This is a genomic window from Streptomyces griseiscabiei (assembly GCF_020010925.1).
GTDB lineage: Bacteria > Actinomycetota > Actinomycetes > Streptomycetales > Streptomycetaceae > Streptomyces > Streptomyces griseiscabiei.
This window is the reverse complement of the sequence record NZ_JAGJBZ010000003.1, coordinates 399,566-457,236: the sequence shown is the minus strand read 5'-3', so window position 1 is coordinate 457,236 and position 57,671 is coordinate 399,566. Positions and strand designations below refer to the sequence as shown.

At 68.3% G+C, this 57,671-nt stretch carries 42 protein-coding genes and 2 pseudogenes (1 of these 44 cut by a window edge); 22 read left to right on the top strand and 22 right to left on the bottom strand.

The genetic code is table 11. From position 1 onward, the window contains the following. Positions 1-158 precede the first annotated feature (158 nt). The gene (locus tag J8M51_RS35920; protein ID WP_086757971.1) at positions 159-794 is read left to right on the top strand and encodes a hypothetical protein; all 636 of its coding nucleotides are present in this window, start codon (positions 159-161) and stop codon (positions 792-794) included. Continuing rightward, positions 763-1,944: an XRE family transcriptional regulator gene (locus J8M51_RS35915; protein ID WP_086757973.1), complete on the top strand. Its 1,182-nt coding sequence runs from the start codon at positions 763-765 to the stop codon at positions 1,942-1,944. The genes J8M51_RS35920 and J8M51_RS35915 overlap by 32 nt, the downstream gene beginning before the upstream one ends. Positions 1,945-2,044: 100 nt before the next feature. Here the strand turns inward: J8M51_RS35915 and J8M51_RS35910 are convergent, their stop codons facing one another. After that, the gene (locus tag J8M51_RS35910) at positions 2,045-3,571 is read right to left on the bottom strand and encodes a LacI family DNA-binding transcriptional regulator (protein ID WP_086757975.1); all 1,527 of its coding nucleotides are present in this window, start codon (positions 3,569-3,571) and stop codon (positions 2,045-2,047) included. A 48-nt stretch (positions 3,572-3,619) separates the two neighbouring features. Further along, complete coding sequence (locus J8M51_RS35905) at positions 3,620-4,000, bottom strand: helix-turn-helix domain-containing protein (RefSeq protein ID WP_398857786.1); 381 nt, start codon at positions 3,998-4,000, stop codon at positions 3,620-3,622. Between the two features lie 817 nt (positions 4,001-4,817). Here J8M51_RS35905 and J8M51_RS35895 point away from each other — a divergent pair. The 6 genes from J8M51_RS35895 (at position 4,818) to J8M51_RS35870 (ending at position 11,324) form a co-directional block, all read left to right on the top strand. After that, positions 4,818-5,738, top strand: a complete 921-nt coding sequence (locus tag J8M51_RS35895) for a hypothetical protein (RefSeq protein WP_267299776.1) — start codon at positions 4,818-4,820, stop codon at positions 5,736-5,738. Beyond that, positions 5,735-6,433: an ATP-binding protein gene (locus tag J8M51_RS35890; RefSeq protein WP_267299904.1), complete on the top strand. Its 699-nt coding sequence runs from the start codon at positions 5,735-5,737 to the stop codon at positions 6,431-6,433. Before J8M51_RS35895 ends, J8M51_RS35890 begins: the two co-directional genes overlap by 4 nt. Before the next feature lie 89 nt (positions 6,434-6,522). Then, entirely contained in the window at positions 6,523-7,854 is a 1,332-nt protein-coding gene (locus tag J8M51_RS35885) for a hypothetical protein (RefSeq protein WP_086752895.1), read from the top strand. Positions 7,855-7,892: 38 nt separating this feature from the next. After that, positions 7,893-8,537, top strand: a complete 645-nt coding sequence (locus J8M51_RS35880) for a MobC family plasmid mobilization relaxosome protein (RefSeq protein WP_086752897.1) — start codon at positions 7,893-7,895, stop codon at positions 8,535-8,537. Beyond that, on the top strand, positions 8,534-10,255 hold the full coding sequence (locus tag J8M51_RS35875) for a relaxase/mobilization nuclease domain-containing protein (RefSeq protein WP_086752899.1): 1,722 nt from the start codon (positions 8,534-8,536) through the stop codon (positions 10,253-10,255). The genes J8M51_RS35880 and J8M51_RS35875 overlap by 4 nt, the downstream gene beginning before the upstream one ends. 67 nt (positions 10,256-10,322) lie before the next feature. Continuing rightward, positions 10,323-11,324: a ParB N-terminal domain-containing protein gene (locus J8M51_RS35870; RefSeq protein WP_143673086.1), complete on the top strand. Its 1,002-nt coding sequence runs from the start codon at positions 10,323-10,325 to the stop codon at positions 11,322-11,324. 286 nt (positions 11,325-11,610) lie between these two features. Here J8M51_RS35870 and J8M51_RS35865 read toward each other — a convergent pair whose 3' ends face one another. Continuing rightward, the gene (locus J8M51_RS35865) at positions 11,611-12,360 is read right to left on the bottom strand and encodes a DUF317 domain-containing protein (protein WP_256964064.1); all 750 of its coding nucleotides are present in this window, start codon (positions 12,358-12,360) and stop codon (positions 11,611-11,613) included. A gap of 323 nt (positions 12,361-12,683) precedes the next feature. Between J8M51_RS35865 and J8M51_RS46375 the strand changes: the two are divergent. Together J8M51_RS46375 and J8M51_RS35860 are read left to right on the top strand one after the other, a co-directional pair. Beyond that, positions 12,684-12,857: pseudogene (locus tag J8M51_RS46375) on the top strand (DUF5958 family protein); the annotation flags it as partial. Between the two features lie 180 nt (positions 12,858-13,037). After that, positions 13,038-14,807, top strand: coding sequence for a hypothetical protein (locus tag J8M51_RS35860; RefSeq protein WP_086752903.1), 1,770 nt, complete (start codon positions 13,038-13,040; stop codon positions 14,805-14,807). Between the two features lie 572 nt (positions 14,808-15,379). Here the strand turns inward: J8M51_RS35860 and fxlM are convergent. The 6 genes from fxlM to J8M51_RS35830 all read right to left on the bottom strand — a co-directional run bounded on the left by fxlM (position 15,380) and on the right by J8M51_RS35830 (position 21,861). Further along, on the bottom strand, positions 15,380-16,603 hold the full coding sequence (gene fxlM / locus J8M51_RS35855; protein ID WP_086752907.1) for a methyltransferase, FxLD system: 1,224 nt from the start codon (positions 16,601-16,603) through the stop codon (positions 15,380-15,382). A gap of 87 nt (positions 16,604-16,690) precedes the next feature. Next, positions 16,691-17,866: a lanthionine synthetase C family protein gene (locus J8M51_RS35850; protein ID WP_256964060.1), complete on the bottom strand. Its 1,176-nt coding sequence runs from the start codon at positions 17,864-17,866 to the stop codon at positions 16,691-16,693. Further along, the gene (locus J8M51_RS35845) at positions 17,866-20,916 is read right to left on the bottom strand and encodes a lantibiotic dehydratase (RefSeq protein WP_086752911.1); all 3,051 of its coding nucleotides are present in this window, start codon (positions 20,914-20,916) and stop codon (positions 17,866-17,868) included. The genes J8M51_RS35850 and J8M51_RS35845 overlap by 1 nt, the downstream gene beginning before the upstream one ends. A 76-nt stretch (positions 20,917-20,992) precedes the next feature. After that, positions 20,993-21,196 carry an FxLD family lanthipeptide gene (gene fxlA, locus J8M51_RS35840; protein ID WP_086752913.1) on the bottom strand — a complete coding sequence of 68 codons (204 nt, stop codon included), beginning with the start codon at positions 21,194-21,196 and terminating at the stop codon, positions 20,993-20,995. Between the two features lie 189 nt (positions 21,197-21,385). Continuing rightward, on the bottom strand, positions 21,386-21,565 hold the full coding sequence (locus tag J8M51_RS35835; RefSeq protein ID WP_143673087.1) for a hypothetical protein: 180 nt from the start codon (positions 21,563-21,565) through the stop codon (positions 21,386-21,388). Continuing rightward, on the bottom strand, positions 21,562-21,861 hold the full coding sequence (locus J8M51_RS35830) for a hypothetical protein (protein ID WP_256964061.1): 300 nt from the start codon (positions 21,859-21,861) through the stop codon (positions 21,562-21,564). The genes J8M51_RS35835 and J8M51_RS35830 overlap by 4 nt, the downstream gene beginning before the upstream one ends. 363 nt (positions 21,862-22,224) lie before the next feature. Between J8M51_RS35830 and J8M51_RS46370 the strand changes: the two genes are divergently transcribed. Next, positions 22,225-22,785: an ATP-binding protein gene (locus J8M51_RS46370; RefSeq protein ID WP_143673088.1), complete on the top strand. Its 561-nt coding sequence runs from the start codon at positions 22,225-22,227 to the stop codon at positions 22,783-22,785. Here J8M51_RS46370 and J8M51_RS35825 read toward each other — a convergent pair. Both J8M51_RS35825 and J8M51_RS35820 read right to left on the bottom strand, forming a co-directional pair. Beyond that, positions 22,666-23,370, bottom strand: a complete 705-nt coding sequence (locus J8M51_RS35825) for a 2'-5' RNA ligase family protein (protein ID WP_086752915.1) — start codon at positions 23,368-23,370, stop codon at positions 22,666-22,668. The two genes, J8M51_RS46370 and J8M51_RS35825, sit on opposite strands and share 120 nt — an antisense overlap. 55 nt (positions 23,371-23,425) lie before the next feature. Beyond that, positions 23,426-24,766, bottom strand: coding sequence for a hypothetical protein (locus J8M51_RS35820; RefSeq protein ID WP_086752917.1), 1,341 nt, complete (start codon positions 24,764-24,766; stop codon positions 23,426-23,428). A 221-nt stretch (positions 24,767-24,987) separates the two neighbouring features. Here J8M51_RS35820 and J8M51_RS35815 point away from each other — a divergent pair, with 221 nt between their 5' ends. After that, the gene (locus J8M51_RS35815; RefSeq protein ID WP_086752919.1) at positions 24,988-25,869 is read left to right on the top strand and encodes a helix-turn-helix domain-containing protein; all 882 of its coding nucleotides are present in this window, start codon (positions 24,988-24,990) and stop codon (positions 25,867-25,869) included. Further along, complete coding sequence (locus tag J8M51_RS35810) at positions 25,866-26,144, top strand: DUF397 domain-containing protein (RefSeq protein WP_317853001.1); 279 nt, start codon at positions 25,866-25,868, stop codon at positions 26,142-26,144. The genes J8M51_RS35815 and J8M51_RS35810 overlap by 4 nt, the downstream gene beginning before the upstream one ends. 196 nt (positions 26,145-26,340) lie before the next feature. Here the strand turns inward: J8M51_RS35810 and J8M51_RS35805 are convergent, their stop codons facing one another. Both J8M51_RS35805 and J8M51_RS35800 read right to left on the bottom strand, forming a co-directional pair. Continuing rightward, complete coding sequence (locus J8M51_RS35805; RefSeq protein ID WP_086752921.1) at positions 26,341-26,997, bottom strand: Eco29kI family restriction endonuclease; 657 nt, start codon at positions 26,995-26,997, stop codon at positions 26,341-26,343. Positions 26,998-27,074: 77 nt separating this feature from the next. Continuing rightward, on the bottom strand, positions 27,075-27,914 hold the full coding sequence (locus J8M51_RS35800) for an Eco29kI family restriction endonuclease (RefSeq protein ID WP_086752923.1): 840 nt from the start codon (positions 27,912-27,914) through the stop codon (positions 27,075-27,077). Positions 27,915-28,032: 118 nt separating this feature from the next. Here J8M51_RS35800 and J8M51_RS35795 point away from each other — a divergent pair, with 118 nt between their 5' ends. The 6 genes from J8M51_RS35795 to J8M51_RS35770 all read left to right on the top strand — a co-directional run bounded on the left by J8M51_RS35795 (position 28,033) and on the right by J8M51_RS35770 (position 36,856). Then, positions 28,033-29,367 carry a DNA cytosine methyltransferase gene (locus J8M51_RS35795; protein ID WP_086752925.1) on the top strand — a complete coding sequence of 445 codons (1,335 nt, stop codon included), beginning with the start codon at positions 28,033-28,035 and terminating at the stop codon, positions 29,365-29,367. A 4-nt stretch (positions 29,368-29,371) separates the two neighbouring features. Next, on the top strand, positions 29,372-30,169 hold the full coding sequence (locus J8M51_RS35790) for a very short patch repair endonuclease (protein ID WP_256964062.1): 798 nt from the start codon (positions 29,372-29,374) through the stop codon (positions 30,167-30,169). Between the two features lie 712 nt (positions 30,170-30,881). Next, positions 30,882-33,236: an ATP-binding protein gene (locus tag J8M51_RS35785; protein ID WP_086752927.1), complete on the top strand. Its 2,355-nt coding sequence runs from the start codon at positions 30,882-30,884 to the stop codon at positions 33,234-33,236. Further along, the gene (locus J8M51_RS35780; RefSeq protein WP_086752929.1) at positions 33,233-34,897 is read left to right on the top strand and encodes a DEAD/DEAH box helicase family protein; all 1,665 of its coding nucleotides are present in this window, start codon (positions 33,233-33,235) and stop codon (positions 34,895-34,897) included. Before J8M51_RS35785 ends, J8M51_RS35780 begins: the two co-directional genes overlap by 4 nt. After that, complete coding sequence (locus J8M51_RS35775; protein WP_086752931.1) at positions 34,894-35,493, top strand: hypothetical protein; 600 nt, start codon at positions 34,894-34,896, stop codon at positions 35,491-35,493. Before J8M51_RS35780 ends, J8M51_RS35775 begins: the two co-directional genes overlap by 4 nt. Positions 35,494-35,521: 28 nt before the next feature. After that, positions 35,522-36,856: a sigma factor-like helix-turn-helix DNA-binding protein gene (locus J8M51_RS35770; RefSeq protein ID WP_256964063.1), complete on the top strand. Its 1,335-nt coding sequence runs from the start codon at positions 35,522-35,524 to the stop codon at positions 36,854-36,856. A 272-nt stretch (positions 36,857-37,128) separates the two neighbouring features. Here J8M51_RS35770 and J8M51_RS35765 read toward each other — a convergent pair whose 3' ends face one another. After that, a complete protein-coding gene (locus tag J8M51_RS35765; RefSeq protein ID WP_143673096.1) occupies positions 37,129-38,424 on the bottom strand; it encodes a hypothetical protein in 1,296 nt (431 codons plus the stop codon). Positions 38,425-38,481: 57 nt separating this feature from the next. Between J8M51_RS35765 and J8M51_RS35760 the strand changes: the two genes are divergently transcribed. Beyond that, on the top strand, positions 38,482-38,919 hold the full coding sequence (locus tag J8M51_RS35760; protein WP_086753423.1) for a hypothetical protein: 438 nt from the start codon (positions 38,482-38,484) through the stop codon (positions 38,917-38,919). Here the strand turns inward: J8M51_RS35760 and J8M51_RS35755 are convergent. Together J8M51_RS35755 and J8M51_RS35750 are read right to left on the bottom strand one after the other, a co-directional pair. After that, complete coding sequence (locus J8M51_RS35755; protein ID WP_086753425.1) at positions 38,906-41,956, bottom strand: helicase C-terminal domain-containing protein; 3,051 nt, start codon at positions 41,954-41,956, stop codon at positions 38,906-38,908. The genes J8M51_RS35760 and J8M51_RS35755 overlap by 14 nt on opposite strands. Then, on the bottom strand, positions 41,953-43,110 hold the full coding sequence (locus J8M51_RS35750; protein ID WP_179202928.1) for a sigma-70 family RNA polymerase sigma factor: 1,158 nt from the start codon (positions 43,108-43,110) through the stop codon (positions 41,953-41,955). Before J8M51_RS35750 ends, J8M51_RS35755 begins: the two co-directional genes overlap by 4 nt. A gap of 561 nt (positions 43,111-43,671) precedes the next feature. On the opposite strand from J8M51_RS35750, the pseudogene J8M51_RS46365 reads away from it, so the two are divergent. Next, positions 43,672-46,226 (top strand): annotated as a pseudogene (locus J8M51_RS46365) (nSTAND3 domain-containing NTPase). A gap of 213 nt (positions 46,227-46,439) precedes the next feature. Here the strand turns inward: J8M51_RS46365 and J8M51_RS35735 are convergent. The 5 genes from J8M51_RS35735 to J8M51_RS35715 form a co-directional block, all read right to left on the bottom strand. Further along, the gene (locus J8M51_RS35735; RefSeq protein ID WP_086753437.1) at positions 46,440-47,573 is read right to left on the bottom strand and encodes a TIGR04141 family sporadically distributed protein; all 1,134 of its coding nucleotides are present in this window, start codon (positions 47,571-47,573) and stop codon (positions 46,440-46,442) included. Positions 47,574-47,810: 237 nt separating this feature from the next. Continuing rightward, positions 47,811-49,031, bottom strand: coding sequence for a restriction endonuclease subunit S (locus J8M51_RS35730; RefSeq protein ID WP_086753429.1), 1,221 nt, complete (start codon positions 49,029-49,031; stop codon positions 47,811-47,813). Further along, positions 49,031-50,506 carry an SAM-dependent methyltransferase gene (locus J8M51_RS35725; RefSeq protein WP_256964088.1) on the bottom strand — a complete coding sequence of 492 codons (1,476 nt, stop codon included), beginning with the start codon at positions 50,504-50,506 and terminating at the stop codon, positions 49,031-49,033. The genes J8M51_RS35730 and J8M51_RS35725 overlap by 1 nt, the downstream gene beginning before the upstream one ends. A gap of 26 nt (positions 50,507-50,532) precedes the next feature. Further along, on the bottom strand, positions 50,533-50,724 hold the full coding sequence (locus J8M51_RS35720) for a hypothetical protein (RefSeq protein WP_086753431.1): 192 nt from the start codon (positions 50,722-50,724) through the stop codon (positions 50,533-50,535). A 688-nt stretch (positions 50,725-51,412) separates the two neighbouring features. Then, on the bottom strand, positions 51,413-52,591 hold the full coding sequence (locus J8M51_RS35715; protein WP_086753433.1) for a cytochrome P450 family protein: 1,179 nt from the start codon (positions 52,589-52,591) through the stop codon (positions 51,413-51,415). Positions 52,592-53,132: 541 nt separating this feature from the next. Here J8M51_RS35715 and J8M51_RS35710 point away from each other — a divergent pair. Continuing rightward, a complete protein-coding gene (locus J8M51_RS35710) occupies positions 53,133-57,263 on the top strand; it encodes a WD40 repeat domain-containing protein (RefSeq protein WP_086753435.1) in 4,131 nt (1,376 codons plus the stop codon). 232 nt (positions 57,264-57,495) lie between these two features. On the opposite strand, the gene J8M51_RS35705 is transcribed toward J8M51_RS35710, so the two are convergent. Further along, positions 57,496-57,671: the 3' portion of a hypothetical protein gene (locus J8M51_RS35705; RefSeq protein ID WP_267299775.1), read on the bottom strand. It continues 337 nt past the right edge of the window; the window shows 176 of its 513 coding nt (coding positions 338-513); its start codon lies beyond the right edge, outside the window; its stop codon occupies positions 57,496-57,498.

Here is a 57,671-nt window from a genome sequence, read left to right as displayed (position 1 = left end):
CCCATGACACCCGCCGTCAGTCCACGTGATCGGGCCCGTACAGCAGGGCACAGCGCGCCGTATGGCAGGACTCTATGACCCGTCAGGCCCCCTGCATCCCAAGGCGTTTGTGAGTAACCAGCTACACCCTTAACTTTTCCCGTGATATTTTCACGGATGTGATTAAGGATGAGGTCGCGCACATCCGCGACGCCACCGCGCAGCTCTGTGAGCCCCTTCACGACGCCTTCGCGTGGGCTGTTCAGCACCAGCGGGCCCAGGTGCCCGAGATGAACGGCCACGCCTACGGCTGGATACGCACGCACATGACCCGCGCCTTCGTCCACTACCGCCTCGGTACAGCGGCGGCCAGGCTCGGCGACTGGAAGCTCAGCGGCAACCACCGCCGGAATGGCGAGCTGTGGCTTACGAACGATGAGTACTGCACCCGACTGCTGCATGGCTTCAGGGACGATCACGTCCCGGCTCCTGGACCGAACCGTCAGCGGCGCGCCTTCTACCAGAATCGCCCATTGACGAAGTTCGGACAGCCGACCCTGATGGGGCCGGAAGACAACGACCTGCTTATCCTCTGGCGTATCGATGCCGAGGGAGCACCGTTGTTCCGGGTAGTGCGGACCATCGGAACGTGGAGGTTCGGCAAAGAACAGCTTGTCGATCTTGATTTTCCGCTGCTCGCCAGTGCATCCGACCTGCGAGACCTTCACTTCGAGCCGCAAGATGAAGGTCTGGAACTCGAACTTCCGGATGAGGAGACGAACGATGCCGACGGCACTGGAGGCTTCCCCTGGTGAGCGGCTGCGGACACTCCGCGACCTCCTCGGGCTCACCGGTGCCGACCTCCACCGCCTGACAGGAATCAGCCAAAGCTGGACCTCGCAGGTTGAGACAGGTGCACGCGAGCCAGCAGAGGACCGGCTGCGCGTGATTGCTGAAGCCACCGATACGCCGATGAGCTTTTTCTACGCGCAGCCTTCCTCCGTACCACTGGACTCGTTGCGCTTTCGCAAGATGGCAACTGCGAGCCGGACTGTCACCCGCCGGATCAGCGCGTTCTACGGCGAGAGCTTTCGCGTGACAGAGGAGATCACCAACAGGGCCGGCTACCCGGCACCGCCACTTCCGTTCGCCAGCACACAAGACCTGTCGCAAGACGACATTGAGGAACTGGCAGCCCAGACTCGCGAGGCCCTGCGCCTAGCCCCAGACAAGCCCATCCCCCACCTCACACGTGCGCTTGAGCGCGCTGGTATCGCGGTTGCCCCCATCGTGCTGCCTGATCCAACGGGCGACTCAGTTAGCCCAACGAACAAGCACTTCGGCGTTTCATACTGGGCTGGCATCGGAGAGACCGCACTGATCGCGTACTTTCCAGGCGCACAGGGCGACCGGGACCGGTTCACTCTCGCTCATGAACTCGGTCACCTCGTACTCCACACCTTCAGGCCACGCGCAGCAGATCCCGAGGGTGAAGCAAACAGGTTCGCCGGCGCCCTGCTTGTCCCCTACGAAAGGGCACGGGAGGAGATCACGGACCGTCTGACCTTGGAGGGCTTCGCTCGCCGGAAGCAGACATGGGGGGTGTCGATGCAGGCCCTGATCCTTCGTGGTGCCGCAGTCGGTCACATCGACGACAGCCGCAAGCGATCGCTATATGTGCAGCTCACTCAGCGCGGCTGGCGCAAGGAGGAGCCGGTGTCGGTAGGACAGGAGGCTCCCCTGCTCCTTTGGAGCCTCCTGCAGCGCCAGTACGGGGACAAACCGTATCTACGCGCGTCAGACCAACTGGCGATCCAGCCTACGATCCTGCGGTCCATCGCTCCGCAGCCGGTCGCGAACACCTCATCAGCGCGTTCCGGCCAGCCAAGAGCGGATGGCAAGGTAGTCGCCTTCAAGCAGCGGACCGGCCGTTCAGGGGACGATCTACGCAGTACTGCACCCTGACCATTAGGTCCCCGCCAAACGCACGCGTGCTTCAGAAGTCCACTTCCGACCGGAACGCGTTGGGCCCGGCACCGAGCATTCGGCGCCGGGCCCAACCAACTTAGCCAACGCTACGGAGAGCAAGCCGCCGCAAACGCAGAAGCTCGTTGAGGACGCGCACCGGCGATGTGGGGCTCATGGCCAGCCGAACGTCGAGTGCCGTATCCCACTGCTCGGTCAGTCCAAGCTTGAGCCGATTGCGCATGCCGGCAGTGACATGGGCGTAGCGCGCGGAGACCGAGCCGTCGATGTGGCCCATGCGGTCGTCCATGAGGACCTTCTCGGTGCCGAGGTCCTCCATCACCGTTCGGTGGGTGTGGCGGAGGCCGTGGGGTGTGAGGCCCTTGGCAATCGGGAGCCAGCAGGCGTCGGCCCGGTCGCTGGCGCCACGTCCTCGGGCTGGGACGCCGGGCCACGGCTCGCCGAGGAGCGGTACGGGTCGGGCCTCCTGCGGTGCCTTCTTCGGGTACCAGCCGGAGACCGCCGGGGTGAACAGCCAGGTGGCGAAGCCGTTTCGGCGCCAGTGGGCTGCGTGTTGCGATACCGCCCCGCCGCGCACGAACCCCAGATCTGTAATGGCCTGTTCCACCCTGACCCGCTTGGCTTCGGTGACGCGGTCGGGGTGGTTGAGGACATTGGATACCGTGCCGGTGGAGACTTCGGCTCGGCGTGCGACATCGACGAGCTTCGCGCCGTGGTGGCCGCCGGTGCGGGCCGTGCCCTGGCCCCGGAAGACGTAGGTCTTGCCGTGACACGGGCAGGGTTTCGGCTTCGTACGGGCGACGTGGTTGGTGACCAGGGCCGACAGCCAGACCATCGCGTCGATGGTGCGGTAGCTGTCGTCCTTGGGCGGGCAGCGGACGAGCTCGCCGGTGTCGAGTTCGTACAGTTGCCACTCGACGCGGACGGCCCCGGGGCGGGCGAACTCGGTCTCCAGGCCGACGATTTCGCCCCAGCGCATGCCGGTGTAGCCCTTGAGGACGACGGCGACGAACTCGTCGTCGCGGCCGGAGAGCAGGGCGGCCCGCTCGGCAGTCAGCAGTATGCCGAGCGGGTCAGTGACCACCTTCTCCGGGCCGCGGTCGCGGGAGCGTCCGGCGCGCTTGCCGCGTCCGCGTCGCCTGGCGGCCGGGTTCGAGGTGATCAGGCCCTCGTCGATCGCGTCCTCGAAGATCAGGTGGAGCGTCGAGCGCCAGGTCTTGACGCTGGAGGCCGCGTAGGCGGCCTTCTCCTTCTTCTCCCACAGGTCGACGTCCGTGCGCAGAATGCCGGCGAGCGCCTTGTCCTCGAAGTCGGGGAGGAGGTGCTCCTCGATGTGGCGCTTGTAGTTCTGCATGGTCGAGGCGGCCAGGTCCTGGGCCTCGTACCAGCGGTTGGCGTACTCGCCGAAGGTCTCCAGGCCGAGTGCCGGGTCGCGCCAGTCGCCGCGCCGGTACTTGTTCTCGGCCTCGCTCGCGGCGCGCTGGGCCTCGCCCTTGGTGGCGAACCGGATCGCCTTGCCGATGTCGTCGACCACCGTGAGGTGCTTGCCGGGCGCGGTCTTGTACCGGCCGCGCCAGTAGTTTCCGCGCTTCTCCGCGAAACCCAACTTCCGTCTTCCTCCCCTGCTCTCGGCTTGTGACTGGGTGCGGGCGCGCTACGCGACGGTCTCGTACTGGGTACGGCGCGGCGGTCGAGCCCGCAGACGCCCTGGCGTCGGGGCCGTAGTCGGCTCAGGAGGCCGGGCGGCACGAGTTCGTCCAGCCGGAGGACTTGTCGTTGCACGGCTCACCGGCGTGCTGCTAACGGATCGCTTCGGGCGCTCTTCGTGGAGGCGGACGATCTCGGCGAGGTGCGCGGCGGTGAAGCGGTAGGCGCGGCCGACGCGAGTGTGCGGGATGAGTCCGCGTCGGGCCCGGTCCTTGACCCACCAGGCGGAGCAGCCGAGGGCTTCAGCGATTTCTTCGGGGCGGTAGAGGCGGGGCAAGGGGTATCCCCCCTCGGTGCCGGGAAGGCGTTGTACGAGGGCAGGGGGTATCTCGGAGTGGTGCAAGAAGGGCGGGTCCTAAATGGGTGGGGGCGTGCTCGGTCAGCGGTGCTGAGCGGTCCTCGTCACGTGGCGGTCGGCCCTGCAGCAGCACGAGAGGCGAGACCACGAAGGCTTCGGCGATCGCGACGAGGTCGTCAGCATCTCATCGGCGTTGGGCGCGTTCGATGCGGGACAGCATTGTGTTGGACATCGGATGGCCGAAGGCGGTCACGCGGCCGGCCAACTGGCGTTGTGACAGGCCGCGTTCGGTTCGGAGCATTTCGATGGTGCGGGCCGCCTGCATTCCTGCGGGTCCGACTTCCAGTGGGCGTGGGGGCATGGCTCAAATTTAAAGGTGCATTCGCCGGTTTGGGTAACCGGCGATCGTGGTCTATGTTGCGCTCGCGTCGTTTGCCGAGATGCGGTTCCAGGGAGCGGGGAAGAGGCACGGAACAGCGCGTCGATCATGACTCTGACGTGCGGTTTTGTGTTGTAGCTTCCCCATCTGCGGCTCGTCAACGGCTTGCCGACGTGATGCTTCTGGCTCTGCGATCCGGGCACCTATTTGGTCAACGGCCGATCGTGCCTTACGGTTTTGCTCCCACCCCGCTACCGAGCCCCATTTCTCGCAGCCTTTCTGCCGTGAGAGATTGCGCCGGATAGAGCTGGACTTGCGCGACTGGGGTGTGGCTATGTTGACGACACCCCCCGGAAACGCAATCGCTTCCCGGCGCGCGTCCGCGCCAACACCCCCTCGAATCCCGCCCCGACCGACGGTGAGCCGTGATGTCCGCGCACAGGCCACCGAGTAAGGACCGCCCCGCACTTGGCACGAATCCGCACCATCAAGCCCGAAGCCTTCGTCTCCGAGTCCCTGGCCGTCGTCTCCCTGACCGCCGAGCGCACCTTCCTCGGCCTGCTCACCCAGGCCGACGACCAGGGCCGCCACCGCGACCACGCCGCGATCATCGCCGGGCAGCTGTGGGTACTACGCCCGGAGCACACCCCGTCCGATGTCGAGACGGACCTCGCCCAGCTCGCCGACGCCGGGCTGATCTGCCGCTACAAGACGCCGGATCACAAGCGGTACCTGCACATCGTGACCTGGCATCAGCATCAGAAGATCAACCGGCCGAGCAAGAGCCGCCTCCCGGGCTGCCCGGTTCACGAGGCTTCGGTCACGTCGGCTCCTGCCGTGAGCGCCGGTGTCACGGAGTACTCGCCGCCGCCTCACGCAGTCCTCACTGAAGGTTCCGGCGCGGTCAGGGAGTCCGCACTGAATCCGAGGCTTGAGAGCGAAGTGGCAGGTCAGGAGCGCTTCCCGGAGTCCTCCGTGAGGGATCAGGGAGCGGTCCGTGAGGCAGCAGTGACGTCTCACGGTCCGGATCTAGGACCTAGGACCGTGGATCTAGGAGATATCCCTTCGGGGGGCGCCAGCGCCCACGCGCCCGACACCGTCTCGGCCAAGCAGCTCCTCGGCGAGTACATCGCCGCGTGCAACCACCGCCCGCCGGATGCCTTCCTGAACCATCTCGGCAAACAGGTGCGCAAGCTGCTCGACGAGGGCATCGCCCCCGCACACCTCCGGGCCGCCCTCGAACGCCACCGGGCCAAGGGCCTGTCCCCGGGCGTCCTGCCCAGCCTCGTCCACGAGGTCATGAACGCCGCATCCCCCACCACACCCGCCGCCCACCGGACGTGGACGAACCCCACCGACGTCGTCGCCGCCTACGGAGATGAGCTCTGACCGCCACCCTCACCCGCGCCCCCCAGCCCGTCGGCCAGATCGCCGACCGGCTCAACACGATCCTCGCCAACCGCGGCATCGACCCCACCACCACAGCCGCCCACGACCCGGCGCCCGAGACCGTCACCGCCCTGGAACTCGCCGACGCCCGCATCCCCGCCCGCTACCGCCGCGCCCTGGCCGACCACCCCCAGATCACCGTCTGGGCCGACCAGATCGCCCGCGCCGGACGCCCCGGCCCGACCGGACCCGGCATCTCCGAGGGCCCGTCGCTGCTGATCGCCGGCCCCACCGGCACCGGCAAAACCCACCAAGCGTACGGCGCCGTCCGGGCCCTCCTCACCCGAGGCGTCCGCCTGCGCTGGGAGGCCACCACCTCCGCCGACCTGCACGCACGGCTCCGCCCCCGCGCCGGCCACGACGGCGAACGGGAACTGCAGACGCTCGCCCGCTGCCCGCTACTGCTCCTGGACGACCTCGGCGCGGCCAAGACCAGCGAGTGGACCGAGGAGCTCACTTACCGGCTCATCAACCACCGGTACGAGCACATGCTCCCCACCCTCATCACCACCAACCTCCCCACCACCGAGCTCCGCACCACCCTCGGCGACCGCGTCGCCTCCCGGCTCGCCGAGATGACCGAACGCGTCATCCTCACCGGCCCCGACCGACGCCGCACCGCGCCCTCCGTCTGAACGGCCCGCGATCCCTCCCCGTCCCACCACCTCACCCGCACGTGCTTCCGGCTGCCCTGGAACGCGCGGGTCCCTTGGAGAGCCTCTGCATGACCCCTGGCACCACCACGCTCATCAGCGCCATCGACGTCGGCATGCCCGCCTTGCCGCACTGGTTCCCTGCGCCTGCTGCCATCGCGGCTCTGCTCGTCGTCGTACTGTCCGTCGCATGGTCCCTGGGGAAGTACCGGCGGAAGCCGAGCGCGGGACAGCGCCGTAGCACCGCCGCGATCCCGGTCGCCGCCGTCGCCGCGATCGGCTGCACCGCCTACAGCGCGGACACCAGCTGGCGCTTCGCCGCCGACTACCTCGACATGGGCAGCGCCGTCGAGCGCGCCGCGATGTTCGCCGCCGCCGAACTGGCGCTGTTCGCCACCGCGCTGATGGCGCGAGCGAACCTCAACGGCTCCAAGCAGGCGCCCGGGGTGCCCGGCACTCTCACCTGGGTGATCACCTGCGTGCAGATTGTGCCCGCCTACGCCGAGTCCGGGCTGGTCGGCGGAACTGTGCGGGCCTTCGTCGGCCCGGTCCTGGCGGCAGTGCTCTGGCACCTGGCCATGGGCATCGAACTGCGCCACCGCAGCCCGCACGCCGACTCCCGCAGCCTGACCGCCCTCCTCACCCGACAGGCACGCGAACGGCTGCTGGCTCGTCTGGGAATTGCCGACCGGGACGCGGATGCCGCCCGGATCATCCGCGACCGCGCCCTCGACCGGGCCGTAACCCTGATCCTCCGGGCAGAGACCATGACACCCGGCAAACGCACCAAGTGGCGAGGCCGGCGCCTCACCCGCCGCCTGCACCAGGCCCTGGAGCAGGCTGATGTCGACCGCGACGAGCACCAGGACGAGCTCCTGTTGCGCAAACTCGCCACCCGTCGGCAGGTCGCTTCCCTGGCCTCCAAGCCATTGCCCGCGCGTTGGCCCGAACCCTCCGTGCGTACGAAGGGCGGCTCCGCGACGGCCCGGCCGCGGGCCACGGCAGGAGAGCGGGCAGAAATCTCGGGCCGCCCGCCCTCCAGGGGCGCGGGCGATGATGCCGCCGACCCGGCGCCCCGCCCCCAGCCCGAAACCCGCCCGCAACAGCCCGCCCGCACAACCTTCGGCCTGGAACGAAAGCCGGACGAGGAGCCGCCGGGCAGCGGCCACAGCACGGCCTCACGGGCGGAGTCGAAGCGCTCAAACTCCAAGCCGCGCGCCACACGGGATCTCCTCAACAAATACGCCCGTGACCTCCTCCACGAGCACGGACGCCTCTCCCGTGACTTGCTGGAAGACGCTGTGCGGAAGGACGGCTACAGCGTGGCCAGCGACACCGCCGGAGAGGTGGTCCGCACCGTCAAGGCCGAGCTGCCGACCGCGCCCGCCAGCCACCCGCACTGAGACCGACCACTCCCCCAACGCCCAAGGAAAGCCGCTCAATGCACGACTCGCGCCACGAACTACACGACACCCAAAAGGAGATCACCACGCCCACCTCGACGGCAGCAAGCAATAGCGATGGACCGTCCATAGGCCGGTCCATCGCGGACTCCTCCGCCCCAGGGGTGGCGAAGGAGCAGCTCCGGCACGAGGGCGTGCCGGAGCAGGAGCGGGTGGGCGGCGGCGAACAGTCGCGCGATCCCTCCGTTGGGGCCAAGCAGCGTGCGCCGTACCGCCGCGCGAACCTCGATGCGCAGCGCTCCGAGCATGTCACCGCCCGCTTTGCGCCGTATGAGAAGCGCGACATCCAGTCAGCGGCAAAAGCCGAGCACGTGACCATGGCGCGGTACATCGCCGACGCCACCATGGCCCGCGTCTGCGGTGAGATCACCGTCGCCGCCCCTCGCACTGTCTACGACGATGCGGTCGACGAGCTCGCCACCCAGCGGGCGCAGATCGCCCGGATAGGCAACAACGTCAACCAGATCGCCCGCCGCCTCAATTCGGGCGACGATCCACACCCTGTGGACGCCGCCATCCTTCAGCGGGCCGAGCGCCTGCTCGCCACCGCCCACGACACGGTCCGGGCGATCGACGACGCGGCCTTCCGGGCAGCCGGGCAGAAGGCGGGCGGCCTGAGTTGATCGCGAACATCGTCAAGCCTGGCAGCAACACCTACGGCGTCCTGGCGTACCTCTTCGACAAGGGCCGCGCCAACGAACACACCGACCAGCACATCGTCGCTTCCTGGGATGGCTTCATTCCTGACCCCGGCCCGTATGACAGCCCCGGGCACAAGCAGCGGCTCGGCCAGCTCGCCAAGGCCCTGGATCTGCGGGTCGAGCAGGCCGGCGACAAGGCACCCGAGGGGCACGTGTGGCACTGCTCGGTGCGCGCCGCGCCCGAGGACCGCACCCTGACTGATGCCGAGTGGGCGACGATCGCCAAGCGCATGGTCCATGCGACCGGCATCGCACCGGAGGGCGATCCGGACGGCTGCCGGTGGGTTGCCGTGCGCCACGCGGACGACCACATCCACATCGTCGCCACCAAAGTCCGCGGCGATCTACGCCCGCCGCGGAACTGGAACGACTACCACCGCTCCATGACCGAACTCGCCAGGATCGAGCAGGATTTCGGCCTCACCCAGGTTCCTCGCGGCCCCGAAGCCGCCACCGGCACACCGGCGGCGAAGCGCCCCACCCGCGCCGAGCAGGAGAAGGCCAAACGGCTGGGCCACCACAAGACGGCTCGCGAGCAGCTGCGGCACACCGTGCGCACCGCGCTCTCCCACGCGAAGGACCTGGACGAGTTCTTCAACCTGCTCGCCGACGCCGGCCTCCAAGTCGAAACACGCACTCTGCCCTCCGGCGACCTCGGCGGCTACAAGGTCGCCCTGCCTGACGACGGCACACCCATCTGGTACTCCGGTTCCAGCCTCGCCGCCGACCTGTCCCTCCCGCAGATCCAGCAGCGTCTGGCCGCCACCGAAGCACACACCGCCACTGCAACCTCACCAGCCGGCCACTACCGCCGCAGCCCCTGGCACCAGGCCACCGCGGCCGCAGAACGTATCCCCCACCACCTTGATCACGCCGACGACAGCGCTGCACAAGCCCACCTGACCATCTTCAGCGAAGTCCTCTACGCCATGCCCGCCCACGCCCCCGTCCATCTCAAGGCCGAACTCCACAGCGCCGCCGTCGCCTTCGAGCACGCCGCCCACACCCGTACCCACGCCGACCACCAGCACGCCCGCGCCCTGCGCGGCGCTCTGAAAGCCATGCGCTACCAGCCCGCGGACCACACCGGCCTGGCCATGCTCCTGGACGTCGCCATTCTCGTCGTCCTCGCAGCCCAGCGCCGCAGCGCGCTGCACCACCACGACCGGCAGGTGGCCGCCGCCCGCCAAACGCTCATCCATCTCCAGGCCGCCTACGACCAGATCGCCCCCACCAGCCTCGCCGTACTCGCCGGGCGCCGCCTTTCCGAAAGCACCGTCCACCGGTACGCCCGCACCCTGCACGAGGTCCTGCCCTCCCACTCCGGACAGATCCTCACCGAGGCTGCCTGGCCCGCACTCACAGCCGCCCTCGCCTCCGCCGAAGCTGCAGGCCACAACCCCGCAGCCATCCTCCGACAGGCAGCCCAGCAACGCTCCTTGAGCGACGCCAAATCGGCATTCGAAGTTCTCGTCTGGCGCATCCAACGCCTCGGCGACCGGCACGCCCCCGGCCCAGGTGCACGAGCCGCACAAGCCCGTAGCCCCCACATCCCCCACGTCCTGTCCACAGCGAGGGCCACCGCCGCGACACCCCCCACATCCACGCAGCCGCCATCCCGCACTCACCGGCTGCGGTGAGCACCAGCCCCCTCACGCAGCGGCCGCGCACGCCTCTCACCCGCTACTGAGAACCACCGAAGTCACGATGACAACCGATCAGCGACAACAGCCCTGTCCCCGGACTTACGACGCCGCAGGACATCTGCGGCGCGCCACCAGCACCCCACCCGACAAGGAGCGCATCATCCAGACCCACTCCACCGCTGACATGTTCCCGATGCTCAGCGCCGACGAGCTGCACGATCTGGCCGAGTCCATCAAGACCGAGGGCCAGCACGAGGCCATCGTCCTGAGCGCCGACGGCGTCCTCCTCGACGGACGTAACCGTCTGGCCGCCTGCGAGATCGCCAACGTCGAGCCGCGCTTCACGACGTACACCGGCAGCGACGCCAAGGGGCTGATACTCGCCCATAACCTGCGCCGTCGGCACATCAGCAAGGGCCAGCAGGCGATGATCGTCGCGATGGCCCGTTCCTTTTCGGAACACTCGCTGCGCCACCAGGCCAAGGTCCACAGCATCAGCCTGACCCGCCTCTCCAACGCGGCCACGGTCCTCAAGCACAACCCCCACCTCGCCGAGCAGGTACGCAGCGGCAAGCTCAGCCTCGATGCCGCCTACAGCACCGTCCGCGAACACCAGGCCCGCGCCGCCGAGATCCAGGCCCAGCACGGCCGCCTGCGCGAGCACGCCCCCGACCTCGCCGAACAGGTCAGCGAGGGCCTCCGCACCCTCGACGACGCCATAGCCGCACTCGACCAGCGGCAGCACGAAGAACAGCTCCGGCAGTCCGTGCAGCGCACGGACGCTCTCCGCCTCTCCGACGGCGATCCCTCCCCGCCCCTGGCCCAGCTCGTCGAGCGGGGAGACATCACCTGGGAGCAGGCCCACGGGCGCGCTGAAGAGTTCCTCGTCCACCGGCGGAATGCCGTCCAGCAAGCGCAGCAGGCTCTCCGGGTGGTCGCCGAGAACTGGGCTACGGTCCAAGACCTCGCTGCCCGACCCGACACCCCTTACAGGCGGGACATCCTTGACGGCCTCACGCCCGAAGTCCGCTCCCTCGCGCATAACCTGACCGCCCTGGCCTGACACGGCGGCGCCCCTGGGGGCCGGCCTTGTTGGCTCCGGCCTCCAGGGGCGAGGGCGGTGAAGCTCGCCCATGTCACGGGGCTTACACCGTGGGGAACGTCAGGCACCTCCGCGACCAGGGATCTGGCGCTCCAGGAACCAGCCTTGGAGTGCGTCGAAAGAACAAGACTCTCTCCTTCTCTGTCCTAGGGCAGGCGCGGGGGACGCTCCTCATACGTCTGGTCGGCCGCAACTCGGGGAGATTCGGTGACGGGCCGCACAACAGCAGCTCCTGCGGCAGGTGTTGTCAGCTGCGGCGGACGATAGTCAGCCGCCCCTCCGCGATCTCGGGCACAGTGTGGCGAGGCACCGGCACCGGGGAGGCGAGCGAGGAGGCGAACGCGGCGACCAGGTCGTGGGGGACGCTGGCGCTGAAGCTGGCGCACCACAGATACGGCGCACCGGGCACGGGCTCCGCCCACGCCTGCCAACCCACCAAATCCGGCCGCGGGTCGGCGTCCTCGATGAGCGGCGGCAGCATCTCCAGAGAGACGCAGGAGGAGAACCCGGGGTCTGCGGCAGTGGTGCGGGGGCGATCCACGTCGCGGATCCAACCCCGGGCACTCAGCGCGTCGAGGACCGTCTCCGGCCCGTCGAAGCCGACGTCGGGTGCCTCACGGGTGTCGATCGCCACGAGGAGATCGGCAAGTGCCTCGTAGGAGACGCCCATGGTGAAGTACGCGTTCCACTCTGGCATCGCGGAGGCGGCATGGTCACGGGCGCTCAGCTGCCAGGCAATGGGCAGACCGCCCAGCTCGAACGGATAGGCCGCGAGGATCCACTCGGCCCCACGCAGCCCATCCGGGCTTACGTAGAGAAGGGTGTGGCGGGAGGTGGGCCACATGCGCCAGCCGAGGTCGGACAGGGTGTCGCCGATCCGCTCGGCGAGCGCACCGTCGTCGCCGGCCAGATGACGCGGAGTGACCCAGTAAACCGGGTCTGGCAAGTCCGGTCGGGAGCGGTCGCTGGAGTGGTGCGGGAGCAGGGGCACCTCCATGGGCTCGTAGGGTGGAACACTGGCCTCCGGGATCACCGGCATCAACTCGTTGGCCAGGCCCTCCGGCAAGGTGTTGCAGGTTGACATAGCGGCGCAGCCGTGCACCAGTCGTTTCGTGATCTTTCCTGTCTGCCTGCGGCGAACCGGTGGATAGATGGACAGGCACACACCAGAGAGGCGGGCCGCACCCGCCGCGACTCCGGCATGTGATCGCCATGCTTGCGCATGGACTGCGTCCGCTCGTACGGGGGCGAGTGGTTCGAGGGCCTTGCCGCTGACGAGCAGTTCGAGGTCCTGCGGGACCTGAGCGGGTTTGCGTCCAGGCCCGCGCGACGGTGAAGGACGCCCCCGAGGGCGTGCGGGCCGGCATCCGGCCGACGCGCACTTCGGCGGCCCTGATCGTAGCCGGGCAATTGCCCGCGCAGCTGACAAAGATCATCAATCTGTCGCGAAACGAGCGAGTGAAGAGATTTCGGCTGGTGGTAGCCCTGCTTTGAGTGACCGACAAATGCCGCCGGGAGCGGTTCCGTGCCGCCGGGTGCACCCATGCCTGGCACCAGCCAGTCCGGAATGAACTGGCGGATTCAGGCTAAACCGCAGGGAGTTGAGCCGTAGACTTCGCCAGTCAACGCCGCCGAGGTCCGGCCGTTGCGCGCGCCTGCGGGGGAGGAGATCGCATGCAGGATTCTTCGGACTCGATGGAGCTCGCCGAGCCTGAGGAGAGCGGCCGGGGCAATACCGCCGACTCACCTGTTGTGGACGATCCGACGTCCGACTCGGACCTCGACGCGACGACGGTGTCGACGGTACTGGTGGAGGTGCTTCCAGGGGTGGCTGTCGTCGCCGGTGAGGTGCCGCCGGAGTTGAAACCCGATCTGATCGACTTCGGGATCGTGCCGGCTGCCGACCGCAAGCAGATCTCAGCGATCCTCGCCTCGATCGGGAACGCGGCGACTGTAGTCGACAATCTCGGAAACGCGTTCGCCGGCATGCAGGGGCTCTACAGGATCGACGCCACGACACAGGCCCTGCTGAACAGCGGCGCAACGCTCGCCGTCAAGGACGGAGGGAACCTCGGAGCGGTGATGGTTCCTGGCCGCATCCTGCGTCAGGCCCGCTTCTACTCCGTGAATGCGGTGAGCAAGGCGCAGACCGCGGCCTCGATCGGGCCGGCGCTGGCCATGGTCGGCCTTCAGATGATGCTGAGTGAGGTCTCGGGCCTCGTCAGAACCAACCTCGCGGTGACGAGTCAGGTCCTCACCACCATCCGCAAGGATCAGTGGGCCGAACTGACGGGGCTCGTCGCCGCCGTCGATCGCGCTGTCGACCAGGCGCGCGAGATCGAATCGGTCCCGACGTCCTTGTGGGAGGACGTCGTGGGCAGTGGAGCGCTGCTGCAGAAGCAGCTTGAGCTCTACCAGGGGAACGTCCGCGACCACGTCAGGCAGATCGGTCGGGCCGACGCACGCAGCCACCGTGAGTATCTGCAGACGAACGCCGAGGCGATCGCCTTCGATGCCTACGCCCTCCTGTCCTCCCTCAAGGCATGGACCGGGTATCACGCGCTCCGCGCCGCGAAGGCGAGAGCCGCTGGACGCGAAGACGCCGCCGAGGCGCAGTACGCCGAGGTCATCGCGCGCGACACCCGCGCCGAGTTCGACTCCGCTCTCGCCGAGTCGACGAGCCTCGTCGACGCGCTGACGCGGGAGCTGCGGATCACCGCCGAGCTCCCCGGACCCGACGCATGGCCGCTGCCGGGCAAGCGGAAGGACGTGAAAGCAGCCCGCGAAACCTCCGCCCGTCTTCTGGAGGCGATCGAGCCTCTTGCCGACGCTCTCCATCCGCCGGCTCCTCCGCTCGAGGCTCCGGACGTGGTCTGCGCACCCGAATCGCTGGATCGCGAGCCGTACCTTCGCATCCTGCGATGGCTCCTTGAGGGCGGTGAGACCGTACGTGTGCTCGCCTTCCCCGACCAGCTCGATGCCCTCGGTCCAATTTCTGCGATCGTCGGCGGAGCGAAGGAGAAGTTGGCGGCAGCGAGGGACAAGGCTGCGGCAAAGACACTGGTCGCCGTCACGGATCGCCGCATCATCACGGCCAAGACGAACGCATTCCTTGAGCAAGCAGAGATCCGTCAGGACATTCCGATTGACCAAGTGCGATACGTCCGGGCAACGACCACACAGGACAAAACCGCGCGCTTGGCGGTCGACCTCATCACGCGGGACGAGAACATCCGGTGGCTCTTCCACGTTGACATAGACAACACTCAAGTTGACGCGCTTGCCGCCGTGCTTGCCGAGTCGATGACGATCCCGGACGTCGAACGCGATGAGCTGCAACGGCGGCGCTACACCCCCATCGAGGCGAGTAAGAAGGGCGAGAGTCCTGGCACGAGGTCTTCCGAACCGGCTGGATCCGAGGCCACGACCCGCGATGCCGAATAGGCCCCGAGCCCGATTGACTAGTTCCTGGCTGGGGCCGATAGGGAAGCAGGCACCACGTGATCATCAGAGGTGGCGTGGACTTTGGTTGACTCCGGTACGGCGTGAGGGTGGTACGAGGCCAGTGGAAGTAGAGCGCTGCGACGAGTGCGGCGGCAAGATCGTTATCGGGCTCGGATGCGAGTGTCCGCCAGGCTCGTCCGCGTCGGCGGTGCCGCGTTCGGTGAGTGCGTTCGTGAGGACGGAGTGGCGTACTCACCCGGAGGACACAATCCTGATCTCCCCCGCCCAGTGCGCGCACAGGCCCGGGTGGTGCGACCACATGACCGAGGACGACGTACAGCCGCCGCGCTGGGGTTGGATCCCGAGTCCTCCGCCCGGGCTCTGGGAGCGGTTGAGCAGTGCTTCTCCGGCGCCCGCCACCGCGGGCAATCCGAGGCGGCGGGCAGTACGACGGTGCACTACCTGTGAGGCGAACCTCGCGCAGGGCTGACCACCGCAGTGCGTCATCGTTCCGTTCTCGCTTCAGTGGGTGCGGCCTCCCCCGTCAACGGCCGCGCCCGCCTGCGTCAAGATCAGTAGCTGATGACGAGCCGCACGGAGGGCCGGTCGATCAAGGCCCCGTCGGCGAGGTCCCTGTCCGGTGTGTCCGCGGGGTAGGCCGTGACGACGGGTTCGGCGGTCCTGGCTGGGCTCCAGGCGCGGATTTGCGCGCAGATCCGCTCAGCGAGATCGGCGCCGGCCGGGCCATAGCCGACAGCTCCCAGCCGGAACCGAGGTTCTGTCTCGGGGTCTTTGGCGGTCCGCTCCAGGGTGAGGTACGCGATGGAGTCCCCCTCGACGAGGGCGGGGCTCAAGGCGGGTGACGCGGGGCGGTGGAGGCCAGCCTCCACCGCTTCGGGCTTCACGGTGATGCGGCAGGTCGCTCGCTCGGTGGCGCTCAGCCGCAGCCAGACGCCGTCGAACGACTCGACGGGCCCGACCGTCACACCGGTCCAGACGACCGACTTCGGTCGGGTGAGCGCGTCGCGAAGAAGTTCCGGGGCGATGGACTGGTCCTCGTCCCAGTAGAGCCGGACGAGCCGGTCGTCGTCGATGTAATCGTTCCGCTCTCCGTCCTGGCCGATCACCGGGAGGAAGCCGCACATCTTGACGGAGTCGGACTGCATCCGCCCCTCCTCGCGTTGGAAGGCCACGGCCCTGGAGAGCCCGCGCCATCGCAGCGGGACCACGAGGCGTCCGCCGACGGCGAGCTGGTCCCACCAGGCGCCGGGGAGGTCCCACATGCCGACCGTGGCGATCATTCGGTCGTAAGGGCTGAACTCCTGGGCGCCGAGGGCGCCGTCCCTCGTGACGACGCGAACGTCTTCGTATCCGTTGGCGTCCAGTGTCCGGCGGGCGTAGGCGGTCACGTCGGGGTCGATGTCGCATGTGGTGACCTGTCCGGACTTCCCGGTGAGGTGCTTGAGCAGGGCGGCGTTGTAGCCGGTGCCGGCCCCGATCTCGAAGATGTTGTCGCCGTCGCGGACTGCGAGCTGGACCAGCATGAAGTGCACGACGTCGGGCTGGGGGGCGCAGCTCAGCGGGAGTGCGTCCTCGTCGGGGTTCTCCTTGATCGTCACGCTCTTGTTGGCGTACGCCTCCTCAAGGGGCGCGTCGGGGAGGAAGGCGTGGCGGGGTACGGTCCGCATGGCGGTTTCGACGCGTGCGTCCCGGAGGCCGGAGATGTCCTCCTTCAGGATGGCGTCGACCAGGCGGTTGCGCAGGTCCTTGGGGGAGGCGCCAGTGGTGGTGTTCATCGTGTCCTTTCGGAAGGTGCTCGGCTGCGCGTACGGCAGGGGCCGATCGTTCTAATTTGTTCTGGTGTGCGGATGTGGTTCGCGGCGTCACCCTGTCAGGAGCAGGCAGCGGTCCCAGGGGGCGGTGATCGCCGCGTTGACGGGGTCGGTGAGACGGACCAGGTGGATACCTGCCGCGCCATCCATCAGGCTGGCGCCGTCCGGCAGTCCGTGGTGGTCCAGGTGCTTGTTGAGCCGGACGTTCAGGCGGCGTAGACGCGACGCGAGTTCGTCGTCGAGGGAGTCGGTGGCGGCACGGGAGACGGTCTGTGTGAGTCCCGCCCAACCGTGGCAGAGGGATGCGTCGGTGAGCTGGGCGAGCTGCTGGTCGTCGGCAAGACATCCGGCCAGGGCATGCTCGGCCTGGCGTTGCCGGTCACGGTCGCCGAGAGCGAGGCCGGCGAGTTGTTGGGCGCGGGCGATGCCGGGGGTGCCGTAGCACCAGGACGGGCGTCTCGGTCCTGGGCGCTGGAGTTCGCCGCGTCGGTGTTCGGCTCGGGTGATCAGGTCCGGCCACCAGGCGCGCGATCCGGTGCCGTTGCGCCACCGGTCGAGCCAGTCGCAGATCCGGGTGATGGCTTGCGTCTGTCCGGGCACCGTGTGGCCATGTCGCAGGGCTGTGGCCAGCAGCGCCAGCGGTCCGGCGATGCCGTGGGCGAGGCCGAAGTTGCCGTGTCCGCCGGGCCATCGCGGCGTTGGTCGCAGATCGGGGCTGTCTCCCGTCCACCAGCCGGGCAGACGTTGCGCTTCGATGGTGATCGGTTCCGTCAGCCGCACCAGGTAGGCGAGGACGTCCCGAAGCTCCGTCGTGTGACCGCGGTGCAGGTGGTACACGCCCAGCCCGGTCAGTCCGCTGATGAGGTCGTACTCGCCCAGGGCGGGCAACGCGCCGTGATCGATGCGGGCGTGTGCCCGCTGGAGTCGTTGGCGTGTGACGTCGGCGAGGTGTGTGTCCAGGGTCGCCAGGGCGCGAGTGGAGGTGTTCGTGTGCGTGAAGCTGAGGACGTACGCGACGGCCGGAGCGCCCTCATACAGACCGCATGCTTCGGCGGCTGCCTGGATAGGGCCCTTGAGCATGGCGGCGGCCCACGGCCGGAGCGCGTCCCGGTCCTCTTCGCCGGTGTGGGCCCTGACGGCGTGCAGCAGTGCGACTCCCGCCGCGCCGGAGTACAGCGACTGCCCCCAGCCGGGCCCGGTAGGTGTGGGCGGCGCGTCGTAGTTCATCAGCGGCTCTCCCCCGGCCAGGCGGCCCATGCGACGGCGGACTGACGGGCAAGGCGGCGGCAGATCCTCTCGTCCTCCCGGTCCAGGCCACGCAGGCGGTTGTGGTGCATGTGCAGCAAGGATTCCAGGACGGAGTCGAGGTCCATGCTCTCGGCGAGGCCCTCGCGATACAGCGCCAGGGCCACGGCGCGACGGTTCCACGCTTGGGCGAGCTCTTCGCCCCAGCCCCGGGCATGAGGCGTAGTGCGGCGAACGAGTTCGATGGCCTGGTCGCTGACGCCTCGCTCGACGCGAGCCGGAGGCGCGGGCCGGTTCGCCAGCCACCGCATGCCCTCGTCGGGGCCGAGCAAGCCGCAGGCGATGTCCACCATGCCGACCGCGGCCAGCGTGCGTCCGTCGACGCCGTCAACTCCGGGGCCCTGTAGGGCGGCGAGGGCGTAGGCCGAGTCGGCCGTGAACGCCGCCTCGGCGCAGCGCAGAGCGGCGCCTGGGCCGTAGCGGCCGATCTCCGGGGTGTACGTGTCGAACACGAGCCTGCTGCTGAGCCCCTCGCGGCGCAGCCCGGCGGCCCATCCGGCGACGAGCTCAGTGCAGGCGGCGTACTGTCCGGGGCTGCGGGTGCGGATGCGCAAGCGGAGGTGGTCGAGGTCGTGCGGGGTGCGGTAGCGGACGAACCACCACTCGGGTGTACCTGGGAGTTGGGTCACGAGCCTCGCGAGGTGAGTGCCGATCAGCTCATCGAGCTGTTCGGGGTGGCTGTAGATCTTGGCGTTCAGCCAGGGTGCCTGTACCGCCCCCGGTACGGGCCCGAGGGTGCTGTTGGTGAGCACGGGGAGGAAGCCGGCGAGCGGGTCGGGTGTCGGCGCGCGGGTGCTGGTCATCGGCAGGGCGAACTCGTGGACGTGGCCGCCGATCCAGCCGTAGGTCTCCTCGGTCGGCGCCTCCGTCAGCACGGCATGGCCTTCCCGGTCCAGGTTGGCGCGCAGGACGGTGGTGTGTGCGGGCACGTCGAGTTGGAGCCGCCGTGTCCGGTCGTCCTCCCGCAGCTCGACGGCACCGTGGCAGTGCCACAACTTCCGCCACCGGCCGAGGGCTTCGGCCCACTCCCGCATGTCCGCGCCGCGGCTCGGAAGGTCGTCGGCGGGCAGGTTCCAGCGGCTGGGAGAGAGGATCACGCGCCCGTAGCGGACGCGCGGCAGGAACGGCAGCCGCGCGCCGTGCGGCCCCCAGTCGAAGCCGGTCCAGGCAGGGCCGAAGGAGCGGGTCAGGTGAGCCAGGAACCGGGCCAGGGGCGAGGGTTGCTTGTCCAGGGCCATGGCGTGGAAGACCTGCGGGTCCACCAGGCGACGGCGGGAGATGCTGACCAGGTAGAGGCGAGTGTGCGTGGCCGTGACCGCGAGGTCGTCCACGTCGATGAGCGTCGTCGAGGTGTCGTCAGGACTGCGGTGCTCGCCCAACGGGATCACGTGCGGAAGATAAGCGGGTATGCGGGCGACGTTCTCTGTGTGCGGGTAAAGGGGCGGGAAGGAGAGCTGCGCGGTCAGCGCGTTCTCGACGCCCGTGGGAACTTGGCGGTAGACCTCGTCGAGTCCCGTGCCGGTCGCGACCGGAGTGAACCGGGAGGTGAGCGTTCCCGCGGCGCGGGCCGGTGTCACCGTGAGCGTGAAGTCCCCGTGCTCCAGGGCGGACAGGCTGTCGGCGTGCAGACGCGCACAAATCTCCACGTGGGGTGGTGCCTCCTGCCCGGTCGGCGCATCGCCAGCCAGGCGGTCGATCAGGTCGTCGGTGAGGACGATCTCTCTGCTGCCGTCGGCCAGTGCCTGCCAGGCCAGGGCCAGCAGCCGCTCGTCCCGCTCGGAGACTGTCGGGGGCGGTGCGGTCATGCGGCTGCCGGGGTACTCGGCTGGATAGCCGAGCCCGGACGCCGGGTCGACGACCTCCTTCACCGGCACGAGCGTGCCGGTGCCATACCGCTCCCAGAACGCGACCTGGTACTCCTTCCACACACCCTGGCCCGCCGGTCGGCGCGTGAGCCGCAGTAGGGCGTCCGCCGCCCTCTCCATCTCGAGCGCGACGCTCTCGGGGATCCGTACCTCGGCATCCAGCCCCAAGTCGACGGCCAGCGGGCTTCGACCCGCGTCGGAGAGCCGACGCAGCCGACCCGTGAGTTCCTCCCGAGCCGACCCTTGCGCGTTCGTCGGGCGCCGGTTGTGTTCGTGTACGGCGCGTTGCACCGCTTCCAGCTCGTAGAGAACCTGCGCGACCTGTGGCACTGTGCCCGCGTCCGCGCCGTGCAGCCGCTCGATCAGGTGGGACAGCGGATCGGTGCTGGTCATCGGCGCGCGCAAATTGGTGATGAGGAACTTCTCACGTGCCAGTGCGCCGAGCAGTGTGCGGATGTTCTGTGGCTCGGTTCGGGGGAAGGAGGCGGCCAACTGCTCAGCAAGTGCAGCGAAGTGGACCGGACGGCGTGCCAGGTCCTCGATCACGCGTACCGCGCTGGTGCGCCGGACGGTGGCGCCCATCGGCCCGCCATGCGGGACGTGAAGGCGTCCGCCGCGGCGCGCCGCCAGATTGTTCAGGACGACATCCAGGCGCTCCAGCAGGGCCGGGCACACCTCCAAACGGACGATGACGTCGTCCAGCCACTCGGTGTCCACCCGCGCCACGGCCCGGTGTGCGTCTCCCCACCTCACGTGTGGCGTCGAACCCACGCTGGCCGCGGTGACTCCCGCGAAGAGGGCGAACGGGGTCGGTCGCCCGGTGGCGCGCAACAAGTAGCGGACGATGGCCATGGCGGCGCGCCGGACCTGCCTGGAGGGTGTCGGCTGCCCAACGCAGATCGCGTCGACCCGCGTGGCGAGATCGCCGCTCGCCTGCCGGACGGCGCCAGCGAACCGCGCATCGGCCCACACCTGCCTCAGCCACCTGCCGCACGCCTCCGTGTCGGACGGGTCAGGCCACCAGCCCGGCAGACCCGTCAGCGGCATCGCGGCGGCCCGGAGCAGCGCCGTGCCTGTGTGCTGGTAGAGCTTTCCGTCGCTTCCCATCCCCAAGCCTCCGTCAGTGCTGTGAACGAGCGGGGTCGGGGGCGGCAGCGCCCCCGACCCCGTGCACGGGCCGTCGTCAGACAGCGCTGGCGCAGGACGAGGCGCAGGAGGCCGCGCACCCGTCACCGGTGCCGCACGCCTGGGGGAGCAGGTCGGCGCCGATCTCCGTGACGATGGTCAGGTCGACGTCGAACGGGTCGGTGGGCGCCTCGGGGGCGGCCGTCACAGCGGACGCCCTGGTGGTGGCCGTCGTGATCGGGCTGAGCATGGTTGCGGTCATCGCACTTCCTCTTCTGTCGGAAAGATCCGAAGGGTTCGTCGTGCTGCCCGGCCTGCGTGTGTATTGCCGCTGGGGCCGAGTTTCTGCATTCGCACCTTGGTGAGTGCGGCCCCTCTCCGGTTGATCGGATTCCGTGGGGGACATGGATTCGGAGCATCCGGAGAGGGGGGTCGAGGACGCGGGCCGGGGTTACCGGGACTGGCCCGCGTAGAGCGTGGTCAAGGTTGTGCCGGTCACCAGGACGGGCAGGAACAGAACCTGGAAGGTGCCGAAGCCGAACCGACCGACGTACGTCGCCGGATGCCGCAGCACCCATCCGACCTGGTCGAGCAGCCGCAGGAGCGGCCGTTGCCGCATCCGGGCCATCACGCCGCCGACCTCCGTGCGCCCGTGGAGCTGGCGGCATCGACGACCGCCCACGGCGTCGTGATCAGCGCTCCGGTCCGAGCCTGCCAGGCAGCGAGGTTTGCCCTGTCATCCTCCAGATGCCCCAGCATCACGAGCAGAGGGGTGACGATCCCGGCCGCCTTCCCCTGCTCGACCGCGGCCAAAGCGTTGTGCCAGCCCTCGCACAGGGCGCGGCTCTCGAACGGTGCCGCCCGGTCCACGTGCGTCTCGACCTCCTCCCAGCCGGCACCGGAGATGTACCGCTGTGCGCTGGCCACGCTGTGGTCGGCGGCCTCACCGAGCGACGCGGGCAGGCAGGCAGGCAGGCAGGCAGGCAGGCAGGCAGGCAGGCAGGCAGGCAGGCGTACAACACCAGGCGCGTGCCCGGGGGCACCTCGTGTGGTGCGGTCTGCCTCGCACTGCCGCTCATTCCGCGATCCCTCCAGCCCTGTGAGCCGAGACGCCAAGGACCGGCGCCTCGACGAAGAGCCTCGCTGGGGGCAGTCGGCGGCGGTACGCCGTCAGCACGCCGTTCGTCCGCCGTCCGGCGGCGCGCGAAGAGGCGGAGGCGCGGCGTACCGCCGCGGCTCACGCGTGGCGAGGCTGATCGGTCCAGTGCCAAGCGGAAACGAGAAGCGGCGATGGACGCGGTGGACGAAGAGCGCCTCTGCAGGCGGATGCCAGTGTGGCGTCATTGGGTGAAGCTGGCCGATTGCACCGAGCCTTCGGGCCTCGCGCGCAGACACGTACGAGAGTTCCTCGATGGACGTGCCGCGCCGGAGCGGGTCGACGACGCCGTTCTGATCGCCTCGGAGCTCGTGGGCAACGCGCTCAGGCACACAGCCGGCGGACCGGACTACATGTGTGTGGAGGTTTACCGGGACGTGGCAGTACTGCGCGTCCACGACGCGGGACGGGATGTCTCCAGGGTTCGGGCACGCTCTGCGGAAGAGTCGGTGGATCAGCTGACGGGCAATGGCCTCGGACTGCTGCTCGTCGGTGAGTTGGCCTCCGCGTGGTCCGTTCGGCCGACCGCGATCGGCAAGGAAGTGGTCGTGGTTCTCTCCCTTGACGCCGGTGGGCTATCCGAGCGGGACGCTCTTCCGTACATCCCAGCGGTACGCCCGCCCCTCACGGCGGAGCTCCACCAACTGAACGACGGCAACGGAGAGTTCCACGGCCGGGAGAGCGCGGAGGCTTGAGACCGTCTCCACGACGGGGGCGGCGGGGCGTCGACGGTTGTTGTACGCGAGGCTCAGGTGCGGCCGGAAGGCGGACGTCGGCTTCTTCGGGGCCAGACCGACGCTGCTCCCCGCCTTGGCCAGCGCGTGGTGCAGCCGGAGCAGGGGTTCCCAGGGTCCGAGGGACAGCCGGACGGCGCCGCGGGAGCCGGCCAGCGGCATGGCGCGTACGGAGAAAGCGGAGGGCAGCAGCGCCTCGGCGTCCCGCGCCAGGCTGTCCAGCTGGCCGGGGGTGACGACGTCCGGCGTTCCCACTCGGGCGAGGGTGATGTGCAATCCGTCCGCCGGCACCGGGTCGAGGCCGAGGGGTGCCAGCTCCTCCTGGCAGTGTCCAGCGAGAGTCGCGAGCCGCTGATCATCCGGGAAGGTCAGCATCCAGTAGTACGCCCGGCTGCCGTCCGACCAGCCGGGGCGTGCCCAGTGGTCGGTCATCTCGTCGAGTGCGCTGAACGCCGCCCAGTCGTGGGCCGCAGTGACCGCCGGATCGTGCGTGTCGGCGGGGGGCTCGGCGGGGAACGCGGCGGGATCGGCGCTGAGCAGGGGCACCCGACGTACTCCTTCGGCTTCACACTGCCCCGGAGCACGACGACACCGACGGCGCCTACGACGCGGATGACGCCATGGCCAGGGCCTCTGGCTGCGAGCTCCAGGTCCGGAACTCCTCGCCATAATCGCGTACCGCCGGGTGATCACGCCACGGCCCGGCCTGCTCATACAGGTCACGAGAGCGTTGGTAGACGGAGCTGATCGGGGTGTCTCCGCACAGCCGCAGGGCCTCACGGCCCAGCGCCATCGCCTGGTCGACGTCGGGCGTGCGCTGCTGCAGCAGCGCGGTGGCGACGTCGAGGCGTACGAGCGAACGGCTCCAGGAGGAGGTCGAGTGCTCCACCAGATCGTCGATGCGCTCGGCGTCGCGCAGTACCTGAGCCGTGTTGCGCAGCGCCACGTGTGACGTGACGGCGTTGGCCAGCGTCCGGGCCCGTCCGTACGGCTCGAAGGAGATGCAGGAGGTCAGCCCGACGGGTACCCCGTGGAGGTCGGAGAGGCGGAGTGCCTGCCCGATGGTCTGCTCGACGGCACGCCGGTCGCCGGTCTTGCCGAGAGCCCGGGCCCGGCCGTTGGCGAGCAAGCGGATGGACTGGGCGTGGCGCGGAGCTCGCTCGACGGCCGCGGCCGCGCAGGCGTCCGCCTCGTCGTACCGGCCGGCGTAGTAGAGGCTGAAGGACAGGGTGCCGCACGCCCAGAGGTCGGTGTCCAGGTCGCCGATCTCACGGCTGAGTTCCCGGGCTTCGGTGCAGTACGCCTCCGAGAGCGCGAAGTCGCCCGTGTTCACCGCCATGTAGCCGAGCAGGCCGGAGGCGCGGGCGGCGACGCGGAAGAGTTCCCGGCGCGTGCGTGGGGGCTGGCGGCCGTCGAGGAGGGTGTGGGCGAGCTGCCGCACCTGCCGAGCCTGGGGACGGAGGAGGTACGGCCCGTCCTGTTCGTACCGGCTGGCGATTCCTTCCAGCGAGGAGTCGAGGAAGGCGAGCGTCGCATCGTCGGTGTTGCTGGCCGTGAGCTGCCGGGCCCGGATGACGATGTCCAGTGGGTTCTCGTCGTCCTCGCGTGGCGGATGCGCACTCGTCGCCTGCTGGCCCGTGCTCGACTCCCCGTCGCGGTCGTGCGCGGAGTCGTCGTCGTACGCCGTGGAGAAAAGCTGGGACACGGGTCTGCCCAGCATGTGCTCCAGAACCCGGCAGGCGTCAGGACGGGGCAGAGTCAACAACTCCCCGCCGTACCAGCGGTCGAACTGACGTGGAGAGACCTGAAGGGACGCCAGGCGGGGGTCTCGGTCGAGCTCTGCCAGCCGGGCAGCGGCCCGCTCGTACTGGGCGGCGAAAGCCTCGTGCGTCGTCAGGTGCCGTTGCTGGAGCAGCTGCCGGAGCAGCGTTGTCCGAGGCATGGCCCACCCTCCTGGTGCTGCGTGCAGGACCGACGCGAAGGCGCGTGCAGGTAGCGAGGTCGTAGCCTGCTCGCCCATCGGTCGGCTGCGGCGCATGCCCGTACGAACGTGCGCCGTGACTCCTGACAGCATGGCGACGCAACCACCAACTAGGCAATATGTCTGGTGAAGTTGACCCGTATGGGTTGTAGAGGTGTCGCCGGTACCGAGAGACTTCCGGCATGGCCTTGAAGAGAAGCCTGGTCCCACAGTCGGTGTACCGGCGACAGCTCGCTGCACGGCTGAAGGAACTGCGTGACGCGACCGGGCTCACCCTCACTGAGGTCGCCGATCAACTGGAGGTCAACCAGGGGTCGCTGAGCCGGATCGAGAACGGCGAACGCGGCACGACGCCGGTCCTCGTCCGGGCACTGCTGGACCTGTACGGCGTCAAGGACGAGGACCGGCGCGCCGACGTGCTTGACCTCGTGCGAGCGGACAAGGAACAGCAGAAGCCCTGGTGGCGGAAATACTCGACGGTGCTCACCCCGACGCGTTACGACGGGTACCTCGCGCTGGAGGCCGGCGCGACGCACCTCGCCAGCTACCAGCCGATGCTCGTGCCGGGGCTGCTCCAGACCGAGGACTACGCGCGTGCCGTGATCTCCCAGATGAGGAAGGACCTGTCCCCGCCGCAGGTCGAGTCCCTGGTCAGGGTCCGCATGGAGCGGCAGAACAGCCGCTTGGGTGGTGAGGCCCCCGCCAGACTCTGGGCGATCCTCGACGAAGCCGTGCTGCGCAGGACTGTCGGCTCAGTTGAGGTGATGCGCGACCAGTTGCGGAAGCTGGCGGAGGCGAGCGAGCGGCCGAACGTCACCGTGCAGCTCCTGCCGTTCTCGCTTGGCGCGCATCCGGGGCTGTACGGCCCGTTCGTCATCCTGACGTTCCCGCACCCCACGCCGGACCTGGTGTGGCTGGAGAATCCCAAGAACTCCGTGTATCTCGAGTCCACGGAAGACGTGGACAACTACATCGACATTTTTGACCAGTTGAGAGGCGCCGCTCTCGACCCGTCGGAGACCCGCACCCGCATCGCACGTATCAGCAAGGAGCTCAAAGAGTGAGCACGCCCAGCACGTCCGCCCCGCACGATGCCACGACAGCTTCGCACGATGCCACGACAGCTTCGCACGACGTCGATCTCATGCACGCGCGCTGGCGGAAGAGCTCGTACAGCGGGGGTGCGAACGACTGCGTGGAAGTCGCGGAACTGGGCGAACACACCGCAGTGCGCGACTCCAAGGACATCGGCCGTCGTCCGTTGCTGTTCTCGAAGGCGGCGATGCGCGCGCTGGTCAGCGGGATCGCCCGCAGGTCAATCAGTGAGCGTTGGGGCTGAGCGTGGCACTGTTGGAAGCCGGGTAACCCGTCCTGGGGTTGCGCGCGGGAGGCTGCGCGGCTCTTCTCTGAGTCGCGGACGGCTGTATCGTGGACCCTCGTCGTTCTGCAGCGGGATGCCCACTTCGAGGAGCGCTCGGGGCCACCTCCCCCATGCCGCCGACCACAGCGCAACGAACGGGGGGCGACAGCCGAGCTCACGGGATGTCGAGGTCAAGGTAGCTGTCGGTGGCGGGGTGAGGCCACGGCAGCCTGTCGTAGTCGGTCACTTGCCGCGCAATGTGGGCCTCGGCCTCCGCGACCAGCTTCTCGATGTCATGTACGACGCCACCGTGAGTGCGCCGACGCCCATCATGCACCGTGTCCCACTTACTCTTCTTGCTCTGGCGGGTCGTCGCCCCCTGCTCTTTGCTGCCGAAGCCCTTCAGCTTGCTGTTCCAGATCGGCGTGTATCCAACGCGCAGCGCGTTCTCGCCCAAGTCGGCATGGACATCAGGCAGCAGGAGGGCCCGGAACCGGAACTCGGCGATCGGCAAGCCGCCTTCCATGATCGACAGACGGTGGTGCTTGAGCCTGCTATGGAGGGGATACCGCTCCCGAACCCTCTCCCCGGTGGCGGTGTTACTGGAAAGAGCCTGCCCCGCGTAGACGGGGATTTGAAGTCTGGCGAGCGGGAGGTACAGGTCTACGCTCGCACCGCGGTAGTACAGGGCGTAGAGCCCGGAGCCCTCGAACCTCGGGATCTCGTACGTCATGGAGACCAGGGGGTGCCGCTCGAAGGTCTCACAGATGGTGTTCGCGATCTGCTCGGTCGACAGAGGGTCGAACGACGCGGGGGTGTACTCGGCGGGCATGGCTTCCTGATCGGTGATCGACCTGTCTGCGGTAGGTTCCGCTGGGACGGGCTATGTTCGACTTCTGCGTTTCCTGGTCACTCGTCAGCGTCGAAGAGATCATCCTGGGTGATCTCCTCGGGCGACGCCTCGGGCTCAGTCTCGACCACTTTGCCAGACCGGTAGTACCGCCAGGCACTCTTGTACTCGTTCGGGGAGTCCCCGTACATGATCACGTAACCCATGAGGGCAGCGATCTGCCACGCCTCTGGAAGCGCCTCGGATACCAAATGGAACGCCTCGTCGGCGGACAGACCAGCCTGCGGCACAGTCAAGAAAGTCGCCTTCGAGCGCGGCGGCTCGGTGTACCGGAAATTGTAGGGCAGTCCGTTCTTGAGCGCCTTGAGAAAGGCGCTCAGCGCGATCTTCCCGGGCTCCAGGCCCTCGACGGGACGATCCAGGTCAATCGGGTAGACGACGTCGAAGTGGTTCTTCTTCAGGACCGTGCTGTCACGCTGACGCCCAGGGTCCTTATTGCCGAACCCGTTGTTGTTCCACGGTATGTTGCCCATTTCCTTGTGGTGGCTTATGAGCAGCTGTTCGGGAGCCAGGGCGGAGAAGTCCTCGTCGACGTACAGGCAGGAGAACGTAACGTCGCGGAGGTCGATGTTGCGCCGGCCCGAGAGCTTCCGCAGATGGTGGGCCAGTCGACCGGGCAGGGACTTATCAGCCTTGCCTACGTAGACGAACTTTCCGTGGAGGTAGAGCTGGTAGACGCCGGGCCGCTCGTCGAGGCTGGCGAGGTACTGCTCGGCGAGTGGGACGCGACCGAGGTCCTTCAGCGCCTGGGCCAGTTGATCGCCAAGGGCCTTGGTGATGCTCAGCCGGAAGTCGTCGTGGTAGGTGCCACGGCCGTCCGACCTGGCCGCCTGCGTCATTCTCTAGGGCTCCTTCTGCCGCGTTGATCACCACGGACCCTATGGCGTTGCTCACTTATGGGCGACCCGTTCGAGCGAAAACCCGCCATGATCACAAACTCCGCGGTATGGTTTCCCCATGGTTGACCTGCCTGAAGAAGCAAAGAAGCCGAGGACCAGCGTAGAACTCTTCGCGGGTGGGGGCGGCCTTGCCATGGCGGTCCACCAAGCGGGCTTCCGCCCACTCCTGTTCAACGAGTTCAACAACCGGGCATGCGAGACGCTCGTCGCGAGTGCGCAGAAGACCCTCGGCGTCGACGGCCTGGAGCGCACCGAGGAGAAGAATCCCAAACCGCCACAGCCGGGGCGGCCCGCTCCCCTCTACCCGGGGGACGTGCGCGACCTGGATCTGAGCGCCTTCGAGGGTAAGGTCGACGTCCTCGCCGGAGGCCCTCCATGTCAGCCGTTCAGCGCCGGTGGGGTCGCCAAGGGCGACGAGGACAAGCGGAATATGTTCCCCGCAATGTTCCAGGCCGTACGAGAGATGCGACCGAAGGCGGTTATCTGCGAAAACGTCCGCGGACTACTGCGGCCATCATTCGAAAAGTACTTCCAATACATCCAGAACGAGCTGCGCCTCCCGTTCGAGAAGCGCGACGATCAGGTCGAGTGGCAAGTCCACAACGACCACCTGACGGGCATCCTCAACCAACTGTCCGATGATGACAGCGACCCGGATCACTACAAGGTCGTGATGGTGCCGGTCAACGCCGCCAACTATGGCGTCCCGCAGGTACGCCACCGCGTCGTGATCGTAGCCTTTCGGGCAGACCTCGGCGTGGACGTCGATGCCTTCGAAAAGTACGTCACGACGGAGAGGTTCTCCGCAGATGCCCTGTACCGATCCATGCGCGACGAGGACGGACCCTACTGGCGGCGCCACCCACACGTAGAGGACCACGTTCGCGACCGGGTACGAAGGGACCTCCCGAAGGCGATCAAGGAAGACGACTGCCAGCCGTGGCGCACGTTGCGCGACGCCATCCAGGGCTGCGGCACGGACGCAGAGCTCCCGCCGCTGCCCTCTGTCGATTTGGGACGCCTCCACGAGAAGTTCGACTTCGGCCGGGAGATCGACGTCGTCGGTCACATCGGATGGCCTGGAGCCCGTATCTACAAAGGGCACACCCCGAACGAACTCGACCGTCCCGCGAAGACCGTCAAGGCCGGCGTTCACGGTGTGCCGGGTGGCGAGTCCGTGATGCGACTGGACGAGCAGGTGCCCGGCACCGACGGCTTGCACCGCTACATGACTGTGCGCGAGACCGCCCGGGCAATGACGTTCCCGGACGAATGGCACGGCTCAGGCCCCCGAGGCGAGCAAATGCGGCAGTTGGGCAACGCCGTTCCGGTCGTCCTCGGCGAGTTCTTCGCCAAGGCCGTCGCCGACGCCCTATCCGCGGCGGGACACTAGAGTCATGGCGCAGTCAGGGGTCGGGGGGCACTGGAAGGACAAGTCGCCCCCGGAGCGCGCGTATAAGCGTCGAGCCGGCTCGGCCACGTCGGCGGTTGAGCAAGACCGCGCCGCCGGCGGCCGCAATCGACGCAACGTCGACCTGGGCGACGGGCGCCTCGCACGCGCCTCGATCACGCTCCGCTTGTACCGGAGCACACGGCGCATTCGCGCCTATCTGCGCTGGTCACAGGACGGCAAGACCGAGGAGAGGTACGTCTGCGAGGTCGAGTTCGACTCGCGCAAACAGAACCTGGCTGAGGCATGGCGACGAGCACGAGCGAAGGGGCTTCTGGCGGAAGAAACACTGCCGCCTGAGTCGACCGCGTCGTCGCTTGAGGTGCGGGCCTCGATGCGCGGAAACCGCGGCAAGGACACCAAACCGGAGCTGCTGCTCCGCAGCCTGCTCCATCGCCGCGGCATGCGCTACAGGGTCGACACCCGGCCAATCGCCGACGTCCGGCGGAGGGCCGACCTTGTCTTCCCTGGCGACCGCATCGCGGTATTCGTGGACGGCTGCTTCTGGCATGGCTGCCCGGACCACTACCGGCCTGCCACGAAGAACGCGGACTTCTGGCGAGAGAAGATCAACGGCAATAAGGCAAGGGACACGGAGACCAACGACACTCTGGCTGCCGCCGGCTGGACAGCCATCCGCGTTTGGGAGCACGACGACCTCGCCCAGGCAGCGACTCGAATCGAGAATGCCGTCCGGCGAAAGCGCGGCTCAGCGCACCTCGCCGCTACAGCGGGCGACCGCTGATCAGGTCACTGAGAGCGTCATCCAAACGGCGAAGGACGATCCTGCCGTCCCCATCGCTGTAAGCCAGCAATGTCTCGTCGGATTAATACCAGCCTCGGCCAAGATGCTCATGGGCAGGGCAACCGTGCCGTCGGCTCGGAGGGTGACTTCGGATGGGCTTCGAATCACCACCCCAATCTTTCATGCATGGTGGATCTGGGATCGGGCCAAAGGGGCACTGCGGCGAGGGAGACGGCTTGACGTGTGTGGTCCGAGCCGACATGGGTGCGGATGACTGGGCGTCATCGTCCTTGGTGGTCGCCTCAGTACGCGGCAACCGAGACAAGGACACAGTGCCGGAGACGGCCCTCCAGTCGATGCCGCGAGGGCGGGGAACGCGAAGACCCTGAAGCCGCCGCGGGGACGCATCGCAAACCTGGAGCGTGAGAGGGCCGCGGCCGTGACAACCACCCGCCCCCTCACCACATGCGACCGGATCATCCCTGTTCACGAGGGTTCAACTCATCCCTGTTCACAAGGGTTCAACACTTTCATCCCTGCCTCGGTAGCCACACGATTCGCCGGGGTTCGCAAACTCCGGCCGGATTGTCAGTGGCCGCCTCTACCCTCGAGATCGAGTGCTCGGCTCATGAGAGTCGGGCGGCTTCACCGTGCCTACGCACGCCGCGGCCGTCGTAACAGCGTCCCCACCCGTCAGGAGGGTTCCGCCGGAGTGAAGATCACCCCTTCCGCCCGCGTGCTCAGCATGTTGGGCGAGATCGATTTCGACGAGTGGCAGTGTGTGGCCGAACTCGTCGACAACCCCTTCGACGACTTCCTCGACGTCCTCCGCTCGGGGGTGGAGTGGCCTGACGGCTTCACGGTCAGTGTGACCCTGCCGTCGTCTCCGAAGGGAGTCCTGGAAGTCCGCGACACCGGGCGGGGCATGTCGTACGACCGGCTGGCGCGCGCGGTGCGGGCCGGCTGGTCCGGGAACGACATGCACGACAAGCTCGGCTTGTTCGGCATGGGCTTCAACATCTCGACCGCCCGCCTCGGCAGGCGCACCCGTGTCCTGACTACCCGCGCCGGCGACACGGAGTGGATCGGCGTCGAGATCGACCTCGACCAGATCAAGGACGACTTCGAAGCGAAGGACATTACTGAGCCGAAGACGAACCCGTCCCACCACGGCACGAGGATCATCGTCGACCGCCTGCAGCCGACGCGCGCCGAGTGGCTGCGCCGCAACGGCGCCTCGCTCCGCAACACCCTGGGCTCGGTCTACTCGTGGATCCTGACTGAGCATCCCTTCGAGCTCTACGTCGGCGGGACCCAGGTCAAGCCGGTCCGCCATTGCCGCTGGGGCGACGACCGTTACGTGCTTTACAACGGCAAGGAGCGGGTCCCCGCTTACCTCCCGATCGACGAGAAACTCCAGGACGGGATCGCCTGCCGGGACTGTGGGGAGTGGCAGGTCGGTTCGGGCGAGGTCTGCTCGGTCTGTGGCAGCGGCAACCTGGCCACGCGCGAGCGCCGGATCCACGGCTGGCTCGGCGTCCAGCGCTACCTCGACAAGACCGAGTACGGGATCGACTTCCTGCGCAACGGCCGGAAGATTTTGCGCTGGGACAAGCAGCTCTTCACCTGGAACAACCCCGACGGTGTCGCGGGGAACGAAGAGCCCGAGTACCCGGTCGAGCTCGCCCACCAGGGCGGCCGCCTCATCGGCGAGATCCACCTCGACCACGTACCTGTCACATACCAGAAGGACGCATTCGAGTACGGGGACCGCAGCTGGCTCACCGCCGTGGAACTGCTGCGCGGCGTGGCGCCGCTCCAGCCTCAGCGCGCCAACAAGCTCGGCTACCAAGAGAACGAGAGCCCGCTGGCCCTGCTGTTCAAGGGCTTCCGCCGCAACGACGCCGGCCTGCGCTACCTCGTCCCCGGCGATGGCAACAAGCCGATCCACGCGGATACTCGAGACTGGGGCCGGAAGTTCCGGGCAGGCGCCTCTGAGTTCCAGACAGACGAGCACTGGTGGCAGGCCGTGCTGCGACACGAGGAGATCAAGAAGCGGGGCAAGGAAGCCAAGACGGCGGCCAGCGTGCCAACCCAGCCCGACGAACAGGCCGTCCTGGGCGCTCTCGGCCTCCCCTTCGATATCCCCGCCTCCGGCGCCGCCCAGCCCGAGACCGGCTCCAAGGCCGCCTCCACCGTGCCCACCCAGGCCGCCGTGGCGGTCAAGGAAAGGACGGAGACCCGCAGCGAGCGCCTGGCCCGGTACGAGAGCGCGGCGTCGCCGCACGCCTACCTGAGCCGGTCGTTCGGCCACCCCGAGCTCGGCTACGTGAAGGTGCGTACCCTGCTGTTGAAGCCGGAAGAGCGGCTCCTCGACGACAACGGCCTGGGCGTCCCGGTGCTCCTCGACCAGCGATCCGGCAACGAGCTCACCGCCCTCGTCGACCCCGAACACGCCGCGTTCCAGCGGTTCGGCGCGGACTACGCTGACCTCCTCCTGGTCGAACTGGCCGCCGTCCTTAAGGTTCGCGCGCGCTCCGACTGGAGCCCTTCCCAGCTCGTCGCCGCGATCCGCGCCGAGTCCCTGCAGGACAGTGCGCTTGACGGCACCACCGTCGGCGCGGAGGCTCGCGACCTTCTGGCGGAGATCCGCGAGCGTGTGGCCGAGGTTCTCGACCGGAGCGGCGGTGGCTACGCAACCGCCTACGGTCATCTCTCCGACGAGGAAAAGATCGCGACTGAGGAGGCGATGATCGCCGCCGGGCGTGTCGGCCTCGTCGGCCGTCTCGGCATGGACTCCGGGTTCGTCCATCACGTCCCCGCGCTGGCCTTGGTCCGGCTCGTCGAGGCGATGCCAGCCTCGTTCATGGACGGAGCCGTCTTCCGTGGCCCGTACGCCGGCGTGTCCTCGCCGTCCGGGAAGGCCCTGAGCCTGGCCCGGGTCACAGGCTGCCTCGCGGACGTCGCGACGCTCGGCACCTTCGCAGGGGAGGCCACCGCGCCGCAGCTGCGGCGCGCCCGCCTGAGCATCGCCCTTCTGCGTGACGAACTGGCGGGTGAGGAGTGAGTGCCGCGTTCTTGACGGCCGCCGAACTTCGCGACGGCGGCCCGGAGGGACTAACCAAGGCGCTCGAACGGACCTTGTGGCATTTGGGATTCCACGACGTCCGCGTCATAGACGGCGCCCACGACCATGGCGCCGACCTGCTGGCGGTCCGCGACCGCGAGCAGTGGGTGTTCCAGAGCAAGTGGAAGGCGCATGGCACGGCCGACCACGCGGGCGTCGACGACCTCGAACGCGCTCGCACCCACTACCGCGCCGACAAAGCCGTCCTGGTGACCAACACGAACATCACCGCGTCGGCCGAGACACGGCGCCGGGCACTAGCGGGGATCGGCGTCGACATCGCCCTGTGGCACGGAGCCACCCTGGACACCATCGGCCAGAGGATGCCTGACCACGTGCCCGCCCCGTACACGCTGCGGCCGTACCAGGAGCAGGCCGTGGCCGCGATCGAGCGGGACCTCGACGCCGAAGGGACGGCGCTGCTGGTGCTGGCGACGGGGCTGGGTAAGACGGTTGTCGGCGGCGAGGTCATCGGCGATCTCCTCGCCGCGCGTCCGGACGCGCGCGTCCTGGTCGTCGCGCACATGCGCGACCTGGTTGGCCAGCTGGAGAAGGCGCTGTGGCGGCATCTCCCGAAGAGCGTGCCCACCCGCCTTCTCACCGGTGAGAGCAAGCCCCGGGCCCTCGACGGCGTCGTCGTCGCGACGATCGAGTCGGCTCTCTCCGCCGTGCGGACGGGTTACGAACCCGACCTCATCATGATCGACGAGACTCATCACGTGGCCGAGACCGGCAGGTTTGCGAAACTCCTCGATCTGTGTGGGACTGCGGGGCGATTCGGTGTCACCGCCACCCCATGGCGTGGCGACAAGTTCGACATCACCGCCCGCTTCGGCCGCCCGAGCTTCAAGATGGGAATCGCCGAGGGCATGGCGGCGGGCTATCTGTCGGCCGTCGACTACAAGCTGTACGCGGACGGTGTCGACTGGGACTCCGTCCAGGACATCAGCCGTCACGGCTACTCCATCAAGGATCTGAACCGGCGCCTGTTCCTCCCCCAGCGGGACGAGGAGATCGTTGAACATCTGCGGACGGCCTGGCGGGAGACCGCCGAGCCCCGCGCCATCGTCTTCTGTCAGGCCATCGAGCACGCCGAGCACATGGCGGGCCTCCTCGCTGTCTCGGATCCAGCGTGGGCCAACACCTCCTACCTGCACAGTGGTCTGCCGAAGCGTCACCGTGACGTTCTGCTCAACGAGTTCCGCCTCGGCCGTGTCCCGGTAATCACCTGCGTTGACGTGTTCAACGAAGGTGTCGACGTACCCGACGTGAACCTAATCGCCTTCCTGCGCGTCACCCACAGCCGAAGAATCTTCGTGCAGCAGCTGGGCCGAGGACTGCGCCTGAGCCCCGGCAAGAAGGCCCTGAAGGTCCTCGACTTCGTGACCGACATCCGTCGCGCCGCCGCGGTGCTGAACCTGCGCCGGACGCTGGAAGCGGAGGAGACCGAGCACTTGGAACTCCCACATGTCTCCCGGATCGAGTTCCAAGACGAGACGGTCGGCTCCCTGATGGACATGTGGATCCAGGACGCCGCCGACCTCGAGACCGCGGCGGACGAGGTCCGCCTCCAGTTCCCCCTACCGAAAGGAATCCTGTGACCGACTACAAGATCCCGCCCGCCGTCGAGAAGGCCGTTGTCACGCGGATCTACACCCAGGCCGACAAGGCCCATTGGCCACACCTCCAGGACGCGGACCGCACCCGCCTGTACCAGGAGTGGACGGAGGACCCGGAGATCGGCGGCCGTCTTCTCGACTTCGTGGGGCAGCCGGCGAACGTCCGCCCGTGGCTGAAGGACTGTCCTATGAAGGAGTACGAGCGGGCACGGCGGGGGGAAGGCAAGTACGCCAAGTACGTGACGCGGCCAGCCGCGACGCTCGAGCAGATGGTCGCGGCGACCCTGGGCCCCGGCTGGGAGGTCATTCCAGGGACAACCCAGCAGAAGCCGATGCGCGCCAAGATTCGCGAGGTCGGCACGGAGGACGAAGAACAGCACTTCGTCGCCGGCTCGGCGGCGAATCTCAAGCATCTCATGTGGCCTGCAGTCCTCGACCGATCTACCGGGGAGACCTGGCCCTGGACGATCTGCGTCGTCGATCCGTTCCGCGCCCCCGTGCCGCCCGAGAAGAAGGAGGAACACCAGCACGTGGCCGAGTTCCTCGGCGTGCGGGTCGTCTATTTCAACGAGATGTAGAGGGAAACCGATGGGGGATGAGTGGCCGATGAGTGAGTGGCTGGTCAGGGCGTGGGAGACGGGGATCTTCGACGAGCGTGAGCGGGCCGTCGTCGCGGGCCGGGCCGAGGGTCGGACGTTGGACGAGGTCGGGGGAGTGTTCGGGCTGAGCCGCGAGCGCGCGCGCCAAATCCAGAACGGGGTGCGGAAGCAGCTTGTGGAGATGGCGAACATCGTCCAGGGCGATTGGCGGGAGACGGTCCGCGCCGCAGGCGCGGGGCCGGCCGCCCCGCGAGGAGCCTTCGCCGCCGCGCTTGGGGTCGTCGACCACATGGCGCTGGAGGAGCTGCTGATCGCTGCGGGGCTGGACGCGCCGCGCACTTGGGCGGGGCCCCTGCGCGGCTGGTGGAGTGCCGACCCCGGGGCGCTGGGCGGCGCCCTGAGTCGTCTCATCGACATCGCTCCCTTCCGTAGCGACGACCTTGACCGGGCGGCCTCCGAGGCCGGACTGCCCTTGGGTCTCCCCCTGGCCAGGCTTCTGAGCCACTCCGAGTCGCGGCTCGCCCCGAACTCCGACGGGCACTGGGTCCGCCGCAAGGCGCGAGGACGCGACGCCGCGTACCTGTGGCTGCTGGAGACTGGGCACCCCTGCCGGGCCGACGAACTGCTTGCCCCGATGGAGTCGACGACCGTCGCAGCCGTGCGGGAGGCTCTGCGCCGTGACGACCGGTTTCGACAGATCCGCCCCGAGGGCACTTGGGCCCTGGCCGAGTGGACGCACCTGCGCGCGTCCACGTACGCCTCTGCGGTGGAGGCGATGGTCGCGGTGGTCACCGAGATGGGCCCCCTAACTCGGGCGCAGCTGTTCGCCAGGGTGACGGAGCTGTACCCGGTCACCCCGTGGCGCCTGAAGCAGTGCCTGCTCAGTGACCAGCTCGGTGAAACCCCCGACGGCCTCGTCGACCTCGTCGCCCGCGGCGCCCACCCCTTCGAGGAGGAGGAGCCGGCCCAGCCGGACACGATGGCCGTCGAAGGCCAGGTGCTCGGCGTTCGGATCCCCGTGAACCAGGACATCCTGCGCGGCAGTGGCGTCAACGTACACACCTGGCTGACCTGGCGGCTCGGGCTGCGCCAAGCCCCAATGAGTCGCACGTTCACGCCGCCCGGTGACCACTCACCGCTCGTCGTCCGCCGCGGCACCAGCAGTGCCCAGATCTCCAGCCTGCGTCGCCACGCGCTTGAACTTGAGGTCGTTGATGGCTGCGTGCTCGCCGTCCTCCTCCGCCTCGACGACGGCACCGCGCGCGTCGGTCACGGCTGCGCGCCGGACACCTGCCCGGCGCGGCGGACGCGGGCCGCCGCGCCGCCGACGGTGAACGTCTGACGCGACGTCGGCGGCAGCGTTCGAAACCCAGACTAGGGGCCGCTTACGCATGGCCACCTGCGCCGGCCCTCCTACGGAATTGCAGGCTGCACTGGGGTGTTCGGGTTGCTGACAGGGAGTACATCTCAACGATCACGCTCGCATGTCCACGAACCGCAGGACCCTGGTTCCGCAGCGCCCAGTCCTCGAGCCAACCGCGTGGAAGGCCGGGGAGACCGGCGCTCGCCCGACCCGTTTGGCAGGGCGAGCGCCGGGGTGATGAGCTTTCGGAGCTACGGCGTGTGGTGTGCGGACATGGCGAGGAAGCCGTCGGGGCCAAAAAGGGCCGTGCGATTCAGGTAGCGATTGAAGTGGTCGCAAGCCGGTTCACCCAGATGCAAACATGCGGGGCAAGCGCCGCCGTTACGTTCACAGGCGGGATCCATTGCACACCGGGACTCGGCGCCGGCGATGCTCGCGAGCAGGATGTGCAGGTCGTTCTCAAATACAGCTTGCAGGCCACCAAGAACAAAATCACCTCGACTGGCTGCGAAGACGAAGAAGCCGTTGTGCCGAGGGATGAGGTATTCGCCCAATCCCTCGCGGTCGACACCCGCGAAGACAGCGAGTTGGCGAATGGCCCGGTGTGCGTAGGAGTGGATGAGGGTGAGAAGGTCCCGGCCGACGGGCGACGCGTCATCCGGGTCGCTGAAACGAAAAGGCGGGGTGACATGAGCGGCGAGAACGGTGCGGGCGGTGCGCGCGTCGTCTGCTGGCGGTAGTACATGCCCGCGTTGACGCAAGGAGGTGTGGACCAGGAGGGGGTCGAGGCGGAAAAACAGGGCCTCCGTGGATCGTAGGTCGGCATAGATCCGTCGTCCGCTTTTACCCGTGAACAGGCTCAGGCGGGAGGTACCGGGCTCACCGCCGCCTCGTGTGTACCCATATACGGCCTTGAGGACGGGGAAGTCTGTGAACAGGTCCACCCCAGCTAGTCCCGCGCGCTGCAGAGCGGCGGGATAGTGGACTTGGTAGCGGGTCTGAACAGCGGGCGGGGTAGCAACAGTGACGAGGTCGGCAACGCGCTGGCGGGAGCCCTTCTCGGTAGCCGCCAAGGCGACGTCTACGGCCTCCCGTTCAGCGGCTTCGATTTGCAGGCTGTGGGCATTAGCCAGCTCGCCGAGGTCTTCCTCGGCACCCAATTCTCCTGCTGCGCCGGCCACGGCAGCCATCTGCTCGGCAACCGCGCGGGTTAGCCCGGAAGCGACGAGCTGGTCGACCAGGGAGGTCTGGGTCTGGCGGCCTGCACCAGGCTCGGAGTCCTCAAAGCCGCTCAAGGCCCAAAGTAGAGCACGACGCGGTCCGCCAGACTCGGTGACGCGGCGCATCGCGGCGCGGCTGGCTGGGTTGATCTGTGTGAAGGTCTGGGGCGTGTAGACGCTGGCAGATCGGTGGACGTTGTAACGCAGGTACTCCGCGTTCTTGGCCTCTGAGTATCGGCGCCCGCAGGAACACTTACGCCATGCGAAGCCCTTCTGGATCTCCTTCTGGCATACCGGACACTCGAAACGGATGCGTGCGGCATCCATGCTTGACTGGTGAGGCATGCGGACCTGTCGGTGCTCCCTGCATAGAGGAATTGGGGGTTGTTCCAGCAGTCCGCAGTCATGGAACCCTACGAAGTGCAGCTGCCTCCAGTGGTTGCTCCCACACTGGCAGGTCTTGACGGCGCCGGTCTCCACACGTCGGCATCCGCGGCACACCCATACCAGGGGAAAGCGCTCGACGCGTACTCCTCGTTCGGGGTTAACCCCCACGACTTCGACCGGGCCTCCTGCGCGCAGATAATTCACGGCGGTGGCGTCCAGGCCGCGGCCTACCCAGCCTTCGAGTTCGGAGATCAGGCGACCCCTAATGATCGAATCCTCGACATCTACGGGGCGCGGGTCTTTCCACTCAGTGGTGCGCCAGATTCCGCCTTTGAGGTCAGCGGTCTGCTGTGGGAGGAAGCTGTAGAGGATCTGGGATCCGCTGCGCTCGTCCTTCATCGCTATGCCTTCCCTGGTTTGGTCAGTCGTCGCTGACGGGGATCTGGGCTTCGACATCACGCAGGGAACGCATGGGTGCGCGTGCGAGCAGTTGATTGGGCCACTTGGCTCCGTCTCCAGGGTTCTCCAGGCGCATGAAGTACGTCTCGAGCTGACGGGTCACGTCGGTGAAGGCCAGATGGTGTTCTTCATTCACGCCCAGGGCGGCGGTGCAGGCCCGCGCCTCCTCCTCAGCGGTCAAGCCCGTCTGGGCGGTGTACTTCCGGAGCAGGTCCACGGTGGTCAGCCGTCCGCCAGCCGAACGCGGTTCGTGGACGAAGAGACGGCGGGACTCGATTGCCGCGCTGGTGGTTAGCTCCAGCACACGACGGCTGGCGCGGGTGATGGGAATGGGTTCTACGAAGCGGTCGCCCTGCTCGATGAAGGGCCTGAACTGAGAGAAAACGGCGGAATCCCGTTCGCGGCCGATCTTGTGGATGACGTACACCAAGCCGGGATGGGCGCGCCCCACGCGGGCCGTGGCCTGAATGAACTCCGCAGTTGTCAGCGGCACGCCGAGCACAGTCATCACATTCAGCCTGTCGACGTCCACGCCGTGCGAGATCATCGAGGACGCGGTGATCACGTGCAGGCGGTCAAGGAAATTCGTCTCAGGACGCAAGAGGCGTTGCAGGGTCTCGCGGACTTCCTCGAATGGGGTCTGACCGGTGAGTTGGGCGGCGTTGAGAGGCGTCACGGGGACCTGTGTTCCGAGGGAGCGCCTGGCGGCCTCAACATCACGCACCGTGTTGCCGTACACCACATGAGTGCCATAGAGGTTCAGAAGCATGGGCACGTGGACGGGGTCAACGCCTGCCTCGGCGCATACGGCCTGGGGCTCGTCATGTAGACGGCGCACAGACTGCTGGAGGATGGTCGTGGTCCGGTCTGAGACCCACTCAAGTGTGACTCCGCGCGGCCACACTGCGACGAACCTGCGGAGCAGTCGATCCGTCTCACGAGACCAAAAGGACTCGCGAGCAGAGGGGCCAGGAACCGGAAATACCCGGCCGCGTCGGTTGTACAGAACCTCTACCTGACGCTCGAATCCCGTCAGAGTCGCCGACGAGGCAATAATTTTCGGGGCTCTACCGGTGAGCTCCGTCTGCAGGGCGTCCAGCAATGACTCGTAGTGGGAGTCCACCGCGCCCAGGGAGTCACGTAGCAGGTGCAGTTCGTCTTGCAGCCGGAAGGAGGGGGCGAATCGCGCGCGGTCCCTAGGTGCCAGCGGCGTGGTCTCGCCGGGGCAATCGGGGACCAGGCAGCCGGTTGGCCGCTTAGCGCGCTTCGCGTACGTGAACCCATGGCCGGGGCGTGAGCAGCGTCCGGCCGGTCCCTCGAAGAAGCCCCGCATGCCTCCCTGCATGGCAATCAGTGCGGCCTTGTCCAGAGTGCCGATAACGACGGTGGGCAGGAAGCGGTAGATCTCCTGGTCGACGACATACACCGGTAGCGGCTCGCCATCACTGGGGCACCCAGGTGCCGCGCACAGATGACGCAGGGTCCAGTCACCGCGGTGGAACTTCATGCGGATCTCCTTCGACCCGCAGAACGGGCAGGCGGTGAGAACCTGGTAGCGGTCCGCCATACGAGGCTCGTCCACGTCGATGGGGTTGTAATCGGTGGGCGCGATAGGAATTTCGTTGGGGGTCGCGCCCGCGCCGATGAAGTACCCCAAAGAAATCCGCTCCCCCCCAATCTCGTGTTCACGCCGCACCAGCTCGGCTGCGGCTAGGGCGTCTGCGAAGCGCTGGGTCTGTTGAAGGGACAGCATCCGTAGAGGGAATCGACTCCAGGCCGTGATGCCCGCGACCTTCCCGCGCAGTCGATCATAAAAGGCGGCTAGGACAAGCAGACCGAGATACGTCTCGGTCTTGCCGCCTCCGGTGGCGAACCACACGATCTCAACCTGCTGCCAATCTTCGCCCTCGTTCATCAAGGAGGGCAGCACTGAGAGAATGAAACCGATCTGGAACGGGCGCCAGCCCGCGTAGCGCCCGCGGACCGCGCGGCGCATGGCGCGATTCATGAGCTGGAAGGCTTGACGTAGATCGGCGTCCCGTTCCAGAACGGCCACGCCTGCACGTAGCCGCTGGAGTTCGGCCGTGTGCTCCGCAGCGGCTCCCACGGCTTCTTGGAGCATCTCCGGCTTCCAAGACTCCTCTGTGGCGCGGCGTTGCAAGGCTTCTGCGGACCAGTGCTCGAGTCCCCAAGCCTCATACGCCTCCACCAGCCGGGCGAGGGTGGCCACCGGCTCTTGGGCTAGATGCTCGAAGGTCAGCGGCAACACCCCGGCGCTGGTCCGCTCAAAGGTGTATTCAGGGCGATATCGATCGACAACCACCTGATCGGTGGTAACAAGTTCATTGGAGCCCCGGAGAGCAACACCACAGTTGATGCCGATGGCCGGCAAACGCCGGTCGTAGCGGAAGCTCTCGGGAAGGGATTCCAGTAGGAAAGGGGCGGTCCGCAGGTCCAGGACCGTCAGCTCTACTTCGAAGAGATGGCGCTCGCCTCGCTGACGCGAGCCCTCAGGCGTGGTGTTGACGAGTTCCACCACGAGCTCAGGGCTGCCGCGCCAAGACTCGTCCGTTACGCGCACCTCCGCGCACGAGCCCACCGCACCCGCCACGTCCAGGGCCTCGGCGATCTGACGCCTGCCGAAGGCCACTCCTGCGGCACCCAATGGGACTTCGATCGGCACCACTACGTCGATCGATGCCGTCTTCTCCCACTTCTCGCCTCGCCCCTCCGAACCGCGCACCTGGTTCCAGGCCAGCGCACGCAGGCGTGCCCGCAGTGTCCACGGCCCCTCGGCCTCGGGCCGCACTCGCAGGCCAATCGCGCACGGGTCCATGCGCCGCTCTCTGCGTACGGCGGCCGCTTCACTTTCCGGAGCCAGCCGGCCCAACCAGTACACCCCGGCCGGGTCCGCGTCCAAGACGTTGTCCCGGTCCCCCCGCCCTTCTGCGGTTACCTGGCTGTCGAGCCAGTCCACGAACCGGCTCTGCGCCTCCACCACGTCCTGCGTCACGCCGCCTCCATCGCCAAGAATTCCAGCGTTAGTTGCCTGAGGCGGCAGTTATCCCGCAGCCGCTCAAGCAACTTCTTCTCCAGTTGACGCACCCACTCGCGGGTGCAGCCAAACTCCTTGCCCAACGCGTCGAGCGTCATGGGATCCTCGCCATCCAGTCCGAAGCGGCCCTCCAACAACCGCGCCAGACGTGGATCGGTGCCGTCGAGCAGAGTGCTGATGGTCGTGAGGATCTGCTCCTTCAAGAGCCGGCGGATGATCTCGTCCTCCGGCCGTTCCGCCTTGGCGGCAAGCACCAGATCGCCGAGAGTGGCACAACCTTCCTCGTCCACTGGGATATCCAGGTGGATGATGGGGGCGGAGTAGTCCAACAGAGCTTTGATCTCCTCTCGCTTCTCACTCAGTCCCTCGGCCAGCTCCGCCACTGTCGCGGACCGTCCGTTGCGCTCCTCGAAACGGCGCGCGTACTGCTGCACACGCCGCAGGTCGTCGCGGACGTGCACCGGCAAGCGGACCGCAGAGCTAGTGTTCGCGATGGCCCGGCTTACCGATTGCCGCACCCACCAACTGGCGTACGTCGAGAACTTGTAGCCCCGCGTTGGATCGAACTTCTCCGCTGCACGGTTGAGCCCCAGGACTCCGTCCTGGATCAGGTCGTCAAGCTCCAGGTCGCCCGCGCTCGGCAAGTGCCGCCTCGCGATATCGATAGCCAGGCGCACGTTGTGCCGGACGAGCACCCTGCGAGCCGTCTCACCGTCACGTACCAGCTCAGCCACTTCATCCGACACCTCACCGCCCTCTGCGGACTCCGCTGCCCGTAGTCCCATCTGGATGCGTCGGCCCAGCGCCACTTCCTCCTCAGCCGCCAAGATGCGGTGGCGCCCGATCCGTCCCGGATAGGTATCTGACTGGTTGTCTCCGCTGAACGCCGTCGGCCCGGTGTCCGTCCTGATCCCACCGCGATCTGCACCCTCGCCCCCCGGTTCTTCGCTCAGCACCCCGTACTCGCGCAGCACCGTGATGACACGCCCCACCTGCTGCGGATCGATGCCTCGACGGCTCGCAACCTGAACCACGTGAGCACGCTCAAGCTGGCCCAGACGCTCGCTGTCCTCCATAAGCGCCTCGACGCAGGCTTCGACCACGTCTTCCACTTCGAAGACGCCTCCCCCTGGATTGAAATGTGAATTACCTGGACCTCGAGCGATGCCGTTGGCCTCCCCTCGATCCAGTGGAGAAAAGCTAGAACGGCAGATCAGCCAAGCGCAAGCGAAAGCCCGATTAATTGACATACGGAGCGGTAATCGATAAAGGCCGGAGATGCGACGCGCGAGCGTCAATTTGGGCACTAAGTCCGACTCGTTGACTCGCCACACTGTGGGCGCTAGGTTTGCCGCAGAGGCTAAAGCCCCAATCAGCGGCGGCGCAGCCGACTCCCGTGAGTCCTCTCCCATCCGGGAAAGTCGCCCTATGACCCTTCGGAGACCTTCCTGGCCACGGTCTGCAATGATTGACGAATATTGATGGCACGCTCGCCACGCGAGGCTCCTCGCTTTTGAGACATCGCGCGTAATACGACCAAGCCGGCAAAATGGAAAATCGAGGTGCTAATGAGGTGGTCGCGCGAGCGGGAAAAGCAGCTAGGGAGAGTTCCCAATGGGCTCAAGTTCGACGCCTCTCGGCCCTGAGTAACGCAGTCGATATTCTCTTAGGCCATGGTAGAAAATCCAGGTGCAGCAGCAACGAATTGGACGACTTACAGATTCAGATCCCGGTTGTCGACATCGCTCACGGAGATGCGAGGTACCGTGATGGCGGAGATACCTCGCACGGTGGGTGCCGTCGACTCCCGCCCATGCTTTCCCCGTCCCAAGACAGCAGGTCAGCTCTTCGCTGCGTACGCCCACCCGCCTTCCGGAGACAACCCACGACAAGACCCTGACCTGCATTGGCCAGCGCCCGGTCTGCTACGGGAGAACGGAGGCTGGTCGGCATCCAAAGGCGAACACGACATGGACTCTTTCGAGTTGGGGCGTTTGACGGACCATGATTTTGAGGTGGTCTGTCGTGATCTGTTCAGTGATGTCCTCGGCATACCGCTGGAAATTTTCCCGCGCGGCCGAGACCGCGGCATCGACCTGCGGCACACCGGTCCCGCCGGGACAACCGTCGTGCAGTGCAAGCACTGGCCGCGCGCGACCCAGAAGACGCTGATCGGACGCCTGATCAAGGATGAACTGCCCAAGGTTCGCGCACTTGCACCCGACCGCTACATCGTCGCCACGACGGTCGGTCTGACCGCCGGCGGCAAGGAAGAGCTCCGCAGTGCCTTCGCCCCATACGTGCGCAGCACCGGCGACCTGTACGGCGTGGACGAAATCGTCGCCGAGCTGCTGCGCCACCCGGACCTGGTCCGACGACACTTCCGGCTCTGGCTGAGCAGCACCGCCGTCCTCCAGACCGTGCTGAACCAGGACCAGTACCTGCGCTCGTCGTGGCTTGAGAAACGGCTGCCGGGCGTCGCCGACACCTTCGTCCCGCACGAGGGCTTCGAACGAGCCAAGCAGCTACTGGACACCCAGCGAGTCTGTGTCATCGCGGGCAGCCCCGGGGTGGGCAAGACGACAGTGGCGCTGATGCTCACGGCCTGGCTGATGGGTAACGGTTACGAGGTCCACGAAATCTCCCAGGACGTCGACGAGATCGGCACCGTGTGGCGCGACGACACCCGACAGGCGTTCCTCTACGACGACTTCCTGGGGAGTACGACCCTGGATGCGGCGTTGAACAAGAACGAGGACAACCGTCTGCTGTCGGTGATCCGGGAGATCAGAAGACGCCGGGTAAAGCGCTGGTGATGACGACCCGTGGCTACCTGCTGGAGCACGCCCGTCTCCGGCACGAGCGGCTGGCGGAGCCGGACGTGTCGGACGCAGCTAGCGTGATCCAGCTGACCGATCTGGATCTGCGTGTACGGGGCCAGATCCTTTACAACCACGTCCATCGTTCTTCCCTACCGGCGGACGACAAGCGCCGGTTCGCCGATCCGGCGGTCTGGCGCCCGGTAGTCCAGCACAAGAACTTCAATCCGCGACTGGTCGAGGAGACCCTCCGGTTGTCCGCACGCCGGGGGCAAGACGTCACCGCAGCGATGTTGGAAAACTTGGACGATCCGCGCCGCGTCTGGGAACGCATCGTGGAGAACGAGCTGACGGACGAGGCCGTCCACATGCTGGAGGTCCTGTTCACTTTCGGCGCCGCCGATCTGGAGGACCTAGAGGAGTCCTGGCGCTGGTATCGAGAGGGAATGGGACTAACGGTGGATGGCCGGACGTTCCGCAGGGCACTGCAGCTACTGGACGGCACGATGGTCTCCGTGGAACAAGGGCGAGTGGCGTTCCACAACCCCTCGATCGAGGACTACGTCCGCTTCCACCTCGACGCCGGTCGGACCTGCTTCCCGGAGTTGATCGGTGCCCTCATTCATGGGGAACAGCTGCACCGGCTCGTCGCAGCGGCCCGCTTGGCCGACGGCGCGGGGATCCTAGCCGGATTCCGGGAGAACGAGCCAGCCGTGACCGCCGCCGTCCGTGAGATGGAAGACGATCTGGAGGCCGGGCCGGCCTATGGAGACGAGAGCCTGTCGACCCATCTCGAGTGGGCGCTGGAGACGGCCGAGCTACTGGGCTCCCCTGCTCTGGCCGCCTACGTGACGAGGGGAACGCGTCTCCCGTTCATCCACCTCGTCCCCCTCGACCACCTGGTGCGCCTGGCCAACGCGCTCGACGCCAGCCCCCTGGTGCCGCAGGAGCACGCGGAGCGGTTCCGGGAAGGGGTTGCCGATGTGATCCACACCGATCTGCTGGAGAGCGCCGAAGCTGGCGACTGGTACCGGTGCATCGAGCTGAATCACCAACTGCACGCGATACCGTCCGCAGTGGTCCGTGAGCCGGTGACCCAAGTCCTCGTCCGATGTGCCCTGGACGAGCTGCGCCGACGAGCGGCCGAGCGAGAACCGCTCGACGCGTACCCGGATTCGATGGAGGAGCTGCTGGACTTCCTCTGGGAGCAGGGTGCCGAGGACGAGCTGCCGGAGGAGTTCGCCCTCGTACAGGAGCGGGCCGAGCGTGTGGCTGCGGCTCGGGCGGCTGAGCGAGACGAGCGGCTCCGGAAGGATCAGGAGCAGTGGAACTCCGCCGGGCGTTCTGACACGGCACGTGATCGCGCCCTGGTCACCGAACTGATGCGCAAGCTCGACGACGCACGCTGACCCTCCCCCGCTGGGAGCCATCTGGGAGCCAACCCGCTCCCCGAACCCGTTCGAGGCCACCCGAAACCAAAGCATCCCAACGCCCTGACCGGGGAAAACACCATCCATGCTGGCAAGATCAGCAACCGAACCTCATTCGGGACGAAGAGGTCGTGGGTTCAAATCCCGCCACCCCGACAGACGGAATGTCAGGTCAGGCCCGGTGCTGAGAGATCAGCACCGGGCCTGATTTGCTTTGCGACCCTGGCTTGGGAGCCAGCTGGGGGTGATCTTCGAGATCCGGCTCCCGGCGGCTCCCCGAGGAGCGATCTCCTGCCTCCTCTCGGTGCGGGCGTACGCATCGCGCCCGGGCTGAGTCACTGCACTGCTACAGCGGGCGAGCGAAGGGTGACTTCTTCCTCGGTGTGCTTCGGGTGACCGGTGAGGACGACACCGAGATCCACGGGGCAGGTCCACGGACGGGGAGTCGGTGATCAGGCGGTCGGCGTGCGAGCGGATCGTCTTCAGATACTCCTGGTCGATCTCGTACCAGTGGTCGTCCATCAGGAAGAACCGGTGGGAGGCGAGGGACACCGCCGCCTCGATCCACCGGAGGGCGCTGGACGTCCGGATCTCGTCGGCCCGGTCGGCGCGGCCGTGCCGATAGAGGATCACGGTCCCTTCCCGGAGCGCGGCTACGCGGCTGCCCGCACGCTGGACGCTGGCCCGGCAGAGGACGTAGCCGAGGTCGAAGTCGTCGGTCGACCGGCCCGCCGCGTCGCTGTTGACCCTGGCCCTGAACGCCTGGGCAGCCTCGTAGTCGTCCCAGTGGTCGGCGGGGACCGCGACGGTGGTCCTCCCGGCGGGCTCCTGGCCCAGGAGGTCGTCGAGGATGGCCTCCAGTCGGGTGAGGAGGCCGGGATCGTCGAGGGGTACCGCGTGCTCGACGAACTCCGGCTCCGGGCTGGGCTTGTCCTCGCGCAGCACACGGGCGACCGCACAGATGTCGGCGATGAGGTCGGTGCTCTCCACACCGAGCCGCAGGCGCAGGCCGGCACCGCCCTCGGGGCTGGTGACCTTCGTCGGATTGTCCCGGGAGATGGTGAGGGGGATGTCGTCCAGGGGGCCGCCGAGGCGGCGCACGATCTGGGCGTGCTCGGCGATGCCGAGGCTCCACACCGAGGCTCCGCCCGGGATCAGGGTCATGTCGGTTCGCCCTCCGCCCGGGGTGTGCGGCACCAGGCCCTGGTCGGAGCCTGGGCCGACTCGGGCTCGGACTCCGGCGGGGGGGCCTGGGCACTGGTCGTCTGGCGTCGGCCCGACCTCGTCGTGGTCGATGCCCGCAAGGCCATTCCCCTCTGGCGCCATTACCGGCTCACCGGGCTGGTGGGCCCCAGAGCCCTGGCCCCACAACGCAGCCTCGAATTCGCCGCTTCCGTACCCCACGACCCCCGCAACCAGCCTTTCGCACTGGCTCAACAATCCTGATGGACCTCGGACTGGCCGAACCTCGGCCAGCACACTGCGAGCCGTAGCCCGAGGTGAAGAGAGCGACGGGTACTGGTCGGCCGCCGAAGCGGCAACGGATCTGAAGGGCTCGACCGATCACCGCGTCGTTGTCGGTTCCCGGAGGATGCCGGCCTTCGCTGAGATGTCGCGCAGGAGCGCGTCCCGCAGGGTGTGCAGCGTCGCGATCTTGGCGACCAGGAGTCGCGACGCCGTGTGCAGGGGATCGGCCATAGCGTGGAACTCGGTGCGCGTGAACCGGTCCGGCCAGGTGACCTCCAGGCGCTTGAGGGCGCCGGCGGAGATTTCCCGCCCGTTCTGACCCTGCGCCAGCCGCGTGATGGCGCTGCTCCTGCTCCTGAGTTCGTGGAGCAGCCACCAACCGTCCTCGTCCTCAGCAGGTCGTACAGCCACAACGCCTCTGAGAGGTGTCACCGGTCGGCTCGGCACAGCGATGTGTGCACCGTCGGAGCGGGTGCTCAGCAACAAGGTGCCGGGAGGATGTACCTCGCCGTCGTTCGCTGGACTGCTCAGACGGAACCTCTGGACATGGGGCACGGGGAGGTCGTAGAGATCTTTAGGGGCCACTGCACCGGTTACGTCGGCGGTGGGTTCGGCGGGCGGCGGAGGAAGCGAACGCTCAGAACCTTTGCCCGTCCTCGACTTGGCGACTTTCGCGAGCGGCCGTGTCTCCCATGGCGGAATCGTCACCGCCCAGTCGTCGTGAAGGGCGTCGGCCAGTTCCACGGCCTTGCGTGCGGTCTCCTGGTAGAGGGCGGTCGTCTCCTCGATGAGGCCGAAGGCCTGGTGATACGCGTTGATGACGTCTGGTGGAGGCAGTGGAAACAGCATGCGGTGGAGGGTGTCGAGACTGACGGTGGGCTCGACATGTGCTGTCACGTCCTCGTCGATGCGAGCCTTCGCCGTCGGTGTCTGAAGCCAGATACGGAGCCACCGCACCAGGTGCGGCTCAGCGCGGATGATGCCGATGGACCTGGTCGCTGTACATCCGGCGTGCTCGGCGGTGACCAGCGCGGAATCGCCCACCCGTCGGACGAGTACGACGGCCAGGTCGCCTTCCTCGAGGATTGCCCGGCTGGGCGGGGATCCGCCGGGGCGACACTCCTTGGCCCTGGGCGAGAGGATCCTGCCGTTCTGGACGAACGTCGAGCTGACGACTCCCGCAGTCCGATCGGCAGGCACGTCGTCATCGAGGAAACCCGAAGTGGTGTAGATGCGCCCGTGGATCCGCTCATGCTTGATGGAGGTCGTCCGCCAAGCCCCTTTACCCGAGTCGACCTGGTCGGCATCGGCTTCCATCAGATCTCCTCCAAGGCGTCCAGCAGTCGGAGCTCCAAGGCGCGCATCTGCTCGAACTGATCGGTGAGTTCGAGCTTGAGCTGCTCGACCCGGCTCCGTGTGTCCCGCTCTGGACCGGGAGGCTCCACGGCGTACGAGGTCGGCATCAGGCTGGCCTCCCGGTCGGCGATCTCCTTGGTGGAGCAGCTTCGGGACCATCCGACCTCGTCGTTGTACGGCGAGGCCGCAGCACCGTTGTCGGAGAGGCCACGCCAGGCCGCCAGGGTGGTCAGGACCGATGCCGTGTTCTTCTCGCCCAGCCTCCGCGCTCTCGAATTCGGGACCGGTTCGAAGGCTCGCCGCGCGTTGATGAAGAGCACCTGCCGGCGGCGGTCCCTGACACCCCAGCCGGGGCGCGCGCCCTTGTCCTTGTTGAGCACCCACAGGCAGGCGGGGGCTTTGGTGTGACCGAACACGCGTGGTGGCAGAGCGATCACGCACTCGACGAGATCGTCACGCAGGAGGCGTTCGCGGAGCCTTCGGGTGACGGGCTGTCTGCTGTTGGCCACCCTGTCGGCCATCAGGAAGACGGCACGTCCGGCCGGAGCCATCGCGTGCGTGATGTGCTGAATCCACGCGGAGTCGGCGGACCCTCTGGACGGAGGCTCCTCCGGCCACCGGGGATCGACCGGGATCGGGGAAGGCGACCGGCGGGCGCCCTGCTCCGTGTTGTCCTCCGGTGCCCAGTCACGCTGGTTGAAGGGAAGGTTGGCCAGAATGATGTCGTGAAGCTCGGGTTCGGGCTCCGCGAGGCTGTCACCGGGTGGGAAGACGTGAGCCGTGATCCCACGTACCGCGAGGTTCATGCGGGCCACCTGTGAGGTGGGGGCGTGCTGCTCCTTTCCCTGCAAGGACATGGTCGGGTCCAGCCCGACGCTTTCGCGGACGTAGCGGTGACTCTCGACGAGCAGTCCGCCTGAACCGCAGACCGGGTCCAGCACTCTGTGCCTGTCACGGGGGACGGCCGCGCCGACCATGAGACGCGCCATGTCATCCGGCGTGAAGTAGTGGCTGCCCTCGGCCTGTTCCGCCGAGAGGTCACGGAGACACTGATCGAGCAGGGGCCCGACCCGCTGGATGGATCCGATGGCCTGGACGAGAGCGTGCAGGTGTCCTTCGGAACCAGCGGACGGAACAGGCATCAGGTTCCTCGTGCCCGCGTCAGCGCCCTGTTCGTCGATCGGGGGAAGCCAGTGGCTCAGACATGTGTTCACGGCGGCGCGGATTCCCGAGCCGCGCCCTGCCGGCTGCCCCGTCAACCACGCCCATGTCGGTACGCCGGAGCCGGGCTCGGCGTGCGCTTTCCGGCTCAGGTACAGCAACCCGAGGACGAGGCGGGTCGCGTCGTGAGCGTTCATCAGCCGCGAGAGATGCATGCGGTGTCGGCGCACCTTCGCGAGCACCTCGTCGAGCGAGGAGGCATTCTCGGTCTGCACGTGTCCCCCAAGGGCACTCATGTCGCTCACGAGCCCACCACCCCCAGGGCCCCCATGACCACCATAAGGAGCGTCAGGGAGCCGGCGAAGGTCCATGCTCCCGTCTTGAAGGCCGCCGTGGGACGACCTCCCTCGACGACGGTCACGAAACTGCCGACCAGCGCGGCGACAAGCGCCGCGAGGACCGCGATGATCACGTACATCAGCCTCAGCTGCACGACGTGGTTCCTTCCTGAGGTCGGGGGATGTCCCAGCGGACGAGTGAGCCGGTGATCCCTGGCTTCAGGAACGACAGTAGGAGACGTAGGCAACGCGGCATTGGGTGCACGCCATTTGGGATTTTCCTAGGCGCGCGCTAGGGGCTCAAGCACTATCTGCAAGTGCACGTTGTTTGGGATTTCAGACGGGGCATCGCCGACAGGGTCGACACCCCGGTCAAGCGATAGGCGGTCAGCCCACGGCGATGCCTCGTACCGGGTGTCGTAGATGCCGTCGGCGTGCAGTGGTCCGGAGCGGCGCACGAGACATGGGAAGCGAACGCGGAAGTTGGCGATGGAAGGGTCACCCATTCGGCGGGGTGGCGGCTTGCCGCAGCTCAGGGTGGACTCCAGGTCGGATGGAGTAAGTCGCGCATCACGTCCGGCCTTGCACCCGCCCGGGAACTGGCAGCCGCTGAGGCGAAGCTGACCCGTCAGCAGAAGAACACGTCACCGGGTCATGTCCCGGCCTCTCTTGCCATGGGTTGCCTGCCGGGAGCCCTCGGCTACGAGACGCTGACCGTCAGCTGCTTCGCGTTCGGACAGGGCGTAAGGAAGGGCCGCGCAGACAGTGGCGATCGCCGTGCCCAGGCCCACCAGGCAGCCGGCGGCCTTGGCCCTGGCATACAGCTCGATCTCTTGGTGCCGGTCAGAGAGTGAGGGGCAAGGCGGTGAGGCCGCGCAGTAGGCGGGTGTGGCGCCAGTGCAGGGGGGCCGTGGGGGGTGCCAGGCGGGCGTTGGGGAAGCGGGTGAGGAGGGCTTGGAGGGCGAGTTCGGCCTCGGCGCGGGCCAGGGGGGCTCCCAGGCAGCGGTGGATGCCGTGGCCGAAGGCGAGGTGGCCGGTGGCATCGCGGGAGAGGTCGAGCCGGTCGGGGTCGGGGAATCGGCCGGGGTCGCGGTTGGCGGCGCCGGGTGCGATGAGGACCGGGACGCCCTCGGGGATCTCGGTGCCGCCGAGCGTGAGCGCCTGCGTGCTGTAGCGGAACGTGGCGATCTGGACCGGTGGGTCGAGGCGCAGCAACTCGTCCAGCGCCCCGCCCAGCAGCTGCGGCTCGGCCCTCAGTCGCGCGAGTGCCTCGGGGTGCCGCAGCAGGGCCAGGGCCGCGTTGCCGATGAAGTTGGTCGTGGTCTCGTGGCCGGCGATGAGCAGGAGGACGGCGAGCGACACGAGTTCGTCCTCGGTCAGACGGTCCTCGCCGTCCCGTACGGCGATGAGGTCGTCGAGCAGGCTGGTGCCGGGCGAGGCGCGCTTGGTGGCGACGAGGTCGGTCATGTAGTCGCCGACGGCGTGTGAGGCGGCGTCGATCCGTCGGGGGTCTGCGGCGTCGAACAGGTCGCTCGACCAGGTGCGTACGGCTGCGCGGTCGGACTCGGGCACCCCCAGCATTTCGCAGATGACGGTGACGGGCAGGGGTACGGCGAGGTCCGCGACGAGGTCCACCGTTCCGTGGTCCGGCCAGGCGTCGAGCAACTCGTCGACCAGGGCGGCGATGCGAGGGCGCAGCCGGGCGACCGCCCCCGTGGTGAACGCCTTGGTCACCAGGGCCCTCAGTCGGGCGTGCCGCGGGGGGTCGGTGGCGAGCATGTTCCGGGAGAGCGCTGGGTGGAGGTCGCGCTGCGACGGCCGGCCGGCGAAGAACCGCGTGGTGTCCTTCGAGAGCCTGGGGTCGGCGAATGCCTCCCGGGCCTCGGCGTATCCCGTGATCAGGCAGCTGTGGCGGGCGCCCGAACCGGTGGGCACCATGCCCACCGGTGCCGCTTCGCGCAGGCGGGCGTAGGTCGGATAGGGGTCGGCGAAGAACCTCGGGTCCCGCAGGGGGTCGGTCACGCTCGGGGGTCCGTTCAGGAGGGTGTCAGTTCGTCGGGCCCGGCGGCCGAAGGCGTGACCCTGTCAGACCGGAGTGTTCCACGCCCAGCCTCTGGCCGGCCCCCTCGGTGTCCGGGCCGCGGCGGATCTCCCGACGGGTGGCCGGGTTCCACGGGGGTGGGCCCGGCCGCTCCGGAGAGGACTGCACCCCTCGGACATCGCTTCGTTCGGCACCGGTCCCTCCCCACGTGGGGACCGGTGCCGAACGTCGCGGTGGTGTCGACCCATGTCCGGGACAGGGATCGAGGTCGGTGCGGAGGTGCGCGGGGCGGGGCGTCGCGAGGGCCGGCCGGAGGTGTGCGGCATGATGGGGCGGATTTGCGGACGCTATGCCGGTGGCCCGGATCGGGTGGTGCACCGGCGTGGTCGGCTTGGGCCCGATCCTGCCAGCCGGGGGTGGCGGGGAGGAGGGTCCGGCCGTCCGGAGACGGTGTTTCCGCAGGTCAGAGCAGCAAGGTGAGTTTTCCGGTCCGGATGTCCAAGTCGTGGGGGAAGGTAAGGGGTGGATGCCTTGAGTCATGACTCAGGGGCACGCACGGCCTTCGCGGAACGTCTCGCGCTGCTGTACAAGGAAGCGGGCAATCCTCCTCTCAAGAGTGTTTCCGAGTCGGTCGTCCGGCTGCAGCGGGCCGATGAACGCGGGCGGCCCGTGCGGGTGTCCGCCCAGCGGATCAGTGACTGGCGGCGGGCCAGGAACGTGCCGGCGCAGTTCGCGGCCCTCGCCGCCGTGCTGCACGTACTGATTCCCGAGGCCCGGCGGGCACGGCCCGTTCCGGTGTCCAAGGGGCTGTACGACATGGCCCAGTGGCAGCGGCTGTGGGAGCGGGCGCTCGCCGATCCCGTCGGGGAACGCCCGGCGGACGCGGATTCCGTGTCCGTGTCCGGCACGGCGACGGCCGAGTCCCAGGGCGGCGAGCCCTCTCCCGGCGAGGGCCCGCCCCTTCCCGGTGGCGTCTGCCCCTACCGGGGGCTGGCCTCGTACCGGCAGCAGGACGCCCGCTGGTTCTTCGGACGCGAGCGGAGCACCGACGCGCTCGTCGAGCTGTTGCGCGCGGCGGGGCGCACGGGTGGGCTCGTGATGCTCGTGGGTGCTTCGGGCGCCGGGAAGTCCTCCCTGCTGAACGCCGGTCTGGTGCCCGCGGTGCGCGGCGGCGCCCTGGACGACGACGGCGGCGGCGACGGCCCGGTCCCGACGGCGGCCGAGCGGCCCGCGCGTGGGCAGGTGCTCCAGTTCGTGCCGGGCGCCGATCCGGTCGGGGAGCTGACCCGGCGGATACCGGAGCTGGGGCGGGTCGTGTCCGCCGCCTACGAGCCCGGTACGCCGATGTTCGCGGAAGCGGTACGGGAGGCCGTCGCGGCGTGGGCGCGCCGGGGCGCCGCCGCCCCCGAGGACGGCGGTGTCCCCTCCGCCGACGCCCCCGAAGGCGCAGCCGCACCCCGCCCCGTCCTGATCGTCGACCAGTTCGAAGAAGCGTTCACTCTCTCCTCCGACGAAGCCGACCGGCGGACCCTCGTGCAGCTGCTCACCGCGGCGTGCACGCCCGGGGAGGAGGGCGGGGCGGCGCCCCTGGTCGTGGTCCTCGGGGTGCGGGCGGACTTCTACGAGCAGTGCCTCGGGTATCCCGAACTGGCGGACGCGCTGCAGCACCGGCACATGGTGCTGGGGCCGTTGACGACGGCGGAGCTGCGGGAGGCGGTGACCGGTCCCGCCAAGGCCGTGGGGCTGGAGATGGAACCGGGGCTCGCGGAACTGATCGTGCGGGAGGTGAGCGCGGACGGTCCACGCGGGGCGCACGACGCGGGTGTGCTCCCCCTGCTCTCGCACGCCCTGCTGGTGACCTGGCAGCGGCGCAAGGCGGGGCGGCTGACACTGGCCGGCTACCGGGCGGCGGGCGGTATCCAGGGCGCGGTGGCGGCGACCGCCGAGCGGGCCTGGTCGGGGCTGGACCCGGCGGCCCGTACGGCGGCGCGCCTGGTGCTGCTGCGGCTGGTCCGGCTGAACGAGGACACGCAGGCCACCCGGCGCCGCGGCACCCGGCGGCAGCTCGCGGACGGGTCGGCGGACCCGGCGAAGACCGAGGAGTCGCTGGAGGCGATGGCCCGCGCCCGGCTGCTGACGCTCGACGCGGAGACCGTGGAGATCACCCACGAGGCGCTGCTGCACGCCTGGCCCCGCCTGCGCGGGTGGATCGACGAGGGCCGCAACGACCATCTGCTGCGGCAGCGCCTGGAGGAGGACGGCCGGGCCTGGGAGGACTCCGAGCGCGACTCCTCCCTGCTCTACCGGGGCTCGCGGCTCGAACAGGCGCACAGCTGGGCCAAGGCAACCAAGGACGCCGGGGACACCTTCCTGACCCGGAGCGCGGTGGAGTTCCTGGCCGCCTCGGTGCGTCTGCGCCGGCGTACGGTCCGGATCAGGCGGAGCGCGGTGGCGGCGCTGGTGGCGTTCGCGCTGGTGGCCGTGGGGTCGGCGGTGGTCGCCTGGCAGCAGCGCAACGACGCGGTGTTCGAACAGGTGGTGGCGCAGGCCGATCGTGTCCAGTACTCCGACCCCTCGCTCTCCGCCCAGCTCGACCTGGTCGCGCACGGCCTGCGGCCCGACGACGAGGGCACCAACAACCGGCTCGTCTCGATCGTCAACGCGCCCCTGGCCACCCCGGCGCTCGGCCACGGCGGCGCCGTCTACCTCACCTCGTTCAGCCCCGACGGGAAGCACCTGGCCACCGCCAGCTACGACCGGACCGTACGGCTCTGGGACGTGGCCGACCCGTCCCGGCCCGAGGCGCTGGGCAAGCCCCTGACCGGCCACGGCAGCTGGGTCAGCAGCGCGGTCTTCGCGCCGGACGGCCGTACGCTCGCCAGCGCCGGCGACGACGGCACGATCCGGCTGTGGGACGTGCGCGACCCGCGAGCGCCGCGCACCCTGGGCGCGCCGCTGACCGGGCACGACGGCACGATCTTCCTGATCGCGTTCAGCCCGGACGGCAGGACCCTGGCGTCCGTGGGCGAGGACCGGACCGTACGGCTGTGGGACGTGAGCGATCCGGCGCGCGCGACGGCGCTCGGCGCGCCGCTCACCGGGCACAGCGCGCCGGTGCGCGCCGTCGCGTTCAGCCCGGACGGGAAGACACTGGCCACCGGGGGCGACGACGACACCATCCGGTTGTGGGACGTGGCCGATCCACGTGATCCGGAGTCCCTCGGCACCGCCCTCAAGGGCCATACGAGCCTGGTGCACTCGCTGGCCTTCAGCCCGGACGGGCGGACGCTGGCCAGCGGCAGTTCGGACAACACGGTCCGGCTCTGGGACGTGGCCCGGCCACGGCGGGCGAGCGCGCTCGGGACGCCGCTGACCGGGCACACCGGCCCCGTCTGGTCCGTGGCCTTCAGCCCCGACGGGAGGCTGCTCGCCGCCGCCAGCGCGGACAGTACGGCGAGCCTGTGGAACGTCGCCGACCCGGCGTTCCCGTCCCAGGTCGGCGAGCCCCTTTCCGGGGCCAGCGGGGAGATGTTCGCCCTGGGGTTCAGCCCGGACGGGCGGACCCTCGCCACCGGGAGCGGGGACAGCAAGGTCCGGCTGTGGTCGGTGCCGACCGCCGACATGGTCGGGCGGGGCGGCGTGTTCCGGCCGGACGGACGGGTGCTGGCCACGGCCGGGCGCGACGGCCGGATCCGGCTGTGGAACGTGGCGCGGCCCGGCCGGCCCGTGCTGCTGGGGAAGCCGTTCACGCCGCGGGACCCCGGCAACCGCTCCCTGGCGTTCTCGCCCGACGGCCGCACCCTCTCCGTCGTGGCGGGAAACCGGGCCCTGTACCTGTGGGACGTCGGCGACCCCGCCCGCCCCGTCCTGCGGGGATCGCCCCTTCCGCTGCGCATCCGGTACACCGACGCCCAGGCCTACAGCCCCGACGGACGGGTCCTGGCCACCTCCTACGGCGACCACGACGTCCAGCTGTGGGACGTCAGCGACCCGTCCCGGCCCACGTCCCTCGGCAAGCCCCTCACCGGCCACAAGGGCTACATCCTCGCCCTCGTCTTCGGCCCCGACGGCAGGACGCTCGCCAGCGGCAGCGCCGACGGCACGATCCGGCTCTGGAATGTGGCCGATCCAGCCCGCTCCACCCGGCTCGACGGGCCCCTCACCGCGCACCGCGGCGCGGTCAGCGACCTCGTCTTCAGCCCGGACGGCAGGACGCTGGCCAGCGGGGGCGGTGACGACACGGTCCGGCTCTGGGACGTCTCCGACCCCGGCCGGACGGCCCCGCTGGGCTCCCCGCTCGTCGGCCACACGGAGTCGGTCGTGTCGCTGACCTTCAGCCCGGACGGCCGGACCCTGGCCAGCGGCGGCAACGACAGCACCGTCCATCTCTGGGACGTCGCCCGCCCCGCCGACGCCTCCCCCATCGGCCAGGCGATGAGCCCCAACGCCAAGACCGGGCAGTTCCTCTCCTTCAGCCCCGACAGCCACATGCTCGGGGTGTCCAGCGGCGCCGACACCGTACGGCTGTGGAATCTGGACGTCGACGACGCCGTACGGCACATCTGCTCGACGACGCGCGGGGTGCTCACACGGGAGAAGTGGGACGAGTATCTGCCGCGGCTGTCGTACGAGCCGCCGTGCGCGGGGGCCTGACGGAGGGGGTGCCCAACAGACGTTTGGGCGGCTCACGGCTGTGTCTGACAAACGTTTGGGCGGCCCACCGCGCCACCTAACGAACGTTTGGACGGCACCCCCACATCGCGTGATCCCGATCACAACTTGTCAACGCAGTCGAGCAGTCGGCTCCCGTCCTACGAGCAGCCTTGTTAGCCTTGGCCATAGCCCGGTCGCTGGTGCATCCCCCGTCGCCAGCGACCGGGCCCTTTCATGCCTCCGGCACACCCGCCCGGTCGCCGCCCGCCACGGTGAGCCAGTGGGCGATCCTGCGGACGGCCGTCTCGTCGAGTCCGTCCACGACGGCCCGGACGGCGGCCAGGTCGTCCGGCGCGAGATCGTAGAGCCCCGCCTTGCCCAGCCCCGCCATCAGCACCTGCTGCCGCC

Coding starts and splice junctions, on each gene's coding strand:
- J8M51_RS35915 (WP_086757973.1), top strand. CDS start 763: ATGCCGACGGCACTGGAGGCTTCCCCTGGTGAGCGGCTGCGGACACTC.
- J8M51_RS35885 (WP_086752895.1), top strand. CDS start 6,523: ATGACCCCTGGCACCACCACGCTCATCAGCGCCATCGACGTCGGCATG.
- J8M51_RS35880 (WP_086752897.1), top strand. CDS start 7,893: ATGCACGACTCGCGCCACGAACTACACGACACCCAAAAGGAGATCACC.
- J8M51_RS35870 (WP_143673086.1), top strand. CDS start 10,323: ATGACAACCGATCAGCGACAACAGCCCTGTCCCCGGACTTACGACGCC.
- J8M51_RS35865 (WP_256964064.1), bottom strand. CDS start 12,360: ATGGAGGTGCCCCTGCTCCCGCACCACTCCAGCGACCGCTCCCGACCG.
- J8M51_RS35860 (WP_086752903.1), top strand. CDS start 13,038: ATGCAGGATTCTTCGGACTCGATGGAGCTCGCCGAGCCTGAGGAGAGC.
- fxlM (WP_086752907.1), bottom strand. CDS start 16,603: ATGAACACCACCACTGGCGCCTCCCCCAAGGACCTGCGCAACCGCCTG.
- J8M51_RS35850 (WP_256964060.1), bottom strand. CDS start 17,866: ATGAACTACGACGCGCCGCCCACACCTACCGGGCCCGGCTGGGGGCAG.
- J8M51_RS35845 (WP_086752911.1), bottom strand. CDS start 20,916: ATGGGAAGCGACGGAAAGCTCTACCAGCACACAGGCACGGCGCTGCTC.
- fxlA (WP_086752913.1), bottom strand. CDS start 21,196: ATGACCGCAACCATGCTCAGCCCGATCACGACGGCCACCACCAGGGCG.
- J8M51_RS46370 (WP_143673088.1), top strand. CDS start 22,225: ATGGACGCGGTGGACGAAGAGCGCCTCTGCAGGCGGATGCCAGTGTGG.
- J8M51_RS35820 (WP_086752917.1), bottom strand. CDS start 24,766: ATGCCTCGGACAACGCTGCTCCGGCAGCTGCTCCAGCAACGGCACCTG.
- J8M51_RS35815 (WP_086752919.1), top strand. CDS start 24,988: ATGGCCTTGAAGAGAAGCCTGGTCCCACAGTCGGTGTACCGGCGACAG.
- J8M51_RS35805 (WP_086752921.1), bottom strand. CDS start 26,997: ATGCCCGCCGAGTACACCCCCGCGTCGTTCGACCCTCTGTCGACCGAG.
- J8M51_RS35800 (WP_086752923.1), bottom strand. CDS start 27,914: ATGACGCAGGCGGCCAGGTCGGACGGCCGTGGCACCTACCACGACGAC.
- J8M51_RS35795 (WP_086752925.1), top strand. CDS start 28,033: ATGGTTGACCTGCCTGAAGAAGCAAAGAAGCCGAGGACCAGCGTAGAA.
- J8M51_RS35790 (WP_256964062.1), top strand. CDS start 29,372: ATGGCGCAGTCAGGGGTCGGGGGGCACTGGAAGGACAAGTCGCCCCCG.
- J8M51_RS35770 (WP_256964063.1), top strand. CDS start 35,522: ATGAGTGAGTGGCTGGTCAGGGCGTGGGAGACGGGGATCTTCGACGAG.
- J8M51_RS35765 (WP_143673096.1), bottom strand. CDS start 38,424: ATGGATGCCGCACGCATCCGTTTCGAGTGTCCGGTATGCCAGAAGGAG.
- J8M51_RS35735 (WP_086753437.1), bottom strand. CDS start 47,573: ATGGCGCCAGAGGGGAATGGCCTTGCGGGCATCGACCACGACGAGGTC.
- J8M51_RS35730 (WP_086753429.1), bottom strand. CDS start 49,031: ATGGAAGCCGATGCCGACCAGGTCGACTCGGGTAAAGGGGCTTGGCGG.